Annotated in this window: 55 protein-coding genes (1 of these 55 running past the window's edge); 31 read left to right on the top strand and 24 right to left on the bottom strand. The window is 71.3% G+C overall.

Translation table 11 applies throughout. From position 1 onward, the window contains the following. The 3 genes in view from EXE50_RS03160 to purS are tightly spaced (at most 38 nt apart) and all read right to left on the bottom strand, a layout consistent with a single transcriptional unit that may run on beyond the window. Positions 1 to 154: the start of a VOC family protein gene (locus tag EXE50_RS03160; protein ID WP_137704340.1), read on the bottom strand. It extends 239 nt beyond the left edge of the window; the window shows 154 of its 393 coding nt (coding positions 1-154); its start codon is at positions 152 to 154; the stop codon falls past the left edge of the window. Positions 155 to 192: 38 nt separating this feature from the next. Beyond that, complete coding sequence (gene purQ / locus EXE50_RS03155; protein ID WP_053771257.1) at positions 193 to 870, bottom strand: phosphoribosylformylglycinamidine synthase I; 678 nt, start codon at positions 868 to 870, stop codon at positions 193 to 195. 25 nt (positions 871 to 895) lie between these two features. Then, complete coding sequence (gene purS, locus EXE50_RS03150) at positions 896 to 1147, bottom strand: phosphoribosylformylglycinamidine synthase subunit PurS (RefSeq protein ID WP_053771256.1); 252 nt, start codon at positions 1145 to 1147, stop codon at positions 896 to 898. A gap of 180 nt (positions 1148 to 1327) precedes the next feature. Here purS and EXE50_RS03145 point away from each other — a divergent pair, with 180 nt between their 5' ends. Next, the gene (locus EXE50_RS03145) at positions 1328 to 2305 is read left to right on the top strand and encodes a formyltransferase family protein (protein WP_053771255.1); all 978 of its coding nucleotides are present in this window, start codon (positions 1328 to 1330) and stop codon (positions 2303 to 2305) included. Between the two features lie 83 nt (positions 2306 to 2388). Beyond that, on the top strand, positions 2389 to 2577 hold the full coding sequence (locus EXE50_RS03140; protein WP_121599417.1) for a hypothetical protein: 189 nt from the start codon (positions 2389 to 2391) through the stop codon (positions 2575 to 2577). 19 nt (positions 2578 to 2596) lie between these two features. Here the strand turns inward: EXE50_RS03140 and EXE50_RS03135 are convergent, their stop codons facing one another. From EXE50_RS03135 to EXE50_RS03120, 4 genes are read right to left on the bottom strand one after another with little or no spacing between them, the layout of a single operon-like run. After that, a complete protein-coding gene (locus EXE50_RS03135) occupies positions 2597 to 3370 on the bottom strand; it encodes a class I SAM-dependent methyltransferase (protein ID WP_137704339.1) in 774 nt (257 codons plus the stop codon). Then, the gene (locus tag EXE50_RS03130) at positions 3367 to 4515 is read right to left on the bottom strand and encodes a glycosyltransferase family 4 protein (protein WP_137704338.1); all 1149 of its coding nucleotides are present in this window, start codon (positions 4513 to 4515) and stop codon (positions 3367 to 3369) included. Before EXE50_RS03130 ends, EXE50_RS03135 begins: the two co-directional genes overlap by 4 nt. A 7-nt stretch (positions 4516 to 4522) precedes the next feature. After that, the gene (locus tag EXE50_RS03125) at positions 4523 to 4894 is read right to left on the bottom strand and encodes a 6-carboxytetrahydropterin synthase (protein WP_121599414.1); all 372 of its coding nucleotides are present in this window, start codon (positions 4892 to 4894) and stop codon (positions 4523 to 4525) included. Next, entirely contained in the window at positions 4882 to 5940 is a 1059-nt protein-coding gene (locus EXE50_RS03120; RefSeq protein ID WP_053771250.1) for a zinc-binding alcohol dehydrogenase, read from the bottom strand. The genes EXE50_RS03125 and EXE50_RS03120 overlap by 13 nt, the downstream gene beginning before the upstream one ends. Positions 5941 to 6115: 175 nt before the next feature. Here EXE50_RS03120 and EXE50_RS03115 point away from each other — a divergent pair, with 175 nt between their 5' ends. Continuing rightward, positions 6116 to 6496: a hypothetical protein gene (locus EXE50_RS03115; protein WP_053771249.1), complete on the top strand. Its 381-nt coding sequence runs from the start codon at positions 6116 to 6118 to the stop codon at positions 6494 to 6496. An 83-nt stretch (positions 6497 to 6579) separates the two neighbouring features. On the opposite strand, the gene EXE50_RS03110 is transcribed toward EXE50_RS03115, so the two are convergent. Together EXE50_RS03110 and EXE50_RS03105 are read right to left on the bottom strand one after the other, a co-directional pair. After that, positions 6580 to 7368 carry a CDP-alcohol phosphatidyltransferase family protein gene (locus EXE50_RS03110; RefSeq protein ID WP_053771248.1) on the bottom strand — a complete coding sequence of 263 codons (789 nt, stop codon included), beginning with the start codon at positions 7366 to 7368 and terminating at the stop codon, positions 6580 to 6582. Between the two features lies 1 nt (position 7369). Next, a complete protein-coding gene (locus EXE50_RS03105; RefSeq protein ID WP_137704337.1) occupies positions 7370 to 10303 on the bottom strand; it encodes an ATP-dependent helicase in 2934 nt (977 codons plus the stop codon). Between the two features lie 131 nt (positions 10304 to 10434). Between EXE50_RS03105 and cmk the strand changes: the two genes are divergently transcribed. Beyond that, the gene (gene cmk / locus EXE50_RS03100; protein ID WP_053771246.1) at positions 10435 to 11049 is read left to right on the top strand and encodes a (d)CMP kinase; all 615 of its coding nucleotides are present in this window, start codon (positions 10435 to 10437) and stop codon (positions 11047 to 11049) included. A gap of 28 nt (positions 11050 to 11077) precedes the next feature. On the opposite strand, the gene EXE50_RS03095 is transcribed toward cmk, so the two are convergent. After that, on the bottom strand, positions 11078 to 11542 hold the full coding sequence (locus EXE50_RS03095) for an MGMT family protein (RefSeq protein WP_053771245.1): 465 nt from the start codon (positions 11540 to 11542) through the stop codon (positions 11078 to 11080). A gap of 132 nt (positions 11543 to 11674) precedes the next feature. Here EXE50_RS03095 and trpC point away from each other — a divergent pair, with 132 nt between their 5' ends. The 7 genes from trpC (at position 11675) to EXE50_RS03060 (ending at position 18370) form a co-directional block, all read left to right on the top strand. After that, complete coding sequence (gene trpC, locus EXE50_RS03090) at positions 11675 to 12505, top strand: indole-3-glycerol phosphate synthase (protein WP_137704336.1); 831 nt, start codon at positions 11675 to 11677, stop codon at positions 12503 to 12505. Next, positions 12502 to 13806 (top strand): tryptophan synthase subunit beta, encoded by a 1305-nt coding sequence (gene trpB, locus EXE50_RS03085; RefSeq protein ID WP_053771243.1) that lies wholly within the window; start codon positions 12502 to 12504, stop codon positions 13804 to 13806. Before trpC ends, trpB begins: the two co-directional genes overlap by 4 nt. After that, the gene (gene trpA, locus EXE50_RS03080; protein ID WP_137704335.1) at positions 13807 to 14661 is read left to right on the top strand and encodes a tryptophan synthase subunit alpha; all 855 of its coding nucleotides are present in this window, start codon (positions 13807 to 13809) and stop codon (positions 14659 to 14661) included. A gap of 79 nt (positions 14662 to 14740) precedes the next feature. Next, positions 14741 to 15532, top strand: a complete 792-nt coding sequence (locus tag EXE50_RS03075; RefSeq protein WP_137704334.1) for a 2-amino-3,7-dideoxy-D-threo-hept-6-ulosonate synthase — start codon at positions 14741 to 14743, stop codon at positions 15530 to 15532. Positions 15533 to 15622: 90 nt separating this feature from the next. Further along, positions 15623 to 16795: a 3-dehydroquinate synthase II gene (locus tag EXE50_RS03070; protein WP_053771240.1), complete on the top strand. Its 1173-nt coding sequence runs from the start codon at positions 15623 to 15625 to the stop codon at positions 16793 to 16795. Positions 16796 to 16863: 68 nt separating this feature from the next. Beyond that, the gene (locus EXE50_RS03065; RefSeq protein WP_137704333.1) at positions 16864 to 17478 is read left to right on the top strand and encodes a hypothetical protein; all 615 of its coding nucleotides are present in this window, start codon (positions 16864 to 16866) and stop codon (positions 17476 to 17478) included. Positions 17479 to 17566: 88 nt separating this feature from the next. Then, a complete protein-coding gene (locus tag EXE50_RS03060; protein ID WP_137704332.1) occupies positions 17567 to 18370 on the top strand; it encodes a CPBP family intramembrane glutamic endopeptidase in 804 nt (267 codons plus the stop codon). Positions 18371 to 18399: 29 nt separating this feature from the next. On the opposite strand, the gene EXE50_RS03055 is transcribed toward EXE50_RS03060, so the two are convergent. Continuing rightward, positions 18400 to 19926 (bottom strand): carboxypeptidase M32, encoded by a 1527-nt coding sequence (locus EXE50_RS03055; protein WP_121599405.1) that lies wholly within the window; start codon positions 19924 to 19926, stop codon positions 18400 to 18402. 146 nt (positions 19927 to 20072) lie between these two features. Here EXE50_RS03055 and EXE50_RS03050 point away from each other — a divergent pair, with 146 nt between their 5' ends. The 11 genes from EXE50_RS03050 (at position 20073) to EXE50_RS03000 (ending at position 32635) form a co-directional block, all read left to right on the top strand. Then, the gene (locus EXE50_RS03050) at positions 20073 to 21119 is read left to right on the top strand and encodes a low specificity L-threonine aldolase (protein ID WP_053771236.1); all 1047 of its coding nucleotides are present in this window, start codon (positions 20073 to 20075) and stop codon (positions 21117 to 21119) included. Positions 21120 to 21286: 167 nt separating this feature from the next. Then, complete coding sequence (locus EXE50_RS03045; protein WP_077152264.1) at positions 21287 to 21643, top strand: DUF2209 family protein; 357 nt, start codon at positions 21287 to 21289, stop codon at positions 21641 to 21643. Further along, positions 21640 to 22998 carry a GTPase HflX gene (gene hflX, locus EXE50_RS03040; protein ID WP_053771235.1) on the top strand — a complete coding sequence of 453 codons (1359 nt, stop codon included), beginning with the start codon at positions 21640 to 21642 and terminating at the stop codon, positions 22996 to 22998. The genes EXE50_RS03045 and hflX overlap by 4 nt, the downstream gene beginning before the upstream one ends. Before the next feature lie 99 nt (positions 22999 to 23097). Then, a complete protein-coding gene (gene acs, locus EXE50_RS03035) occupies positions 23098 to 25053 on the top strand; it encodes an acetate--CoA ligase (RefSeq protein ID WP_137704331.1) in 1956 nt (651 codons plus the stop codon). Between the two features lie 68 nt (positions 25054 to 25121). After that, a complete protein-coding gene (locus EXE50_RS03030) occupies positions 25122 to 25313 on the top strand; it encodes a DUF2061 domain-containing protein (RefSeq protein ID WP_137704330.1) in 192 nt (63 codons plus the stop codon). Positions 25314 to 25521: 208 nt separating this feature from the next. After that, the gene (locus tag EXE50_RS03025; RefSeq protein ID WP_137704329.1) at positions 25522 to 27309 is read left to right on the top strand and encodes a bacterio-opsin activator domain-containing protein; all 1788 of its coding nucleotides are present in this window, start codon (positions 25522 to 25524) and stop codon (positions 27307 to 27309) included. Positions 27310 to 27438: 129 nt separating this feature from the next. Next, entirely contained in the window at positions 27439 to 29433 is a 1995-nt protein-coding gene (gene acs / locus EXE50_RS03020; RefSeq protein ID WP_053771231.1) for an acetate--CoA ligase, read from the top strand. 106 nt (positions 29434 to 29539) lie between these two features. Next, positions 29540 to 30019, top strand: a complete 480-nt coding sequence (locus tag EXE50_RS03015) for a DUF4212 domain-containing protein (protein ID WP_053771230.1) — start codon at positions 29540 to 29542, stop codon at positions 30017 to 30019. Continuing rightward, positions 30016 to 31794 carry a VC_2705 family sodium/solute symporter gene (locus tag EXE50_RS03010; RefSeq protein ID WP_137704328.1) on the top strand — a complete coding sequence of 593 codons (1779 nt, stop codon included), beginning with the start codon at positions 30016 to 30018 and terminating at the stop codon, positions 31792 to 31794. Before EXE50_RS03015 ends, EXE50_RS03010 begins: the two co-directional genes overlap by 4 nt. Continuing rightward, complete coding sequence (locus EXE50_RS03005) at positions 31794 to 32255, top strand: universal stress protein (RefSeq protein WP_053771228.1); 462 nt, start codon at positions 31794 to 31796, stop codon at positions 32253 to 32255. The genes EXE50_RS03010 and EXE50_RS03005 overlap by 1 nt, the downstream gene beginning before the upstream one ends. A 107-nt stretch (positions 32256 to 32362) precedes the next feature. Next, positions 32363 to 32635 carry a hypothetical protein gene (locus EXE50_RS03000; protein WP_053771227.1) on the top strand — a complete coding sequence of 91 codons (273 nt, stop codon included), beginning with the start codon at positions 32363 to 32365 and terminating at the stop codon, positions 32633 to 32635. A 40-nt stretch (positions 32636 to 32675) separates the two neighbouring features. On the opposite strand, the gene EXE50_RS02995 is transcribed toward EXE50_RS03000, so the two are convergent. Both EXE50_RS02995 and EXE50_RS02990 read right to left on the bottom strand, forming a co-directional pair. Then, on the bottom strand, positions 32676 to 33332 hold the full coding sequence (locus EXE50_RS02995) for an NAD(P)-dependent oxidoreductase (RefSeq protein ID WP_137704327.1): 657 nt from the start codon (positions 33330 to 33332) through the stop codon (positions 32676 to 32678). Positions 33333 to 33407: 75 nt separating this feature from the next. Beyond that, positions 33408 to 36065, bottom strand: coding sequence for a heavy metal translocating P-type ATPase (locus tag EXE50_RS02990; RefSeq protein WP_137704326.1), 2658 nt, complete (start codon positions 36063 to 36065; stop codon positions 33408 to 33410). 222 nt (positions 36066 to 36287) lie between these two features. On the opposite strand from EXE50_RS02990, the gene EXE50_RS02985 reads away from it, so the two are divergent. From EXE50_RS02985 to EXE50_RS02975, 3 genes are all read left to right on the top strand, one after another. Continuing rightward, positions 36288 to 37058 carry an MOSC domain-containing protein gene (locus EXE50_RS02985; protein ID WP_137704325.1) on the top strand — a complete coding sequence of 257 codons (771 nt, stop codon included), beginning with the start codon at positions 36288 to 36290 and terminating at the stop codon, positions 37056 to 37058. 136 nt (positions 37059 to 37194) lie between these two features. Then, positions 37195 to 37389, top strand: a complete 195-nt coding sequence (locus tag EXE50_RS02980) for a cold-shock protein (RefSeq protein ID WP_004045866.1) — start codon at positions 37195 to 37197, stop codon at positions 37387 to 37389. Positions 37390 to 37506: 117 nt separating this feature from the next. After that, entirely contained in the window at positions 37507 to 38046 is a 540-nt protein-coding gene (locus EXE50_RS02975; RefSeq protein ID WP_137704324.1) for a hypothetical protein, read from the top strand. A 55-nt stretch (positions 38047 to 38101) separates the two neighbouring features. Here the strand turns inward: EXE50_RS02975 and EXE50_RS02970 are convergent, their stop codons facing one another. Next, positions 38102 to 39061 (bottom strand): oxidoreductase, encoded by a 960-nt coding sequence (locus EXE50_RS02970; protein ID WP_077152263.1) that lies wholly within the window; start codon positions 39059 to 39061, stop codon positions 38102 to 38104. Positions 39062 to 39256: 195 nt separating this feature from the next. Between EXE50_RS02970 and EXE50_RS02965 the strand changes: the two genes are divergently transcribed. Next, positions 39257 to 41698, top strand: coding sequence for a DNA topoisomerase VI subunit B (locus EXE50_RS02965; protein WP_137704323.1), 2442 nt, complete (start codon positions 39257 to 39259; stop codon positions 41696 to 41698). Then, complete coding sequence (locus EXE50_RS02960; protein WP_053771221.1) at positions 41699 to 42784, top strand: DNA topoisomerase IV subunit A; 1086 nt, start codon at positions 41699 to 41701, stop codon at positions 42782 to 42784. A 31-nt stretch (positions 42785 to 42815) separates the two neighbouring features. On the opposite strand, the gene EXE50_RS02955 is transcribed toward EXE50_RS02960, so the two are convergent. After that, entirely contained in the window at positions 42816 to 43052 is a 237-nt protein-coding gene (locus tag EXE50_RS02955) for a CDGSH iron-sulfur domain-containing protein (RefSeq protein ID WP_053771220.1), read from the bottom strand. A 107-nt stretch (positions 43053 to 43159) separates the two neighbouring features. Between EXE50_RS02955 and msrB the strand changes: the two genes are divergently transcribed. Continuing rightward, positions 43160 to 43570 (top strand): peptide-methionine (R)-S-oxide reductase MsrB, encoded by a 411-nt coding sequence (gene msrB, locus EXE50_RS02950; RefSeq protein WP_121599388.1) that lies wholly within the window; start codon positions 43160 to 43162, stop codon positions 43568 to 43570. 45 nt (positions 43571 to 43615) lie between these two features. Here the strand turns inward: msrB and EXE50_RS02945 are convergent, their stop codons facing one another. The 4 genes from EXE50_RS02945 to EXE50_RS02930 all read right to left on the bottom strand — a co-directional run bounded on the left by EXE50_RS02945 (position 43616) and on the right by EXE50_RS02930 (position 47346). Beyond that, the gene (locus tag EXE50_RS02945; protein WP_121599387.1) at positions 43616 to 44368 is read right to left on the bottom strand and encodes a sensor histidine kinase KdpD; all 753 of its coding nucleotides are present in this window, start codon (positions 44366 to 44368) and stop codon (positions 43616 to 43618) included. Positions 44369 to 44433: 65 nt separating this feature from the next. Further along, a complete protein-coding gene (locus EXE50_RS02940; protein WP_053771217.1) occupies positions 44434 to 45588 on the bottom strand; it encodes an acyl-CoA dehydrogenase family protein in 1155 nt (384 codons plus the stop codon). Positions 45589 to 45721: 133 nt separating this feature from the next. Beyond that, the gene (locus tag EXE50_RS02935) at positions 45722 to 46861 is read right to left on the bottom strand and encodes a pyridoxal phosphate-dependent aminotransferase (RefSeq protein WP_053771216.1); all 1140 of its coding nucleotides are present in this window, start codon (positions 46859 to 46861) and stop codon (positions 45722 to 45724) included. Then, positions 46858 to 47346, bottom strand: a complete 489-nt coding sequence (locus EXE50_RS02930; RefSeq protein WP_053771215.1) for an Lrp/AsnC family transcriptional regulator — start codon at positions 47344 to 47346, stop codon at positions 46858 to 46860. Before EXE50_RS02930 ends, EXE50_RS02935 begins: the two co-directional genes overlap by 4 nt. A 140-nt stretch (positions 47347 to 47486) precedes the next feature. Between EXE50_RS02930 and EXE50_RS02925 the strand changes: the two genes are divergently transcribed. Then, on the top strand, positions 47487 to 48350 hold the full coding sequence (locus EXE50_RS02925) for an aldo/keto reductase (protein WP_137704322.1): 864 nt from the start codon (positions 47487 to 47489) through the stop codon (positions 48348 to 48350). 23 nt (positions 48351 to 48373) lie between these two features. Here EXE50_RS02925 and EXE50_RS02920 read toward each other — a convergent pair whose 3' ends face one another. After that, positions 48374 to 49183 carry a hypothetical protein gene (locus EXE50_RS02920; protein ID WP_053771213.1) on the bottom strand — a complete coding sequence of 270 codons (810 nt, stop codon included), beginning with the start codon at positions 49181 to 49183 and terminating at the stop codon, positions 48374 to 48376. A gap of 66 nt (positions 49184 to 49249) precedes the next feature. Beyond that, positions 49250 to 50602 (bottom strand): adenylosuccinate synthase, encoded by a 1353-nt coding sequence (locus EXE50_RS02915; protein ID WP_137704321.1) that lies wholly within the window; start codon positions 50600 to 50602, stop codon positions 49250 to 49252. Positions 50603 to 50897: 295 nt separating this feature from the next. Here EXE50_RS02915 and EXE50_RS02910 point away from each other — a divergent pair, with 295 nt between their 5' ends. Continuing rightward, entirely contained in the window at positions 50898 to 51203 is a 306-nt protein-coding gene (locus tag EXE50_RS02910) for a hypothetical protein (protein ID WP_004045854.1), read from the top strand. A 79-nt stretch (positions 51204 to 51282) separates the two neighbouring features. Here EXE50_RS02910 and EXE50_RS02905 read toward each other — a convergent pair whose 3' ends face one another. Together EXE50_RS02905 and EXE50_RS02900 are read right to left on the bottom strand one after the other, a co-directional pair. Next, positions 51283 to 53478: a hypothetical protein gene (locus EXE50_RS02905; RefSeq protein ID WP_137704320.1), complete on the bottom strand. Its 2196-nt coding sequence runs from the start codon at positions 53476 to 53478 to the stop codon at positions 51283 to 51285. 128 nt (positions 53479 to 53606) lie between these two features. Further along, positions 53607 to 54080, bottom strand: coding sequence for an NUDIX hydrolase (locus EXE50_RS02900; protein WP_053771210.1), 474 nt, complete (start codon positions 54078 to 54080; stop codon positions 53607 to 53609). Positions 54081 to 54186: 106 nt separating this feature from the next. Here EXE50_RS02900 and EXE50_RS02895 point away from each other — a divergent pair, with 106 nt between their 5' ends. Beyond that, on the top strand, positions 54187 to 54402 hold the full coding sequence (locus EXE50_RS02895; protein WP_137704319.1) for a hypothetical protein: 216 nt from the start codon (positions 54187 to 54189) through the stop codon (positions 54400 to 54402). A 51-nt stretch (positions 54403 to 54453) separates the two neighbouring features. Here EXE50_RS02895 and EXE50_RS02890 read toward each other — a convergent pair whose 3' ends face one another. Beyond that, positions 54454 to 55431, bottom strand: a complete 978-nt coding sequence (locus EXE50_RS02890) for a transcription initiation factor IIB family protein (RefSeq protein ID WP_053771208.1) — start codon at positions 55429 to 55431, stop codon at positions 54454 to 54456. Between the last annotated feature and the right edge of the window lie 19 nt (positions 55432 to 55450).

The raw sequence follows: 55450 nt of genomic DNA, 5'->3' as shown, positions 1-55450 counted from the left end.
CCGAGAGCCGCACGTCGAAGAAGGGCTTCTCGTCGGCCGCGTACAGCGCGTCCTCGACGCCGAACCCGAGTTGCTCGCCGTAGAACTCGCGGGCCTCGTCGGCGCCGTCTTCCGGGATCCGGAAGTTGACGTGATCGATGTGTCGCGCTCGCATGCGTGTCGGTTCGGCGGCCGGCGGCAAAAAGGCGACAGTTAGGCGAACGCGCGCAGGATTCCGGCGCCGTCGGTGCTGCGCCCGAGGTCGGGGAGTGTGGCGCGCTCGGGGTGCGGCATCAGCACGGCCACCGTCTCGCGCTCGCCGAGGACGCCGGCGACGTTGTCGGTCGAGCCGTTCGGATTGGCGGCGTCCGTGACGTTCCCGTCGGCGTCGCAGTAGCGGAAGAGGACGCGGTCCTCGGCGACGAGGTCGGCGTGGGCCGCCTCGCTTATCTCGAAGCGCCCCTCGCCGTGCGCGATGGGGACCTCGATGACCTGTCCCTCGTCGTAGGCGGCGGTCCAGGGGGTATCGGCGCGCTCGACGCGCAGGCGGACCGGCTCGCACTGGAACCGCGCGGAGGCGTTCGTGGTGAACGCGCCGGGCGTCAGCCCCGACTCCGAGCCGATCTGCGCGCCGTTACAGATGCCGATCACGGGGACGCCGGCGTCGGCGGCGTCGCGGACTTCGTTCATGATCGGGTCGCGGGCGGCCATCGCGCCGGCGCGGAGGTAATCGCCGTAGGAGAACCCGCCGGGGAGGACGACCCCGTCGGGGTCGGCGGGGAGGCCGTCGTCGTACCAGACGCGCTCGGCGTCGACGCCGAGGTGATCTAAGGCGCGGACGGCGTCGCGGTCGCAGTTCGAGCCGCCGAACTGGACGACGGCGACCGTCACGCCGCCCACCTCGCCTTGTCGGCCGTCATCGCTCCGCGACCGCCACGTCGTAGTCGTGGATCGTGGGGTTCGCGAGCAGCCGCTCGGCCATCTCGTCGGCGCGGTCGGCCGCCTCGTCGGCGTCGGCTGCGTCGAGGTCGACCTCGAAGCGGTCCGCCGAGCGGAGGTCGGACAGCTCGAACCCGAGCCGTTCGAGGGCCTGCTGGGTCGTCTCGGCCTCCGGGTCGAGGACGCCCCGCTTTAGCCGGATCGTCACCGTCGCCGTGTACGCGGTCATACCTGTTGGTGCGGGGTCGTGTGTAAAAACCGTTTTGGAACGACGCTTATGCGCATATTCGTGGATATGTTGCGGTCGTTCGTGCGGGAGGCAGGGACGGCACCGAGCGAAAGGGGCAAACCCCTCCGGCTGTTGTGAAGGGTGTATGCAGCCGCTCGAACCCGCGGAGGTGATCGTCGCATGACCCGCGAACTGACCGAAATCACGGTCGTCGGAGGAGACAAGACCGGACTCATCGCGCGGGTCACCTCCCTGCTGTTCGAGCGCGGAATCAACATCGAGGACTTAGACCAGGCGGTCCGCGAGGGCGTCTTCCGGATGACGACCCGCGTCGACACCGCGGAGATGGAGACATCGCGCGGCGAGCTCCGCCGCGCGCTCGCCGAGCTGGGCCGCGAGCTCGACGTCGACATCCAAGTACGGTTCCCGAGCGATCGCGACGCGCGGCGCGTCGCGCTGCTCGTCACCAAGGAGACCCACGCGCCCGAGGCGCTGTTGGAGGCGGAGGCGCGGGGCGAGCTGGCCGAGGACAGCGAGGCCGAGATCCCGGTCGTCATCGGCAACCGCGGCGACCTCCGGTCGCTCGCGGAGCGCTACGACAAGCCGTTCTACGACGTGGGCGACGGCAACGGCAACACCGACGAGGAGCGTCTGCTCGACCTGCTGGCCGAGTACGACGTGGACCTCATCGCCTTGGCGCGGTACATGCGCATCCTCTCGCCCGAGGTCGTCTTCCGGTACGAGGGGCGGATCGTCAACGTCCACCCCTCGCTGCTGCCGGCGTTCCCCGGCGCGGAGGCGTACCGGCAGGCCAAGGACGCCGGCGTCCGGGTCGCGGGCGTCACGGCCCACTACGTCACGACCGACCTCGACCAGGGGCCGGTCATCGCTCAGCGCGCCTTCGACGTGCCCCCGGGCGCCGACGTCGACGAGATCAAGCGGCGGGGGCAGCCCCTCGAGGCCGAGGTGCTGCTCGACGCGGTCCGGCTCCACCTCGCGGACGCCATCGCGGTCCACCGCGGGACCGTCCACGTGCGCGAGGACGTGGACGTCGACGCGCAGCTCGGCCTCTCGGAGGCCGCCGTGGACGCGAACCCGGACGAGCCCGTCGACGGCGAGCCCCTCGGCCGGACCCGCCCGTCGCCGTCGGACGACTGACGGAGCGGGAGAGGGCCGCAGGCGCCGGTCGCACCCGGACTGCGGCGGCTACTTTTAATCGCCCGCGAGCGCAACAATGGACGATGACCGGCCGTCGCGCGCGGACGAGGTTCCTCGCGGACACCGCCGCGGTCGTCCGCAGCGACGAGCGGCTGATCCTGCTGTTCCTGCTGCTCCTCTCGCTCGCCGCGCTGGCGGTGTTCCTCCACTACACGACCCTGGTGCTCGAGGGGCTCCCGGACCCGGTTCCGGGGGAGCCGTTCGGGCCGTGAACCGGGACCGCCGGGGCGCTCACTCCAACCGCACCAGCAGGTCGCGGTTCGCGGCCTCGTAGCGCAGGCGCTCGTCGTCGAGCGCCCGGCGGCGTCTGGCCGCCCAGTCGCTCGCGTCGTAGCCGGTCTCGCCGACGGCCGCCTCCACCGTGTCGAGCAGGTGCGCGAGTACGGTCCGCTCGCCCGACTCGTAGGGGGGTTCGATCTCCCACGGGGAGGGCCCCTCGGCGATCGCGGTCGCCTGCTGGGCCAGCGCCGCCGTCCCGTCGGGGCCGCCGGGGCGGAACTCCCGCATGTGGCGGTGATAGCGGTCGAGGACGGCCTCGTCGTCCGGGTCCGGGGGCGCGAACCGCGTCTTGCCGTCGTAGGTGATCGGCGCGTACGCGACGGGGGCGACCTCGGCGAGGGCGTCGACCGCGGGGGCGGCGTCGACCACGTCGAAGAACGCGCAGCCGACGACCGCGTCGAACCGCTCGCCGGCGGCCGCCGCCTCGCTCGCGACGTCGAAGGCGTCCGCGACGCGGAACTCGACGGCGACGTCGCCGACCGCGCCGCCGATCCGCGCTTCGCCCGCCGACAGGGCGTCCTCGCGGGCGTCGACCGCGACCCACCGGCCGGCGTCGATCACGCCCCAGTCGACGAGGCGCTCGACCATCGTCGCCGTGCCCGCGCCGACTTCGAGCACCTCGGGCTCGGGCGGGAGCTCGGCGGCGAAGCGGTCGAGGACCGTCCGGTTCAGCGAGCGGTCGTCGAGGGCGCGCTTCGCGTCGAGGTACGTCGCGTGGTCGGTCACGCCGCGTCACCTCCCCGATCCGGGCCCCCCGTCCGCCGTCCGGCCTCGGCCTCCAGGAAGTCGACGACGCGGTCGAGCGTCTCCGGCCACCCCGGCCGCGCCTCGTAGTCGCGGCGGGCGGCGGTCCCCATGGCCGCCAGCCGGTCGCGGTCGTCGAGGTCGCGGAGGGCCGCGGCCACGGCGCGCGGGTCGCCGGGGGGCACGAGGACGCCCGACTCGCCGTCCCGGACGAACTCGCTCGCGCCGCCCGCGGTCGTCGCCAGCGGCACGCAGCCGAATCCCATCGCCTCCAGGTACACCATGCCGAACGGCTCGTACCGCGACGGGACCGCCAGGACGTGGCTCTCGCGGAGCCGCGCCGCGACCGCCTCGTCGTCGAGGCGGCCGGCGAAGCCGACGCGGTCGCCGATCCCGGCCGCGGCGACCGACTCCGCGACGGCCTCGGCGTGGTCCGGCGCGACCGTCCGGTCCCCGACGACCGTCAGCCGCCAGTCCACGTCGCGACCGTCCAGCCTGGCGAGGCCGTCGACGAGCGCGTCGAGCCCCTTCCGCGGGACGACGTTCCCGAGGAAGGTCACCTCCAGCGGACCGGACCGGGCGCGCTCGCGGATCTCGGACGCGGAGGTCACGGGCTCGAACCGGTCGCCGGCCGGCGGGGCGACCGCGCTCCTGGCCGGGCCGCCGAGCACGGCCGCGTTCCGACGGGTCGTCTCGGCGTTGTACACCGCGGCGTCGACGCCGCGGAGGAACCGGCGCTCGACGGCCGCCACTCCGCGGCGACCGAGCGCCGAGCGCGCGCGGTCGAGGGGCCCCCGTCCGCCGTCCGGCGTCCCCTGCGCCGCCCGCGCACGCCACGCGATCATGTGGACGAGCGCGACGGTCGGCGCGTCGAGCCGGCGGTTGGCGCACAGCACGGAGGGGTGCGCCAGCTCGTCCTCGACGACCACGTCGAACTCGGCGAGGCGGTCTGCGAGCCGGCCCGCACGGAGGTTCGGCGCGAGGCGTTCCCGGTAGGACCCCCGAGGCAGCGAGACCACCTCGACGCCGTGGCCGCGCCCGCGGAGCCGGTCGCGGAGCCGCCGGTCGTAGTAGAAGCCGCCGGACTCGGACTCGATGTCGCCGGCCAGCACTAGGGCGACGCGCATCGGGGCGTCACCGCAGTTCGCCGGCGTAGGAGACGCTCGCGGCATCGTCCTCGCGGACGGTCACGGTCAGCCGGGTCGCGGCCGGGGCGTCCACCGTCGCGAGGTCGTCGAACAGCGCCCGGGCCAGCCGCTCGGCGCTGGGGTTGCCCTCCAAGTGCTCGTTGAGCGTCTCGTCCCGGTAGCGGTCGGCCGCGTCGGCCAGGGCGTCGAGCGCGAGATCGATGTCGAGCAGGTAGCCGTACTCGCCGAGCTCCGGGCCGCGGAACGTCGCCTCCGCGGTGAAGGTGTGCGAGTGGAGCTCCGCCTCGCCGGCCGGCGGGTTCGGGACGGTGAGGTAGTGCTGTGCGACGAACGTCTCGGAGACGGTCAGTTCGTACATGGGTAGGTGAAGAGGAGTTGGAGGGTCGCTTCGCCCTCGTCGGCGAGGCGCCGGTACGCGCTCGGCGCGCGGTCGACCGGGACGCGGTCCGTGACGAGCCGTTCGGTGACGCCCAGCTCGCCGTGAAGTCGCCGGAGCTGGCGCCAGGCGGTCTCGCGGCGGCGCTCCCGGTCCCAACGACCCCGGAGTTCCGGCGCGATGGTCGTGACCTGGCTGCTCCGGACGGTGACCCGCCCGCGGTGGAAGTGGTCGCCGAAGCCGAGGTCGGCGCGCTTGGTGCCGTACCACGACCCCACGAGGACGCGGCCGTCGAACCGCGTCGTCTCGACGGCCGTCTCCAGCGTCTCGGGCCGCCCCGAGACCTCGACCGCGAGGTCGACGCCCCCGGTGCGGTCGCGGACGGCGTCGACGACGCCGGCGCGCCCGTCGTATCGGGTCGGGTCGACGACGGCGTCGGCGCCGAACTCGGCCGCGAGCCCGCGCCGCCGGTCCTTCGGTTCGACCGCGACCACGGTCTCCGCGCCGCTCCGTGCCAGGAGGGCGGTCGTGAGCAGCCCCACGACGCCCTGCCCGAACACCGCGACGCGCTCGCCGAGCCGGGGGGCCGCGTCGAGCGTCAGCGTCACCGCCGTCTCCGCGTTCGCGAACAGCGTCGCGGTCTCCGGGTCGATCCCGTCCGGGACCGGGATGAGCGCGTCCGGGGAGACGGCGAACCGGCTCTCGTGGGGGTTGAACGCGAAGACGGTGCGGTCGCGCCACGACGGGTCGACCGCCTCGCCGACCGCGGTCACCCGCCCGACGACCGCGTAGCCGTAGCGGAGCGGGTACGAGAGGTCGCCGTCGAGCGAGGAGAGCTCCTCGTCCGCGACGGTCTCGGGGTCGAGATCCCCGCGGTACGCGAGCAGCTCGGACCCCGCGCTCACCGCCGAGACGGACGCGGAGACGACCACCTCGTCGGGGGCCGGGGCGGGGTCGTCGACCGGGACGACCTCGACGCGCTCGGGGGCGGTGAACTCCACCGCGCGGTGGACGGCGCCGTCGCTCACGCGGACTCACCCGTCCGCGGCCGACGGCCGAGAGGAGTCGACATTACCGATCGCATGTGCCGATCAAATATAAAGCCCCGCCGGCGACGACCGCCCGACCGAGCGGAGTCGCCCGTCGCGGTCGCGCCCGCCGGGGAGTAAACATAAGCCGGCGGAGGCCGTGCGTGGCGTATCCATGGCACACTCCGACGCGGGCGCCGACGTCGAATCGCTGACCACGCTCCACTGGGTCGGGATCATCGCCGCGACCGTGTCCGGGATCGTCCACGCCGTCCTCGGGGTTCTGGTCGGGGGCGCGCTTGGGATCTCCTTTTTCGTCGCGACCCTCGGCTTCGGCGCGGGCGTGGCGGCGATAGTCGCCGGGTACCGGCGCCGGCTGATGTACGCCGTCGGGATCCCGTTCACCGGCGGTCAGATCGTCCTCTGGTACGTGATCAACTTCGTCACCGGGACGTACTCGTTCCCGGCCGACGTCGGGGTGTACGGCGCCGTCGACAAGGTCGCGCAGGTCGCGTTGATCGCCGTCCTGGCGGTCCTGCTCTCAAGAGAGTCGTAGCGCGCGACCGCGGCTCGCCGTTCACTCCTCGACGCCGCGAACCGGTCCCGCCCCCGCCCAGTTCGGACCGTTCGCTCACCGCCTCACTCGCCGCCTCGCCCGGCCGCGGTCGGCGGGTCGTCGCGGCCGAGTCGCCCCGTCGCGGCCGCCCAGTCTCTGGCGAAGCTCGCCAGGAGCGCCGCCAGCGCGACCGCCGCGAACGCGGTCAGGAGGGCCCTCCCGCCCCCGCGGCCGACGTTCGGGAGGAGCGCGAGCGCGACCACGGCGAACTGCGCGGTGCCCACGAACGGCCGAACCCGGCTGGGCGGCAGCTCGTACACCGGTGCCCCGCGTCGCCGGCGCCGCCACAGCGACCCGGCGTAGGCGTACCAGACGCCGCCGGCGAGGAGGTACCACGCGGGGAGCGCGCCGAGCGCGACGGCGACCGCGGCGCCGACGAGCACGGCCAACGCGTCGGTGGCCCCGTCGAGGCGCGCGCCGAGGGCCGTCTCGCGGGTGCGGCGGGCGACAGCGCCGTCGACCGCGTCGAGGCCCACCGCGCCGACGAAGAGGGCGGCGGGGAGCCACGGACTCGGCGCCGGCGCGACCGCCGCGCCCGCGAGGACGACGGCGAGCCAGCCGCGGAACAGCGTGATCGCGTTCGCCGGGCCGAGCCGCGGGTCCGGTGCCTCACCGTCGGGCGTGCGGTTCGCCGCGAGGTTGCCGCGCGCGTACGCGGCGAGGTACGCGCCGGGAACGACCGCGGCGAGGACCCAAGCCGTGCCGAGCGGGCGCCACAGCGCGGCCAGCCCGAGCGCGCCGAGCGCCACGGCCCCGGCGAACCGTCGGCGGAGCCTGGCGGGCGGGACGGCGGGGGGATCGGGGACCGTCATCTCAGTCCGGTTTCCCGTCCGCGGGCGGTCCGGCGTCGGGGTCGCCTCCGCCTTCTCCCTCGGCCGCGGCGCTCCGCGGGGTCTCGCCGATCTCCTCCATCACGCGGGCGTGGAACTCGCGAAGGACCGCGGACTCGTCGTCGGCGATGACGGTGTCGGAGTCGACCAGCGTCGCGAGCCCGAACGCGAGCGGGCTGGGCGAGTCGACGACGCGGTGTTCGACCGCGAGGTCGCCGGCGGCGATCCGGTCGACCGCCTCGCGGATGCCGTCGACGTCGAGCCGGTCCTCCAGCAGCTCCCGGTACGTCTCCTCTAAGACGGCGAACTCCTCTAAGTCGGCCGCGAACGACAGCAGCATCTCGGCGGAGACCTGCTGTTCCGCGGCCGACTTCTCGTACCCCTTGTACCGCTTCAGGATCAGGAGCGCGCGCCCTGCGTTGATCCGGAAGTAGCGCTGGAGCAGGTCCGTCCCCTGAACCGCCTCGCGCAGGTCCTCGCGGACCGTCTCCGGGTCGAGGTCGGCCAGTATCCCCGCCACGTCGACCTTCCGGTTCAGCGGGAGCGCGAGCGAGAAGCCGCGGTCGGCGACCGCCACCGCGACGTTGGCGTCGGTGCGGTTCGCGACCGCGGCCGCGACGAGCCGCGAGAGCCCGTCGTTGAACCGGCGGCCGTAGATCGAGTGGACGTAGAAGCGCCGCTTGTACTCGCTCCGGTCGAGCTCCTCCTCGACGACGAGGCGGTCGGGCGTCGAGACCGAGTCCGCGCCCGCGTACCGTACCTGCTCGTCGTACATGCGGGCGAGCGCGCGGACCGCGTTCCCGTCGAGGGGGAACTGTCGGAGCCACGCCCGGACCGCCGCCGGGCCGGCGTTCGCGCCGTCCCCCGTCAGGCGGTCGAGGAGTTCGGCCTGGAAGTCGAGGACCTCGCGGGCGAGGTCCGCCGAGAGGGGCAGTCGCTCGGCGAACCACGACGGCACGGTCGGGCGCTCGCTCGTGTGGTCGACGTACACCTTCGAGCCGCGGCGGTAGCGGAACGCGAACCGCTCGCCGCCCAAGGCGAACACGTCGCCCGACTCCAGCGTGTCGAGGTACGACTCGTCGAGGGTGCCGACCCACTCGTCGTCGCGCGTGAACACGTCGCAGGTGAACGAGTCGGGGATCGTTCCCACGTTCGTCATGTAGATGACCCGCGCGAGCCGCCCGCGCTTCCCGACGAGCGTCTCGCCGACCGGGTACGCGGGGTGGTGGTGCTCGCCGTCGGGCGGGTCGTTGGCGTCGCGCCACACCTTCGGGTAGACGTTCTTCTCCTCCAGTCCGTCGTAGTCGCCCGTGAGGTACCGGAACAGCCGCTCGTACGCGGCGTCGTCGAAGCCGCGGTACGGGTGCGCCCGGCGCAGTACCTCGCGGACCTCGCGGTCGGGGCGGATCCGGTTTATGGCCATCCCGTAGACGTGCTGTGCCGCCACGTCATACGCGCCCTCGGGCGGGAACACGCGGTCGACGAACCCGTCCTCGGCGCGCGCGAGCAGCGCGGCGCACTCGATCAGCTCGTCGCGGTCCAGGGCGAACACCCGGCCCTCGACGGTCTCGCCCGGGCTGTGGCCCGCGCGGCCGACGCGCTGGAGCAGCGCGGCGACGGACTTCGGCGAGCCCACCTGGACGACGAGATCGAGGTGCGGCATGTCGATTCCCAACTCCAGGCTCGTCGAGGTCGTGACCACGTCCAGCTCGCCCGACTTCAGCCCCTCCTCGACGCGGGTGCGCTGCGCCTCGCCGAGGCTCCCGTGGTGGCAGCCGGAGTCCGACTCGTCGTAGTCGAACCGCCCCCGGAGCTCCTGGAGGGTGCGCTCGGCGCCCGAGCGGGAGTTCGTGAACACCAGCGTGTTCTCGTGGGACTCGATCAGGTCGTGAAGCGACTCGTAGAAGCGGTCGGTCACCGCCGACCGCGGCGTGTGGATCAGGTCGGCGGCCGGCGTCCGGAGTTCGAGGTCGAACTCGCGGGCGAACCGGGCGTCGACCACCTCGCAGGGCCGCGTCTCGAACCCGTCGGCGTCGCCGACCTCGCCGGCGACGCGCTCGCGCCCGACGAGGAACGAGGCGATCCCGTCGAGCGGTTCGACGGTCGCCGAGCAGCCGATCCGCGCGATCCCGGCGTCGCCTCCCCGGTCTCCGTTCCGCGTCAACTCGGTCAGCCGCTCTAGGGACACCGCGAGGTGCGTGCCGCGCTTGTTCGCGGCCAGCGAGTGGATCTCGTCGACGATCACGTACTCGACGGTGCGGAGCTTCTCCTTGAACTTCGGCGAGTTGAGCAGGATCGCCAGCGTCTCCGGCGTGGTGTTGAGGACGTGGGGCGTCTCGGAGAGCATCGCCTGCCGGTCCGCCTTCGAGGTGTCGCCGTGGCGGATCGCCTGCCTGACGCCCGGATCGTACGCCTCGGCGTCCCCCGCCCCGTCGTCCCTCTCGGCCGCGGCGACCGCCTCCCCGATCCCCTCCAAGGGAGTCTCCAGGTTGCGCTCGATGTCGTTCGCGAGCGACTTCAGCGGCGAGACGTACAGGCAGTAGACGGCGTTGTCGAGGTCGTCGGCGCGGTCGCGCGCGAAGAGGTCGTCGAGCACCGCGAGGAACGAGGCCAGCGTCTTCCCGCTGCCCGTCGGCGCCGCGACGAGGCAGTTCTCCCCGTCGTCGACGCGAGGGATCGCCTCGCGCTGCGGCGGCGTGAAGAACCCGCCGTTCTCGCCGACGTACGCGCCGAACCGCTCGACCCACCAGCGCCGGACCGGCGGCGAGAGCCGCGCGAGCACGTCGGCGTCGGCGATCGGGACCGCGTCCGGGTCGAAGTCGGGGTCCGCGATCGCACCGCGCTCGACCGCGTCGCGGAGGAGGGCGCGCGCGGCCGCCTCGTCGCCGCGGTCCGTGGTCTCGCTCACGGCGATCACGAGGGCTCGGGGAGGGAAATCGGTTGCGTCGGGGCCGCGGAAATTCGCGGAACCGACCCCACATACGTCGGCCCCGCGGAAATTCGCGGAACCGACCCGTTTATCCGACCGCCTTCCGTGGCGCCACACGCATGAGCGGCACCTCGCCGGAGCCCGACCGACGGATCGACCGGAACCTGTTCGTCACCGTCTCCGGCCCGCCGGGCTGCGGGGCCACGACCCTCGTCGAGGGCATCGCCGAGTCGCTCGACTGCGGCTACGTCTCCGGGGGCGAACTGTTCCGCGAGGTCGCCGCCGAACGGGAGATGAGCCTCTCCCAGCTCATCGCCGAGACCGGCGAGTCCGAGGAGATCGACCGCGCGCTCGACCGCCGGCTCCGCCGGATCGCCGAGAAGTGGGGGACCGCGAACAAGGCGTTCGTGCTGGAGTCGCGGCTCGCGGGCTGGATCGCCGGCAACCGCGCCGACATCCGGATCTGGCTCGACGCGCCCGACGAGGTCCGCGCGGACCGCACGGCCGACCGCGAGGAGATGACCTCTGAGATGCAGGTGCGCGAGGTCATCGAGGAGCAGCGCTACAAGTCCTACTACGACATCGACCTGAACGACCGGTCCATCTACGACCTGGTCATCAACACGGGGCGATGGGACGCCGAGGCCACGCTAGACCTGGCGCTCACCGGGATCGAACGCTACGACGTCGACGCCGACGAGGGCGCGTTCGACACGCCCGACTTCGAGATCTGATCGGCCGTCCGCGGCGGCGTCGTCCCGCCTACAGGCCTTCGACGCGGCGGAGCGCGCGCCGGATCTCGCCGGGCGTCGCGTACGGCCCGCCGCTCACCCGGTGGTCCGGGAGGAACACGGGGACGGGGTTGTCGTTCAGCGCGCCCCTCACGGTCGCCACGTCGTCGGCGTCGTCGGGGTCGAACCCGGCGAGCCGGGCGAGGCGGCTCACCGAAACCTCCTCACCGTACGGGACGTTGCGGAGCGCCTCCAGCGCCTCGCGCTGGTCGGTCGGGACCGTGAGACCGAGCGCCACCTCGGTGAACTCGTCGCGCTCGCCGCCGAGGTACGCGCCGATCCGGTCGAGGAGGTCGTGGTCGCCGTCGGCGTCTCCCGGCGGTTCGGCGGGGAACGACACCGAGATGACGCGACCGCCGGCGAACCCGACCTGAACGGTCCGGCCGATCTGGTCGAACTCCCGGGCGAAGACGCCCGAGGTGCCCGCCATGCTCATACCCTTCACTGGTCGGGTCGATTACTTAAAACATCCCCCCGTCTGACCGAGTCGTCCCCTCGCCCGGAGGCTAATCGGGTCGGCCGGGCCCCCGCAAGCCTTATGAACAGATACGTACATTAGTGTATAGTAATGGACGATCCAGACGAGCTGGCGCCGGCGGTCAGGTCGATCCTGTCCGCCGCACGGGAGCGCGCGGACGCGGCGGCGAGGGCGGGCGACACCGCCTCGGTCTCGCCCCGCGACCTCGCGGCCGCGTTCGAGCGGGCCGAGGCCGACGGGCGCGTCCCGGTGATCGCCGAGGTGAAGCCGACGAGCCCGACGACCGAGGGCAGCCGCGAGGACGACCCCGTCGCGCTCGCCGAGGGGATGGTCGCCGGCGGGGCGGCCGCGCTGAGCGTGCTCACCGAGCCGGAGCACTTCGGCGGGAGCGTCGACACGCTCCGGCGGGTCCGCGAGGCCGTCGACGTGCCGGTGCTGCGCAAGGACTTCGTCGTCGAGGAGGCGCAGCTTGACGCCGTCGAGAGCGACGTGGTCCTCCTGATCGCCCGGTTCGTCGGCGACGACCTCCCCGACCTGCTCGCCGCCGCCCGCGACCGCGGCTTCCAGGTGCTCGTCGAGGTCCACGACCGCGACGAGCTGGAGCGCGCGCTCGATGCGGGCGCGACGACGGTCGGCGTGAACAACCGCGACCTCGCCGAGCTGGTCGTCGACCTCGGAACCTTCGAGTCCGTGGCGCCCCACGTCCCGGACGAGGTGACGCTGATCGCCGAGAGCGGGATCGAGGGCCCGACCGACGCGCGCCGGATGCGGGCGGCGGGCGCCGACGCCCTGCTCGTCGGCAGCGCGATCATGGACGGCGACGTGGAAGCGAACACGCGCGAACTGACGCGGGCGGAGGCGGACGAGGACGCGGACCCGACACCCCGCGACGCGACCGACACCACGGAGACACCCACATGAGCGAAACCGAATCATCGACGAGCGAGGTTGGAGAGCTTTCGCGACGCCCCGGCCGCGAGCGCGGCCGCGACGACGGGAAGTTCGGCCGCTACGGCGGTCAGTACGTCCCGGAGGCGTTGATGCCGGCGATAGAGGAGCTGGCCGACGCCTACGAGCGCTACGTGCTGAACAACGAGGACGGGTTCATGGATGAGTTCCGCGAGCGCCTCGCGGACTTCGGCGGGCGCCCGACCCCGCTCCAGCGGGCCGGCCGGCTCTCGGAGCGCTACGACACCGAGGTGTACCTCAAGCGCGAGGACCTGCTCCACGGCGGCGCCCACAAGCTGAACAACGCGCTCGGGCAGGTGCTGCTCGCGAAGTACATGGGCAAAGAGCGCATCATCGCGGAGACCGGCGCCGGCCAGCACGGCACCGCGACCGCGATGGCGGCGGCGCACCTCGACATGCCCTGTACGATCTACATGGGCGAGCGCGACATCAACCGCCAGCGTCCCAACGTGTTCCGGATGAAGCTCAACGGCTCGGAGGTCAAGCCCGTCACCACCGGGCGCGGCACGCTGAAGGAGGCCATCTCCGAGACGATGCGCGACTGGGCGGCGACCGTCGAGGACACCCACTACGTGATCGGCTCCATCGTCGGCCCGCATCCCTTCCCGGTGATGGTCCGCGACTTCCAGGCGGTCATCTCCGAGGAGGCCCGCCGGCAGACGATCGAGAAGACCGGCGGGCTCCCCACCGACGTGGTCGCCTGCGCGGGCGGCGGCTCGAACACGATGGGGACGTTCGCCGACTTCGTCGACGACGAGTCGGTCGCGCTCCACGCCGTGGAGGCCGGCGGCTCCACGCTCGAAGTCGACGAGGAGGCGGGCGTCGCGCCCAACTCCGCGTCGCTGTACGCCGGCGAGGAGGGCGTCCTCCACGGTGCGCGGACGAAACTGCTTCAGGACTCCGACGGGCAGATCATGGAGAGCCACTCCGTCTCCTCCGGGCTCGACTACGCCGGCGTCGGGCCGGAGCTCGCGTACCTCGTCGACCAGGGCCGCGTCGACCCGGTCGCCGTCGACGACGACGCCGCCTTGGAGGGGTTCCACCGGCTCTCGAACACGGAGGGGATCATTCCCGCGTTAGAGACCGCCCACGCGTTCGGCTACTTGGAGGAGCACCACGAGGAACTGGGCGAGCGCGTCGTCGTCAACGTCTCCGGCCGCGGCGACAAGGACCTCGACGCCGCCATCGAGGAGACCGACCAGCGCGACGTGCCCAACGCGCCGGACATGTCGATGTTCACGGGGGGAATCTGAATGGCGGAGACGGGCAACTCCGACGAGATCGCCGCGGCGTTCGCGGACGGTCCCGCCTACGTCCCGTACCTCGTCGTCGGCGACCCCGACTACGAGTCGTCGAAGGCGTACGTCCAGGCGCTCGACCGGGGCGGCGCCGACGTGATCGAGCTCGGCCTCCCCTTCTCCGAGCCGATCGCCGAGGGGTCGACGATCCAGGAGGCGCTCGTCCGCGCGCTCGACGCGGGGATGACGCCCGAGCGCTTCTTCGCGTTCGCGGAGGATCTCGACGTCGACGCCGCCCCGGTGTGTATGACGTACTACAACCTCATCTACCAGTACGGCGACGAGACCGGCCCTCGGCCGTTCGTCGAGCGGGCGGCGGCCGCGGGGATCGAGGGGCTCGTCGTCCCGGACCTCCCGGCCGAGGAGGCGGACCCGCTGCGCGAGGCGTGCGACGAGTTCGGGCTCGACCTCGTCTTCATCGTCGCGCCGACGACGCGCGGCGACCGGCTGGACCGCATGATGGAGAACGTCTCCGGCTACGTCTACGTCCAGGCGCGGCTGGGGACGACCGGCGCCCGCGACGACGTCTCCGACCAGACGACCGAGAGCCTCGACCGGCTCCGCGAGTACGACGTGCCGAAGGCGGTCGGGTTCGGCATCTCGACGGGCGAGCACGCGGAGCGCATCGTCGCGGGCGGCGCCGACGGGATCATCGTCGGCTCGGCGCTCGTCGACGTGGTCGCCGAGGGCGTCGCCGAGGACCTGTCGACCGACGAGGTCGCCGACCGGCTGGAGGCGCTCTCCCGCGAGCTGACCGAGGGCGCCGAGCGCGGGTACCGCTCGCGGACGACGGCGGCCGAGTCCGCCTGACCAGAACCGGACCAATACCTCCCCGAACGAAACCGACTTACCTCCGATTGCCACACTCTCACACAACATTCGCCTCACAATGACAGCAGGACTCTCGGCACGACTCGACCGCATCTCCACGAACGACCGATACCTCATCGTCCCGATGGACCACGGGATCACGATGGGCGCCGTCCAGGGGCTCGTCGACATCGAGTCGACGATCGACGGCGTCACGAGCGGCGGCGCGGACGCCGTCCTCACGCAGCGGGGCATCGCGCCCCGCGTCCACGAAAACAAGAACGACGCCGGCTACATCGTCCACCTCAACGGGTCGACGACGATCGGGCCGGACGAGAGCGACAAGCGCGTCACCGGCACCGCGGAGGACGCGGTCCGCGCGGGCGCCGACGCCGTCTCCTTTCACATCAACGTCGGCTCCGACCACGAGCCGGACCAGATCGAGGGGCTCGCGGAGCTGACCGCCGACGCCGAGCGGCTCGGGCTCCCCGTCCTCGCGATGGCGTACGCGCGCGGTCCCGGCGTCGACGAGAGCGATCCGGAGGCGCTCGGCCACGCCGTCCGGCTCGCCGAGGAACTGGGCGCCGACGTGGTGAAGACCGGCTACTCCGGCGACGGCGACTCCTTCGAGCGCGTCACGGAGTCGACCCGCCTCCCGGTGGTCATCGCCGGCGGCTCGAAGGGGACCGACCGCGAGACCGTCGAGATGGTCCGCGGCGCGATGGACGGCGAGGCGGCGGGCGTCTCGATGGGGCGGTCGATATTCCAGCACGACGACCCCGAGGGGATCGCCCGCGCGGTCTCCGCGGTGGTCCACGACGACGCGGGCGTCGAGGAGGCGCTGCGGGCGGGCGGGTTCGTCGAGGCCTGAGGTCCGCCCCCGCGGTCGCGGGGCCGCGGTCGGGCGCACGCGACTGCTCATTTCGCAGTTTTCAAGCCGGCGCGCCGTGAGGTGTCGGTAATGACACGCACGGTCTGGGTCAAAGCCGACGGCGCGGTCGGCGACTGGGAGGCGCGCAAGCGACGGGTCACGGCCGCCATCGAGGCCGGGGCGGACTGGGTCCTCGTCGACGAGGGCGACGTCGGGCGCGTCCGGGAGCTGGGCGACGTGAACGTCGCGGCGTTCCGGTCGGACGCCGACGTGATCGACGACGCCGAGAGCGACGCGGAAGCGGACGCGTACTTCGTCGGGAAGGGCGGCGAGGGCGACGGGACGATCGACATGCCCGACGACCTCTCCGGGTCGGCCGACCTGACCACGCTGCGCCGCCGCGACGATCGCGCGCAGGGGGCGTACGTCCGCGTCCTCGGCACGGAGTACGAGGCGTTCGCCGAGGCCGCGGCCGACGACGCCGACTACACCGTGGTCGTCGGCGAGGACTGGTCGATCATCCCCTTGGAGAACCTCATCGCCCGCGTCGGCGAGGAGACCCACCTCGTCGCGGGCGCGACGACCGCCGCGGAGGCCCGGACCGCCTTCGAGACCCTGGAGATCGGCGCCGACGGCGTCCTCCTCGATTCCGACTCCCCCGACGAGATCCGCGGCGCGGTCGAGGCCCGCGACGCGGCCGACCGCGAGACGCTCGACCTCCGACACGCCGAGGTGACAGAGATCGAACAGACCGGGATGGCGGACCGCGTCTGTATCGACACCGGGTCGCTGATGGACGACAGCGAGGGGATGTTGGTCGGCTCGATGTCGCGAGGGCTGTTCTTCGTCCACGCGGAGACCGCGGAGTCGCCGTACGTCGAGTCGCGCCCGTTCCGCGTGAACGCGGGCGCGGTCCACGCGTACGTCCGCGACCCCGAGGGCGGCACCAACTACCTCGCGGAACTGTCGAGCGGCGACGAGGTCCAGGTTGTCGACACCGACGGGCACACCCGCGAGGCGGTGGTCGGTCGGGTGAAGATCGAGAAGCGCCCGATGTTCCGGATCCAGGCGGAGATCGAGACCGACGACGGTACCGATCGTATCGAGACGCTCATCCAGAACGCCGAGACCGTGAAGATAGCCACGAGCGAGGGCCGGAAGGCGGTCACCGAGGTCGAGCCCGGCGACGAGGCGCTCGTCTTCTACGAGGACGTGGCGCGCCACTTCGGCGAGGCCGTCGAGGAGAGCATCATCGAGAAGTAGCCGTCGAGTCCCGCGGCCGGAATCGTATCGACCACAAATCATTTTCCGTCGACATGTGATCTTACTTCATGGCAGTTGCTAACGAGGGGAACCGTCGCGTCGCCGAACAGGGGTTCATCGATCGGGTTCAACACCTCGCGGACGCCGCGAACCCGGCGTTCGCGGCCGGGAGCCTCCTCGTGCCGCTGGCCTTCTTCGCCGCGAGCCTCGCGCTGGGAAGCACCGAACTGCTCTTCTACACGCACGTCGCGGCCGGCGCGGTGTGGTTCGGGTTCGCGCTGATCTTCCCCGCGGTCATCGGCCCGACGCTCGGCGGCCTCGACGAGGCGGCCGCGACCGCGGTGAACAGGACGCTGATCCCGAAGGCGGTGTTCTTCCTCGTCGGCTTCTCGCTGACGACGGTGCTGTCGGGGACGGTCCTGCTGACGCCCGACATCGGGCTCGGGTACGGCTTCGGCGGGACGTGGTCGGGGCTCGCGCTCGGCCTGGGCTGGGGGCTGTTCGCGTTCGGGCTGGCGGTCCCCCACCGGCTCCACCTCAGCGCGTACTACGAGACTGTCTCGCCCGACCCGGACGCCGACCGACTGGAATCGATCGAGAAGAAGAACCTCGTCGTCGGGCTGTTCGAGGGCGCGATGATGCTCGCGCTGATCGTCCTGATGACCGGCTTCCGACTCGGATAGCGGGAGCGCCGCGCGGCAGACGCGCCCGCAGTCGGGCGCGCTGAGACGCGGCCGAACCGTTATCTCGTCGTGAGGCGTCGCTCCGGGCATGGCCTCGACACCCCGATCGTCCCTCCGCGCTCGGTTCGGCGTCGCGCTCCTGGCCGGCCTCCCCGGCGTCGCCGCGCTCGTGTGGTACGTCTACCGCACGACCCCGCCGGCCGCCGTCCCGCCGGGGCTGTCCCGCCCGCTCCTCGCCGTCCTCACCGGAGTCAACCCGCTCCTGCTGCTCGTCGTCGCGTGTCTGGTCGGTGCCTACGCGGCCCCGCGGGCCCGCCTGCGCTCGCACCTCCTCGACCGCGCGGGCGGCGACGCCGAGGCGCTCGGACGGGTCCGCGGCGAGGCCGGACTCGCCGCCGCGGTCGGCGTCGCCGGGAGCCTGGTCGTGATCGCGCTCGACGTCGCGCTGGCGCCGCTCGTCGCGCGCGACCTGCCGGGGTCGGCGATCGGCGCGGGGCGGCCGACGGTCGTCGACGTGCTCGCGTACGCGCCGGTCCGGTTCCTCTACGGCGGGGTCACGGAGGAGCTGCTGCTCCGGTTCGGGCTCATGTCCGCGCTCGCGCTCGGCGGCTGGGTCCTCGCCGGCCGCCGCGGCGACGCGCCCGGACCGGGGGTCGCGTGGGCCGCGATCGGGGTCTCGGCGGTGCTGTTCGGCGTCGGCCACCTCCCGGCGCTGGCGCAGGCGGTGGGGCTGACGCCGGCGCTGATCGCGCGGACAGTCTTGTTGAACGCGGTCGCCGGGGTCGCGTTCGGGTGGCTCTACTGGCGGCGCAGCCTCGAGGCGGCGATGGTCGCGCACGCGGCGTTCCACGTGCCGCTCGTGGCGCTGTCGCTGGTCCAGGTGCTCTCGTAAAAACGGGGACGGACGACCTGTCTTCCGGTTCAGATCCCGTACAGCTCGCCGTACTTCTCGTCGACGTAGTCGAGGAAGGCGTCGGCCGAGAAGTCCTCGCCGGTCGCGCGCTTCACGAGCTCGTTCGTCTCGTAGCGGGAGCCGTGTCGGTGGACGTTCTCGCCGAGCCAGTCGTGGAGGTCCCCGAACTCGCCGTCGGCGATCTTGGCGTCGAGGTCGTCGATGTCCGCCTCGGCGGCCTCGAAGAGCTGGGCGGCCATCACGGAGCCGAGCGAGTAGGTGGGGAAGTAGCCGAAGTTGCCGTGGCTCCAGTGGATGTCCTGGAGGCAGCCCTCGCTGTCGGTGTCGGGGCGGATGCCGAGGTACTCCTCGTACTTGTCGTTCCAGACCTCGGGCACGTCCTCGACGTCGAGGTCGCCGCGGATCAGGTCGCGCTCGATCTCGAACCGGATCACGATGTGGAGGTGGTAGGTGAGCTCATCGGCCTCGACGCGGATGAGGTTGTCCTCGTACACCTGGTTGAACGCCTCGTACGCGTCCCGAACGCTGGCCTCCTCGGTCTGCGGGAAGTGCTCCTGGAAGACGGGGAGGAACTCCTGCCAGAACGCCTCGCTGCGCCCGACGTGGTTCTCCCAGAGGCGCGACTGCGACTCGTGGACCGAGAGGTCGCGCGACTCGCCAAGCGGCGTGCCGAAGTGCTCCTGGGGGAGTCCGAGGTTGTACTGCGCGTGGCCGAACTCGTGGATCGTCGATCCGACCGCGCCGAGCGGGTCCTCCTCGTCGAACCGGGTCGTCACGCGGCAGTCGAACTGATTGCCGGCGGTGAACGGGTGCGAGGAGACGTCGAGGCGGCCGCGGTCGAAGTCGTAGCCGACGAGCTCGAGCGCGTCGCGCGAGAGCGCCTCCTGCTCGTCCTCCGAGAAGGTCCCCTCGAAGGTGTCGACCGCGAGCTCCACGTCGGACGCGCGGATGTCCTCGATCATCGGGACGAGCGCCTCGCGGAGCTCCGTGAGGATCGACTCCGCGCGCTCCATCGAGAGGCACGGCTCGAACTCCTCGAAGAGGACCTCGTAGGGGTCGCGGTCGGGGTCGATGTGCTCGGCGTACTCGCGTTTCAGCTCGACGTGCTTCTCCAGGTACGGCGCGAACGTCTCGAAGTCGTCCTCGGCTTTCGCCTCCTCCCAGGCTTGGAGCGCCTCGGAGCCGGTCTCGGATATCTCCTCGACCAGTTCGACCGGGACGGCGTCGGCGCGCTCGTACTCGCGGCGGACCTCGCGGACGACCGCCGCCTGCTCGTCGGTGAGGTCGGCGTCGTCGAGCTCGTCGAGCAGCTCGCCCGTCTCGTCGTCGGTGACCATGTCGTGGTGGACGGAGGAGAGCGCCGAGAGCTGCTTCGAGCGCGCTGGCGTGCCGCCCTCGGGCATCATCACCTGCTGGTCCCAGCCGAGGACGCCGGAGGCGCTGCCGACCGCGTTCCACCGCTCGACGCGGTCGAGGAGGGCGTCGTAGGCGTCCGGTGCGTTCGCTGCGTCGTCTGGTGCGGCTTCCGTTGCCATGCGTCACGGATCGGGCGCGCACGTTAAGAAGGGACCGAACTCGGAACCCCTCGCTCGCCGCGCGGAGCCGCGGGAATTCACTCGTCGCCGCGGCGGGTCGCCGAGCGCGGGATATATGCCCGCCGCCGCGGTAGGGCGGGTAACGGATGTCCGACGATGACTTCATCGACCTGCGGTCCGACACCGTCACGGCGCCCTCGGAAGAGATGCGCGAGGCGGCCGCGACCGCCGAGGTCGGCGACGACGTGTACCGCGACGACCCGACGGTCAACGAGCTCGAACGGCGCGCGGCAGAGGCGGTCGGCACGGAGGCGGCGCTGTACGTCCCTTCCGGGACGATGGCGAACCAGATCGCGGTCCACGCGCACACGGAGCCGGGCCAGGAGCTCCTCCTGGAGCGCGAGTCGCACATCTACCGCTGGGAGCTGGCCGGCGCCGCCAAGCTCTCGGGCGTCCAGACGCGGACGATCGACGCCGGCGAGCGCTGCGTTCCGACCCCAGACGCGGTCTGCGAGGGGCTCGTCGACGAGGACCTCCACCGCCCCGGAACGGGGCTGCTCTCCTTAGAGAACACCCACAACTACCGCGGCGGGGTCGCCGTCCCGGTCGAGCGGATCGCCGACGCGGCCGAGGTCGCCCGCGAGGCCGACGTGCCGGTCCACCTCGACGGCGCGCGCGTGTTCAACGCCGCGGTCGCGCTCGGCGTCGACGCGAGCGAGGTCGTCGCCCCCGTCGACAGCGTCACCTTCTGCCTCTCGAAGGGGCTCGGCGCGCCGGTCGGATCGATCCTCGCCGGCGACGAGGCGTTCGTCGAGGACGCCCGCCGCGTCCGCAAGCTGTTCGGCGGCGGGATGCGCCAGGCGGGCATGATCGCCGCGCCCGCGCTCCGCGCGCTGGAGAACGTCGACCGCCTCGCCGAGGACCACGCCAACGCGGAGCGGCTCGCGGCCGGGCTGGACGCGCTCGACGGCGTCGACGCGCCCGCGCCCGACACCAACATCGTCGTCGCGAACACGGAGGCGCCCGGGATCCCGGCCGAGTCGCTCTACGCGGCCTGTAAGGAGGCCGGCGTCGGCTGCGTCGAGTTCGACGACTACGCGACGCGGTTCACCACGCACCTCGACGTCGACGAGGCGGACGTGGACGAAGCGATCGACCGGATCGCGGCCGTCGTCGACGAGCTACGGGCGTAACGGGCCGCCGGCTCCGCCGACGCGGGTGGACGGCCCGTTCGGAGCCCGCACGGAAACGTTCAATTCGGCGGGCGACCTACGGCGGACCATGGACGCACGAGCAGCCGCCCCGCGAACCCGAGCCGGTCGAACCGTGGTGGACGGCGCCCGCCCCTGAGGTCGTCGGCGTGGACATCAGCGGCCGCCACGAGGAGGGCGGCGAGTACCTGATGGTCGCGGCCGCGGTCCACGCGCGGATCGACTCCTCGCGGATCCGGTCGGTCGAGGGGATGGGCTTCGCCGCGGCGCGCGAGGGCCCGACGCTGGAGGCGACCGTCGCGCTCGCCGCGGAGGCGGTCGGCGACCTCCCGACGCCGCCGGAGGGACCGGTCGTGGCCGAGGGCGGCGAGTTCTACGAGGAGCCGGCGGCCCGCGTCGGGCTGAGCTTCCAGCCCGAGTTTAAATACGTCGAGAGCATAGGCGAGCGCGAGACAGTGCAGGCAGCACACCACGCCGCGTACGCCGCGCGCGAACTCCTGTTATGAGCGGGAGCGCCGGGAACGCGGACGGCGAGGCCGAGGCGCCGACCGGGAGCCGCCGCGCGATCGTCGCCAAGCGCGTCGACTCGGGCGAGGCCGACCTCGCGGAGATATCGCAGCTCGCGGCCGCCGCGGGGTACGAGGTGGCAGGCGAGCTCACCCAGACGCGCACCGAGGACGCCGCGTTCATGTTCGGCGAGGGGAAGGTCGCGGAGCTGCGCGACCTAGTCCGCCGGACCGACGCCGAGGCGGTCATCGTCGACAACGACGTGGGGCCGTACCAGACGTTCAACATCGGCGGGGTGCTCCCCGAGGGCGTCGAGGTCGTCGACCGGTTCACGCTCATCCTGGAGATATTCGGCCAGCGCGCCAACACTCGGAAGGCACAGCTCCAGGTCGAGCTCGCGGAGCTCCGCTACGAGCTGCCGCGCGCGGAGGCGAAGGCGAGCCTCGCGAAGCGCGACGAGCGGCCCGGGTTCATGGGGCTCGGCGAGTACGACGAGAGCGTCGAGCGCGACATCAAACGGCAGATATCGGAGATCCGCGACGAGCTCGAATCGATCGCGGAGAAGGAGGAGGCGCGCCGCGAGCAGCGCCGCGACTCCGGCTTCGAGCTGGTCGCGCTCGCCGGGTACACCAACGCCGGGAAGTCGACGCTGATGCGCCGGCTCGCCGACGAGCTGGCGGTCGACGAGAACGACGACCGACACCGCGACCTCGACACCACCGCCGAGTCGCAGGACATGCTGTTCACGACGCTCGGCACCACGACCCGCCGGGCCGAGATGGAGAAGCGCGACGTCCTCCTCACCGACACGGTCGGGTTCATCTCGGACCTGCCCCACTGGCTGGTCGAGTCCTTCGAGTCGACGCTCGACTCCGTCTACCGGGCCGACCTCGTGCTGCTCGTCGTCGACGCGAGCGAGCCGGTCGCGGAGATGCGCGAGAAGCTCGTCACGAGCCACGACACCCTCTACGAGCGCAACGAGGCGCCGGTCGTCACCGTGTTCAACAAGGTCGACCGGCTGGCGCCCGGCGAGCTGGCGGAGAAGCGCGCCGCGCTCTCGGGCGTGGCGCCGGACCCGATCGCCGTCTCGGCGAAGACGGGCGCTGGCGTCGCCGAGCTCCGGGACCGCGTAGAGGACGAACTGCCGGACTGGGAGCGCGAGCGACTCGTGCTCCCCGTCTCCGACGACGCGATGAGCCTCGTCTCGTGGGTCCACGACCACGGGTACGTCGCCGAGGAGACGTACGCGGGCGACCAGGTGACCGTCGACTTCGAGGCGAAGCCCTCGATCGTCGCCCGCGCCCGGGCGAAGGCGGCCGAGGTCTCGGCGCCGCCCGCCGAGGAGTCGGCCTGACCGCGACCGCCCGGCGGCGGTCGACGGCCAGCTGCGATCGGCTGTCGCTCGGCGAAGGCGCGGACAAAGTATACGAGTCTCCGCCGGCCATACGATGTCATGGACGACTCCGGGAACGAGGAGGGACTCGTCGACGGCGACGGGGACGCCGTCCCGCCGCCGGCCGACTTCCGGAACGAGGCCGCGGCGAGCGACCCCTCGGTGTACGAGCGGTTCGAGCGAGAGGGCCCCGAGGCGTGGCGCGAGGCGGCCGACCTCCTGACGTGGGACCGGGAGTACGACGCCGTCCTCGACGACTCCGAGCCGCCCTTCTACGAGTGGTTCACCGGCGGCGAGTTGAACGCGTCGGCGAACTGCGTCGACCGACACCTCGACGACCGCCGGAACCAGCTCGCGATCCGCTGGTTCGGGAAGCGGGGCGAGCGGCGGTCGTACACCTACCTCGACCTCCACCGCGAGGTGAACGCCCTCGCGGCCGGCCTCCGCGACCTCGGCGTCGAGGAGGACGACGTGGTCACGCTGTACCTGCCGATGATCCCGGAGCTCCCGATCGCGATGCTGGCGTGCGCGCGGATCGGCGCGCCGCACAACGTCGTCTTCGCGGGGCTGTCCGCGGAGGCGCTCGCCACGCGGATCGACGCCGCCGACTCCGAGTACCTGGTCACCTGCGACGGCTACTACCGCCGCGAGGACGCCTTCAACCAGAAGTCGAAGGCGGACAACGCCCGGATCCGCGCCGAGAGCGAGCTGTCGGCCGCGGTCGTGGTCGACCGCCTCGGCGACGAGCTCGCCGTCTCGCTGGGCGACGACGAGCACGAGTACGACGCGCTCGTGGCCGCGCACGACGGCGAGACGGTCGAGCCCGTGGCCCGCGACGCGACCGACCTGCTGTTCGTGATGTACACCTCGGGCACGACCGGGCGGCCGAAGGGGGTCGAGCACGCGACGGGCGGGTACCTCGCGCACGTCGCGTGGACGACGCGGACGGTCCTGGACGTGCGGCCCGACGACACCTACTGGTGCGCGGCCGACATCGGCTGGATCACGGGCCACTCCTACGGGGTGTACGGCCCCCTCGCGACCGGGACGACCACCGTGCTGTACGAGGGCTCGCCCGACTACCCGGACCGGGACCGCGTCTGGGACCTGATCGAGCGCAACGCGGTGAGCATCTTCTACACCTCGCCGACCGCGATCCGGTCGTTCATGAAGTGGGGCGCGGAGTACCCCGAGTCCCACGACCTCTCGTCGATCCGCCTGCTCGGCACGGTCGGCGAGTCGATCACGCCGAAGGCGTGGCGCTGGTACCGCGACCACGTCGGCGGCGGCGACGCGCCGGTCGTCGACACCTGGTGGCAGACCGAGACCGGCGCCATCGCGCTCGCCACGCTGCCCGGGGTCACGCCGATGAAGCCGGGGAAGGTCGGCCCGCCGTTGCCCGGGATCGACGCCCGCGTCGTCGACGAGGACGGCGACCCGGTCGACCCCGGCGAGTCGGGCTACCTCACCATCGCCTCGCCGTGGCCCGGCATGCTGCGCGGGCTCCGCGAGGGCGACGAGCGCTACCTGCGCGAGTACTGGCTGAACGGCGAGGACGGCTGGCGCTACCGCACCGGCGACGGCGCGGCCGTCGACGAGGAAGGCTACGTCACGATCCTCGGGCGCGTCGACGACGTGATCAACGTCCGTGCGCAGCGGTTCAACACGGGCGAACTCGAGGCGGCGATCGTCGACGCCGAGGGCGTGACCGAGGCGGCGGTCGTCGGCGACGACGACGGCCGGATCGTCGCGTACGTGACGACGAAGAGCGGCGTCGAGCCCGGCGAGCGCCTGCGCGACGCCATCGCGGACCGGGTGGCGAGCGCCGTCGGCGACGTGGCCCGCCCCGACCGGATCGTGTTCACGCCGGAGCTCCCCAAGACGCGTTCCGGGAAGATCATGCGGCGGCTGCTGGAGGACATCGCCCGCGGCGAGGAGTTCGGCGACGTGAGCGCGCTGCGCAACCCGGAGGTCGTGGGGGAGATCGAGTCGACCGTCCGAGAGACGAGAAACTGATAGCGGTTTCTCTTTTTCGGTTGTGAAGCGTGTCGTGGTTACTTGCCGGTGGGGTCCGTATCGAGGGTATGGGAACGAACGTCTTCGCGGCGGACGCGGTCCACGCCCGTCGCCGCGCGGTGGTCAAGACGCTGTGCTACCGGGCGCTGATGGTGACGATCACGGTCGCGGTCGCGTGGCTCGTCGTCGGCGACGTCGGTCAGGCGGCGAGCATCGGCCTCGTGACGAACGCCGTGAAGACGCTCACGTACTACGGCTAAGAGCGCCTGTGGGACCGCGTCGCCTGGGGCGTGAGTCCCTCCGGGTGACCGGCGGACGTAGTTTCGGAATACAACAAAGAAACGAAACTAATCATTCCGCTGTTTGTCTTCATGCGACGGGGGTTCCGAGGATATACGGTCGAGACCGACAAGAAAGACCGACTTCCGGAACAGTTTTGTTTCGGCTGCTTGTTGAGTTCCGAAACAAATGGTGGACGGCCTCGACGCGGACGCATACGACGCGCTCGTCACCGCCGCGGAGACGTATCGCGCGGCGCTCGTCGTCAGGCTGGCGGGCGAGGCCGGCCTCCGGACCGAGGAGATCACCCGCGTCGCCCCGCGCCACCTGCGCGAGCCGGACTCGGTCGCGGGCGCGCGCCTCCTCGCGGTGCCCGCGGCGGACGGCGACGAGGGCGGGGACGCCGGGTCGACCGCGCTCGGCGGGGAACAGATCGACCGCGAGACCGTGGTACCGGCCTCGCTGGCCGCCGACCTCGACCGGTACGCGACGAGCCAGGGGCTCGCCGACGACGAGTCGTACGTCGACGTCTCGCCGCGGCGCGTCCAGATGATCGTGAGCGAGACAGCGGCGCGGGCGGCGGGCCTCACCGACGGCGCGGTCGACGAGCGGGTCACCCCGAGCGCCCTCCGGAAGACGTTCGCCCGGCGCCAGCTCGTCGACCGCGGCGTCGACCCGCGGGCCGTCCGCGACGCCGGCGGCTGGGAGTCGCTCGGCACCCTCGACCCGTACCTCGACCCGCTCGACGGGGAGGCCCTCGCGGCCGCCATCGCCGGCGACGGGCGGTCCGACGACGGGAGCGCGGAACGGGGCGGAACGACCGCGTTACCGGGGTTCGAGGCGCTCGCAGACCCGGGGGCGGCCGCCCCCGCCGCGGCCGTCGTCGAGGGGCTGGTCGACGCCGACCGCTGGGCCGAGGCGTGGGTCGTCCGCCGCGCGGTCGGCGGCGGGCGGGCGGACGTGACCGCCGCGGCCGGCGTCGACCGCGAGGCGCTCGCGGACCGCGGCGTCGCCGCCGCCGGTCCGTGGCTGGACGCCGTCACGGACGGCGCGCCGGCGACGACCGACGGTCGCCAGGAGACCAACGGACGGCCCGCGGTGGCGGTGCCGGCGGCCTCCGACGGCGCGATTCACGGCGCGCTCTGCGCCGTCGCGGCCGACGGCGACGCGGTCGACGAGTCGGAGCGCCGCGCGCTCGCCGCCCTCGGCGGCTGCCTCGGCCGCGCGATCACCGCCGAGCGGTGGCGGGAACTGCTCCACTCCGACGCGGTCACCGAGGTCGAGTTCCACACCGGCGACGACGGTGCGTTCCTCGCCCGGGCGAGCGACCGCCTCGGCTGTCGGATCGAGTTGGCGTCGACGGTCGACGTCGACGACGACGTGTCCCGCGCGTACCTCTCCGTCGAGGGGGCCCGCCCGCAGGACGTCGCGACGGCCGTCGAGGCGTCGCCGGGCGTCTCCGACTTCCGGGTGATCGAGACCCGCGAAGAGGGCTGTTCGGCGTCGGTCCGGCTCGCGGACGGGTCGCTGGTCAGGGCGCTCGTCGACCACGGCGCGACCGTGCGCGACGCGTCCGCCGCCGAAGGGCGGGTCCGCGTCGTCGCCGACTTCCCCGAGGGAACGAACGTCCGCCCGGTCGCGGACGGGCTCCGCGACCGGTTCGCTGACGTCAGGCTCGCGAGCAAGGAGTCGGTCGCGCGCTCGCCGCGCACGGAGTCGGCGCTGCGGGACGGGGTCGCGGACCGCTTCACCGACCGGCAGTGGGCGGCGCTGTCGGCGGCGTACCACGGTGGCTACTTCGACTGGCCGCGCGGGAGCACGGCCGAGGAGGTGGCCGACGCGATGGGCGTCTCGTCGCCGACGTTCCACAACCACCTCCGGAAGGCCCAGCGGGCCCTCCTCGACGGCGTCTTCGAGGACGAGGCCGACCGGCCGACCCGGAGGGACGACGGGCGGGCGACCCCGCCCGGCGAGTGAGCGGTCGGCGCCCGGGTCGCGAGGGGGTCCGACGGTGCGAGCCCCGCGCTTCCGGGGCGGAATCCTTCACGATTTTTCGTATTTAGCGTCAGCGTTTATATGCCGATATTGGTTGGATACGACCGTACCATGACAGAGGGAGACGGCCAACTGGAAGCGAGATTAGCGGAGCAAGAGGTGTTCGAGCCGTCGGAGTCGTTCGTCGAGCAGGCGAATGTGTCCGACCCGGAGATATACGAGGAGTTCGAGGAGAACTGGCCCGAGTGCTGGGAGACGGCCGCCGACCTGCTGGAGTGGGAAACCGACTACGACCAAGTGCTCGACGACAGCAACCCCCCATTCTACGAGTGGTTCACGGGCGGCGAGCTGAACGCGTCGGCGAACTGCCTCGACCGACACCTCGACGAGCGCGGCGACGAGGCCGCCATCGAGTGGGTCGGCGAGCCCGTCGACGAGGACGACCGCACGTACACGTACGCGGAACTCCACCGCGAGGTCAACGAGTTCGCGGCCGCCCTTCGGGAGCAGGGCGTCGAGGAGGACGACGTGGTCACGATGTACATGCCGATGATCCCGGAGCTGCCGATCGCGATGCTGGCGTGTGCGCGCATCGGCGCGCCGCACAGCGTCGTGTTCGCCGGGTTCTCGGCCGACGCGCTCGCGACGCGGATGAACGCCGCGGAGTCGGAGTACCTCGTCACCTGCGACGGTTACTACCGCCGCGGCGACCCGCTCGACCACCTCGACAAGGCGAACGAGGGGCTCGCGGGCGTCGAGCACGACACGACCACGGTCGTCGTCGACCGGCTGGGGCCGAACGGCGACGGCTTCGGCCACGACCTCGGCGACGACCAGGTCGACTACGACGACCTCGTGGCCGACCACGAGGGCGCCGAGGTCGAGCCGGTCACCCGCGACGCCGAGGACATGCTGTTCCTGATGTACACCTCGGGCACGACGGGGAAGCCGAAGGGCGTGAAACACACGACCGGCGGCTACCTCTCGTGGGTGTCGTGGACCTCGCAGTCGGTCCTCGACATCGAGCCGGATGACACGTACTTCTGCTCGGCCGACATCGGCTGGATCACCGGCCACTCGTACATCGTCTACGGACCGTTGGCGCTCGGGACGACGACGATGATGTACGAGGGCACACCCGACCACCCGGAGCGCGACCGGCTCTGGGAGATCGTCGAGGAGCACGAGGCGACCCAGCTGTACACCGCGCCCACCGCGATCCGCGCGTTCATGAAGTGGGGCGCTGAGTACCCGGACCGCCACGACCTCTCCTCGCTGCGCCTGCTCGGCACGGTCGGCGAGCCGATCAACCCGCGCGCGTGGAAGTGGTACTACCAGCACATCGGCGACGAGGAGTGCCCCGTCGTCGACACGTGGTGGCAGACCGAGACCGGCGGGATGATGGTGACGACGCTGCCCGGCGTCAAGGACATGAAGCCCGGCGCCGCGGGGCCGCCGCTGCCGGGGCTCGACGTCCAGATCCTCGACACGCTCGGCGACGAGGTGGATCCCGGCAAGGCCGGCTACCTCACGGTACAGAAGCCGTGGCCCGGCATGCTCCGGACGCTGTACAACAACGACGAGCGCTACATCGAGGAGTACTGGGCCGAGTACTCCGACACCGACAGCGACGACCCCGACGACTGGGTGTACTTCCCGGAGGACGGGGCGAAGATCGACGACGACGGCTACATCACCGTCCTCGGCCGCGTCGACGACGTGCTCAACGTCTCCGGCCACCGGCTGGGGACGATGGAGATCGAGTCCGCGATCGTCGGCGTCGAGGGCGTCGCCGAAGCCGCAGTGGTCGGCGGCGACCACGAAATCAAAGGCGAGGCGGTGTACGCCTACGTGACCACGGAGGACGGCTACGAGGGCACCGACGAGCTCCGCGAGGCGATCGTCGCCGGCGTTGAGGACGCCATCGGGCCGATCGCCCGCCCCGAACAGGTCGTGTTCACGCCGGACCTGCCGAAGACTCGGTCCGGCAAGATCATGCGGCGCCTGCTCGAGAACATCGCCGACGGCGAGGAGCTCGGCAACACCAGCACGCTTCGGAACCCCGAGATCGTCGAGGAGATCCAGAAGAAGGCCGACGCCGAGTAGCGCTCGGCGAGCCGTTTTCCGTTTGTTCCGTCCGCGACCACGGCGGACCGCACGACGGAAACCATCACGAAAAAACCACACAGACAAGCTCACAACGGACCAAAACATGACAGATAATACCTCACGCGAAGAAGGCGACGCGGTCACCGATAGTGGCCGCGCGGCCGGCGAAGCAGCCACCGACGGCGGCAGCGCGACCGGCGACGCTGCCACCGACGGCGGCGTCGCGACGTCGGGAGCCGCACAGGCGCACAGCAACACCGACTACCTCGGGGCGGAAGTGAACATCCTGAACCCGAGCACGCCGTACATGCGCGATCACCTCCGCATCGTCTGGACGGGGTTCGCGATCTGGGTCCTCGCGGTGTGGGGGCCGGTGACCCTGACGAACCTCGCGCCCGGCGTGATGACGCAGACGATGCCGATCTTACAGTTCCCGCTCCACTACTTCCTCGTCGCGTTCGGCGCGCCGACCAGCGCCCTCGTCCTGGCGTTCTGGTACTCGCGAAAGCGGGACGCGCTCGACGAGAAGTACGGCATCGAGCACGATGACGTCGCGGCGACCGACGGAGGGGTCGACGAATGACGGCGGGCTCGCTGCCCCTTCAGAGCGAACTCCTCCCCGAGGCGCTCGACATCTCGTTCAAGATCGGGCCGGCGCTGCTCGTGATCGGGATGCTGGGACTGTTCCTGACGATCGGGTTCGTCTTCCGCGTGGCCGACACCGACGACATGTGGGTCGCCGGCCGGTCCATCGGGAACGTCGAGAACGGGATGGCGATCGGCGCGAACTGGATGTCCGCGGCGTCGTACCTCGGGATGGCGGCGTCGATCGCGCTGGCGGGCTTCTACGGGCTGGTGTTCGTCGTCGGCTGGACGACGGGCTACTTCATCCTCCTCATCTTCCTCGCGGCGCAGCTGCGCCGGTTCGGGAAGTACACCGCGCCCGACTTCGTCGGCGACCGGTTCAACTCCGACACCGCGCGCGCCATCGCGGCGGTGACGACGTTCCTCATCGGCTTCGTCTACGCCATCGGGCAGGCGAAGGGGATGGCGCTGGTCGGCCTGTACATCTTCGGCAACTACGGGGGGCTCATCCCGGGCCTCGACGGGTACCAGGTGATGGTCGTCGCGATGATGGTCGTCACCGTCGGCTACCTGACGCTGTCCGGCATGCTGGGCGCCACGAAGAATCAGGCGGTCCAGTACGTCATCCTCATCCTCGCGTTCGTCGTCGGGCTGTTCGTCGTCGGCTACACGAACGGCTACTCCACGGTGCTGCCGCAGCTGGAGTACGGCGCGCTGATCAGCCAGCTCGGCAGCGAGTTCTCCGAGCCGTTCGCCGGGTCGAGCTACTACCTCTGGGTCGCGACGACGTTCTCGCTCATCGTCGGCACGTGTGGGCTCCCGCACGTGCTCGTCCGGTTCTACACGGTCGAGAGCGAGCGGACGGCCCGCTGGTCGACGGTCTGGGGGCTGTTCTTTATCTGTATCCTCTACTGGAGCGCGCCCGCGTTCGCGGCGTTCGGCACCGACCTCTACTCGCAGAACGTCGGCGCCACGTACGGCGACCCCGGCATGACGAGCGCGGCCAGCGAGGTCATCGTCGTGCTGGCGGCGCAGCTGTCCGGGCTGCCGGAGTGGTTCGTCGGCATCGTCGCGGCGGGCGGTATCGCCGCGGCCATCGCGACGGTCGCGGGGCTGTTCATCGCCGGCTCGTCGGCGATCAGCCACGACATCTACACGAACATCATCAACGAGGACGCGACGCAGCGCCAGCAGATCCTCGTCGGCCGCCTCTCGATCGTCGCCCTGGGCGCGCTGACGACGCTGGCAGCGCTCAACCCCGCCTCGTCGATCGCGGCGCTCGTGGGTTACGCGTTCTCGCTCGCCGGCTCCGTGCTGTTCCCGATGTTCTTCCTCGGCATGTGGTGGGAGAACGCCAACCGGCAGGGCGCGCTCGCCGGGATGACGACCGGGCTGACGCTCTGGGCGATCCCGATGATCAACCAGATCGTCCCGACGTACATCGGCTCGCTGGAGGCGCCGCTGTCGACGGGGCTCGCGACGTGGATGCCCGCCATCGGCTCTGCGCTCATCACGCTCCCGATCGTGTTCGTCGTCACCATCGTCGTCTCGATGGCCACGGACGAGCCGTCGCTCGAGACGAAGCGGATCGTCCGGCAGTGTCACAGCCCCGAGCCGATGGGGCAACAGGAGACCGCCGAGGACGTCGTCGCCGCGGACGGCGGCGAGGACGTGGCGACCGATGGCGGCCGCGCAGTGGACGACGCGGCCGCCGAGGGTGACCGCGCAGTGGACGGCGCTGCCCCCGACGACACCACGGAGGGGGAGCGGTGATGTACGAACGCATCCTCGTGCCCACGGACGGTAGCGACGTCGCGGAGGCCGCGGTCGACCACGCGCTCGACCTGGCCGAGCGGTACGACGCGGAGGTCCACGCGCTGTACGTGGTCGACATCGACTCCGTGAACTTCAGCCTCGGCACCGAACAGGTCGACCGGCTCAAGCAGGGTCGGTTCGACGAGATGGGCGAGCTGAAGGAGCGGGCCGACGAGGCGACCGGCGCCGTCGCCGACCGCGCCGGTGAGCGCGCGGTCGACGTCGTCGAGCACGTCTCCGGCGGTCGCCCGCACAAGGTGATCGGCGACTACGCAGAGGAGCACGGTATCGATCTCATCGTGATGGGGAGTCACGGCCGGGCCGGCGTGCGCCGCGCGCTGCTCGGCAGCGTCACCGAGCGCACGCTGCGCTCGACGCACGTCCCCGTCCTCGTCGTCGACTACCTCGAAGAAGACTGAGGTCGCCGCGCCGGGACCGCCTCTCCCGGACCGAGAACCGCTCCGTCGCGCGGACGGCCCCGCGCGATTCCGCAAGGCCGACGTACCCCTTCACGCACACTCTATCCATGCCCGACTCGGACGCCGCGGAGACGCCGAACGACGAGACCGACCCGAGCGTCGCCGACCGCGCCCGGACGGTGCTCAGCGAGAACGGCACCGGCATGGCGCAGGACCTGCTGTTCGCGCTCGCGTGGGTGGGGCTCGCGTCGCTGCTGTACGACTTCGCCTTTCCGACGGCCCCGCGGTGGGTGCTGTACATGTTCATGCTCGCGGGGATCCCGGCGTACTTCGGCTTCTTCATCTCGCTGGAGGTAGCCAAGGAGCGCAGCGCCCGGTAGCGGGGGCGCTCGGCGACGCTCGGGTCGCGTCACCCGCGCGTCACCCGGCGAGTTCACGGATGTCCGACACGTCGAGCAGCCGCTCGTCCGGGTCCAGCGCGGCGCGGTACGACGCCCGGGCGACCGTGCCGACGGCCAGCGGCCGCGCCTCGCCCAGCCGCGAAGCGATCGGCCGCGCGCTCGCGAGGAACCGGAGCACGCGGTCGGCGACGCCCGGGAGGTGCGGCTGTCCCTCGCCGTACACCGGGCCCGGGCGGAGCGTCACGACGTCGAGGTCGAGGTCCGCGATGGACGACTCGGCGCGGCGCTTCGCCGTCAGGTAGGCGCTCCGCACGCCGGGGGGCTTCGCCGCCGCGGAGAGGAAGACGAAGGCGTCGACGCCGGCGCGTTCCGCCTCCAGCGCCGTCAGGACGGCCGCGTCGCCGTTGACCCGTTCGAAGGTGACCCCGTCGCTCGGCGACTCGGTGAGCGTCCCGACCGCGTGGACCACGGCGTCGACGCCGTCGAGGCGGTCGCGCCAGGCGTTCGGGCGAAAGAGGTCGGCGCTCGTCCACGAGACGGCGTCCGCCCACTCGGCGTCGACGTCGGGGCGGCCGCTCCGCGAGACGCTGCGGACCTCGTGGCCGTCGCGGACCGCGAACCGGCAGACGTCGCGCCCGATGAAGCCGCTGCCGCCGACGACGAGGAGGGTGGCCATATCGCGGCATATGCGCCGCCCCGCCTTGGGGCTTCGGGACGCCGCGCGGGGGAGCAAAGCGCCGTTCGGCGCCGGTCAGCGGCGGAGGAACCCGAGGAGCCGGTAGTCGCCCTCGGGGTCGTACCGGCGGAACAGGAGGCTGTTCGTGAGCACGGACACCGACGAGACCGCCATCGCCCCGGCCGCGAGGACCGGCTGGAGCAGCCCGAGCGACGCGAGCGGGATCATCGCGGTGTTGTAGCCGAGCGCCCACACGAGGTTCTGTTTGATCTTCTGGAGCGTCGCGTCCGAGACGCGGATCGCCTTCACCACGTCGAGCGGGTCGTCGCGCATCAGCGTCACGTCCGCGGCCTCGATGGCCACGTCGGTCCCGGAGCCGATGGCGGTGCCGACGTACGCGACCGCCAGCGCGGGCGCGTCGTTGACGCCGTCGCCGACCATCATCGCCCGGCGGCCGTCCGCCTGGATCGCCTCGACCGCGTCGGACTTGTCCTCGGGGAGGACGCCGGCGCGGACGTTGTCGGGGTCGATCCCCACCTGCTCGGCCACGGCGCGCGCGGTGCGTTCGTTGTCGCCCGTGATCATCATCACGTCGACGCCGCGCTCGCGGAGCTGGCCGACCGCGCGCTCCGCGCTCGGCTTCACCGTGTCCGCGTCGGCGACGACGCCGAGGAGTTCCCCGTCCTCGTCGCCGGCGGGCAGGCGGGCGACGAGCATCGCCGTCTTGCCCTCGCGTTCGAGCCGCTCCATCGTCTCCGCGGCGGGCGCGGCGTCGACGCCGGCGTCCCGCAGCAGCTTCCGGTTGCCGACCAGCACCTCGTCCCCGTCCACGGTCGCTCGCACGCCGTGTCCGGGTACGTTCTCGAACTCCTCGGGGTCGGCGAGGTCGAGGCCGCGCGACTCGGCGCCCTCGACGATGGCGCGGGCGAGCGGGTGTTCGCTGCCGCGCTCCGCGCTCGCGGCGAGCCGGAGGACCTCATCCTCGGGGGCCTCGGCGCCGCCACCGGCCGCCGAGCCCTCGTCCGCCGCGTCGCCGCGCTCGGCGACGGTCCCGCCGTCGGCGACGGTCCCGCCGTCGTCACCGACGGCGACCACGTCGGTGAGTTCCATCTCGCCAGCCGTGAGCGTCCCCGTCTTGTCGAACACGACGGTGTCGACGTCCTTCGCGCGCTCGAGCACGTCGCCGCCCTTGAACAGGACGCCGTGTTGCGCGCCGATGGTGGTCCCGACCATCGTCGCGGCCGGCGTCGCGAGCCCCAGCGCGCAGGGGCAGGCGATCAGGACCGACGAGGCGAAGACGACGACCGCGAACTCGAACGTCGAGACGGTCCCGCCGACGGGGCCGCCGGCGACCTGGCCCCACAGCGGGAGCCGGTCGACGAACCCGGCGAGCGCCTCGGGGAAGAGGAACCAGACGACGCCCCACAGCAGCGCGTTCGCGATGACCGCGGGCACGAAGTACGCGGAGATCCGGTCCGCGAGGTTCTGGATGTCGGGCTGACGGGACTGCGCCTCCTTGACGGTCTGGACGATCTGCTGGAGCGCGGTGTCGGCGCCGACCTTCGTCGCCTCGACCACGAGGAGCCCGTTCTCGTTGATGGTGGAGCCGACGACCTCGTCGCCCTCCGACTTCTCGACGGGAACGGACTCGCCGGTCACCATCGACTCGTCGACGGCGGACTGGCCCTCGACCACGACGCCGTCGGTCGGGACCTGCTCGCCGGGGCGGACCTTCATGCGGTCGCCGACCTCGACCTCCTCGATCGGCACCTCGCGTTCGGTCCCGTCCCCGTCGACGAGGGTGGCGGTGTCGGCCTCCATCTCCAGCAGCTTCCGGAGCGCCTCGCCGGCCTGCCCCTTCGAGCGGGCTTCGAGGTAGTTGCCGAGGGTAATGAAGACGAGGATGAGCGCCGCCGTGTCGAAGTAGACGCTCCCGGCGACCAGGTCGAGGAGGACGGCGACGGAGTAGACGTACGCCGTCGTCGAGCCCAAGGCGATCAGCACGTCCATGTTGGCGCGGCCGTTCGTGACGAGCGCCTTGTAGGAGTTCACGTAGAAGGGCCGGCCGAGCACGACCTGTACCGGCGTCGCGAGCGCGAACTGGGCCCATACGGCTCTGACGCCGAAGATGCGGTCGGGCACCACCGCGCCACCGAGGAGCAGCTTGTCGACCATGAAAAAGAGGAGGGGCGCGGACAGCGCGGCGCCGAACAGCGTCAGCCGGAGCTGTTTGCGGATCTCGGCGTTTCGCGCGGCGTCCCGCGCGCTCTCGCCCGATCCCTCGCCTTCGCCGTCGGCCGTCTCGCCGTCGCCCTCTCGGACCGGGGAGTAGCCCGCGTCCTCGACGGCGTCGTACAGCGCCGACAGCGAGGTCTCGGCGGGGTTGTACCGCACCTGCGCCTCGTCGGTCGCGTAGTTCACGTCGGCCTCGATGACGCCGGGCACGGACTCCAAGGCGTCGCGGTTGGCGTCCGCGCAGTTCGCGCACGTCATGTCGGTGATCGCCACGGTCGCCGTCTCGGCCACCGCGCCGTAGCCCGCCGACTCGATCGCGTCGTAGATTGCGGCGAGCGAGGTCGCCTCGGGGTCGTACTCGACCGTCGCCTCGTCGGTCGCGTAGTTCGCGTCCGCCCGCGAGACGCCGTCGAGCGACCCCACGGCGTCGGACACGCTCGCCGAGCAGTTGGCGCAGCTCATCCCCGTGATGTCGAGGTGGGTGGTCCTGGTGCTCATCTTAGGTAGTCCTACGGGCTACACCCTTAGTGCGTTTTTCACTTCGAAACCAAAGGTTCGAGCGGCCGATTTCTTCGGATCGAAAGCGATCTCGGTGCCGTGAGCCTGATCGAGATCCGCCGAGCCCGGGATCGAGCGGAACGACGCCGCCTCCGCGGGGGAGCGAGTCTTCGAAACCGCGGTCGACGGAAGGCTATTGGACGCGGCGCCCCTCCCCGAGGTATGGCTCGCGTGGAGCGACTCACGGTGTTTCCGGTGAAGGGGTTAGACGGGGTCGACGTCGAGGCCGCACGGGTCCTCGACGGCGGGACGCTGGAACGCGACCGCGAGTTCGCGCTGTTCGACGCCGACGGCGATGTCGTCAACGGGAAGCGGACCGACCGGGTCCACGACCTCGCGACCGACTTCGACCCCGAGTCGGGCGCGCTGCGGGTCGAGACGCCCGACGGGGCCGTTCGGCGGTTCGATCTGGAGGCTGAGCCGGCCCGCGCCGCAGCGTGGTTCGGCGACTTCTTCGACGCGGACCTCCGGCTCAGGCGGGACGAGTCGCTCGGGTACGTCGACCGCCGGGACATGGGCCCGTCGGTCGTCAGCACCGCGACGCTGGAGGCGGTCGCGTCGTGGTTCGACGGGGTGACCGTCGACGGCGCGCGTCGCCGGCTCCGGGCGAACGTGGAGGTCTCGGGCGTCCCGGCGTTCTGGGAGGACCGGTTCGTCGGCGAGGGGGCGCCGGCGTTCGAGATAGGCGGCGTCCGCGTCGAGGGCGTGACGCCGTGCGGGCGGTGCGTCGTCCCCGAACGCGATCCCGACACCGGCGAGCCGACCCCCGAGTTCCGCGAGCGGTTCGTGCGGCGCCGCGAGGCGACGTTCCCCGAGTGGGCCGAGGCGGACGCGTTCGACCACTACTACTCGCTGACGACCATCGCGCGGATCCCGGAACGCCACCGCGGGGAGACGATCCGCGTCGGCGACGAGGTCGCGGTCCGCGAGTGAGCCTCGTCACTCGAGCGCCGCCGATCGAGCGGCGGAGACCTTCGTATGGGCCGAATACGCGCGCCACAGCGCGTGTGACTGCGGTCCGCCGCAGCACACAACACTTATGACCACGTCGGGAGAGAGTTAGGACGCGATGGCGACAGGCAAGGTCGACTTCTTCAACGACACCGGCGGCTACGGATTCATCGAGACTGACGACGCTGACGAGGACGTGTTCTTCCACATGGAAGACGTCGGCGGCCCGGACCTCGAGGAGGGACAGGAGGTAGAGTTCGAGATCGAGGAGGCGGACAAGGGTCCGCGCGCGACGAACCTCACTCGGCTGTAGCTCGGTCGCGGCATCCGCTACCGACGAACTCGGACAGCTCTCGAAACGCGTTCCCCGTATATCATCACCGCGAGCCGCGGCGCCGCCGTTTTGGTCGCCGGACCCGAATCGCCGGCCATGGAGCCCGCCGACCGCGACGCGTTCGTCGCCGAGAACCTCGACCGCTACGCCGAGACCCAGGGCGTCCTCCCGGAGCGCTTAGCGGAGTTCGGCGAGGCGTACCGGTCGCAGGGACACCTCACGCGCGAGCAGCTGTACGAGATCGCCTACGAGTCCTCGACTCGGAGCGCCTATCACGTCGAGAAGAACCCCGAGTCCCGGTGCCGCGAGGTGACGCGGAACGCCCGCGTCGTGGACGGTGACTTCTCGACGATCCACCTGATCACCGGTCTCGCCGGCTTCAAGGCGCCGACCGCCTCGTGCGTGCTCGCGGCGCTCGACGGCGACCGCCACGCCGTCGTCGACACGCGCGTCTGGGCGTCGTTAGAGCGGCTCGGCTACCTCGAGGGCCGGAAGGAGTCGTTCGACGCCGACGATTACGTGACGATGATCGAACCCATCCGCGACATCGCCGCCGAGACCGGACACCGCGCGGTCGACGTAGGGTACGCGCTGTTCGCGCACGACGCACACGTCCGGGAGGGGACGCTTCACTGACGCCACGGACCGGTGCGCGGGGACCGCGCCGGTTGCGGCGACGCTCGACGACCGCCTACAACGGGTACTCGACGCCGGTCGCCTCGGTCGAGTACGCCCAGAGCTCCCGGGCGTCGTCGCGGTCGTAGGAGGCGTCGTTCGAGCGCCCCACGGTCGGGTGCCCGCGCATGTTCATCAGCCCGCCGGGTTCGACGTAGGCGCCGCCGTCGACGTCGGCCGTCGCCGCGTACAGCATCGGCTCGACCCCGACGTCGGCGTCTTGGCCCAGCACCGCGTTCGCGGCCTTCATCCCGACCTTCATCAGGGGGTTCCCGCTCTCCTCGGCGGTGCGCAGCTGGAGGTTCGTGTCCGTGTAACCCGGGTGGCAGGCGACGCTGCGGATCCCCGGACCGTCCCCCTCGTCGTCGGCCGCGTCGAGGCGGCGCTGGAGCTCGTAGGCGAACAGCAGGTTCGCGAGCTTGCTGCGCCCGTACGCCCGCCACTTCCCGTAGGAGCGCTCCCAGTTGAGGTCGGAGAAGTCCATCTCGCCCTGCTCGTGGGCACCGGACGACTGGGTGACGACGCGCGCGTCGCCGCCGATTCCCTCGGCGTCGGCGAGGAGGTCGAACAGCCGCCCCGTGAGCGCGAAGTGGCCGAGGTGGTTGACGCCGAACTGCGTCTCGAACCCGTCCTCGGTCTCGCTCCGCGGGATGGCCATCACGCCGGCGTTGTTACAGAGGGCGTCGACGGCGTCGTAGTCGTCCGCCAGCCCCTCCGCGAACGCCCGCACCGAGTCGAGCGAGGCGAGGTCGCACTCGCGGACGTCGAGGTCGCCGTCGAGGCTTCCCCGGACCTCGGACCGGATCTCGTCGGCCGCGTCCTCGGCGCGCTCGACGCTCCGACACGCCATCACGACGGTCGCGCCCTTCGCGGCGAACTCTCGCGTGCCCGCGTAGCCGAGCCCGCTGTTCGCGCCGGTGACGACCACCGTCTTCCCGTCCAGTCGCGGCATCTCGTCGGCCGTCCAGTCCGTCATGGATCGAGAATGGGGCGTCGCAGTGAGAAACCTGTCGGCGGGCGAACCGACTCCGCGAGGCCGTCCCGTAGCGCCGTGAGACGCCCTGATAGAGCGACCCACACACCCGGAGGAGACGGCGTCTGACGCCGAGCTCCACTTCCACTGCGCCGCCGGTGCGTTTTTAGGTGCTTCGGGGGAAGGGAGGGATACCGAATGACGTCCTTCCAGTCGACGATCGGCGACGAGGAGGGGATCGCGGAGGAGCTGGCCGAGGGCCAGCGCGAGATCTCCATCGCCGAGTTCTTCGAGAAGAACAAACACATGCTCGGGTTCGACTCGGGCGCCCGCGGGCTCGTCACCGCCGTCAAGGAGGCGGTCGACAACGCCCTCGACGCGACCGAGGAGGCCGGCGTCCTCCCCGACATCTACATCGAGATAGAGGAGGTGGGCGACTACTACCGGCTCGTCATCGAGGACAACGGGCCGGGAATCACGAAGGAACAGCTCCCGAAGGTGTTCGGGAAGCTCCTGTACGGCAGCCGGTTCCACGCGCGCGAGCAGTCGCGCGGGCAGCAGGGGATCGGCATCTCGGCGGCCGTGCTCTACTCGCAGCTGACCTCCGGTCAGCCGGCGAAGATCACCTCGCGCCCGAAGGGCCAGTCGCGGGCGCAGTACTTCGAGCTCATCATCGACACGGACACGAACGAGCCGGAGATCCAGGCCGACGAGGAGACGACGTGGGACCGCCCCCACGGCACCCGGATCGAGCTGGAGATGGAGGCGAACATGCGCGCCCGCCAGCAGCTCCACGACTACGTGAAACACACCGCGGTCGTCAACCCGCACGCGCGGCTCGAACTCCGCGAGCCGGGGCTCGACGAGCCGATGAAGTTCGAGCGCGCGACCGACGAGCTGCCGGCGGAGACGAACGAGATCCGCCCGCACCCGCACGGCGTCGAGCTCGGGACGCTGATCAAGATGCTGGAGGCGACCGAGTCGTACTCCGTCTCCGGGTTCCTCCAGGAGGAGTTCACCCGGGTCGGCAAGAAGACCGCCGACAGCGTGATCGGCAACTTCCGCGACGTGTACTACGGTCGAGAGCTCGCCTGGTCGCCGCCGCGCGCCCACGACGACCGCGACGTCACGGCCGCGGTCTCGGCGGCCGTCGCGAACAAGGGCGAGGCGGCGACGACCGCCTTCGCCGAGGGCGTCGCCGAGACGGCGGGGAACAACGACCGGGTCGCACGGTCCGAGGTCGCCGAGATCGTCGACAACACCGCCGAGACCGTCGCGGACGACACCGGCAAGACGTTCGGCGGAACCGTCCGCGAGAACGCGGTCGACGCCGCGTGGCGAGCGGTCACCGGACTCGGCGACGAGGCGGACGACGGCGGGTCGGACGGCGATGCGGAGTCGCCGCTCGTCCCCGACGTGTACGCGCTCGTCGACGAGGCGACGTCGACGCGGAAGGACGACGCGGCGGTCCAGGCGATGGCGGAGGCGCTCGCGCGCCGGTTCGAGAACCTCGACGGCGAGGCGTTCCGGATCACCCGCGACGACCTCGAACGGCTCGTCGCGGACGCGGCGTCGTTCGTCGCCGAGCAGCGCGACGCGACCTTCGGCGAGACCGCGCGCGAGAACGTGGTCGAGGCGTTCTGGTCGCGGGCGCGGACGGTGCCGGACGACCCGCCGAAGGTGACGGCGATCGCGGGCGACCGCGACGCCGCAGCCGACCTGCTGGAGGCGATGCGGACCACGGACATCCTCGCCCCCCCGACCGACTGCCTCGCGCCGATCACGGCGGAGCTGGTCGAGGCCGGGCTCCGGAAGGAGTACGACGCGGACTTCTACGCGGCCGCGACCCGAGACGCCGACGTCCACGGCGGCGACCCGTTCATCGTCGAGGCCGGCATCGCCTACGGCGGGGAGATCCCGTCGGACGGCTCGGTGGAGCTGCTCCGGTTCGCGAACCGCGTCCCGCTCGTCTACCAGCGCGGCGCCTGCGCGACGACGGACGTGATAAAGGGGATCGGGTGGCGGAACTACGGGCTCGACCAGCCCGGCGGCTCCGGGATGCCGAACGGACCGGCCGTCATCAGCGTTCACGTCGCCTCCACCAACGTTCCGTTCACGAGCGAGTCGAAGGACGCGCTCGCGAACGTCCCGGAGATCGAAGACGAGATAGAGCTCGCGGTGCGTGAGGCCGCCCGCGAGCTGAAGTCGTACCTCAGCAAGCGGCGCTCGATGCAACAGCGCCGGGAGAAACAGGACGTGCTGGGTCGGATCCTCCCCGAGATGGCCGACAAGGTCTCGGAGGTCACGGGCCGACCGCGCCCCGACATCGACGGGGCCCTGGCGCGGATCATGAACAACGTGAGCGTCGAGCGCGAGGTGAACGGCGAGACGGTGACGCTCGTCGTCGAGAACCACTCCGACGTGAACGAGCGGCTGGAGATCACGGACATCGTCTCGACCGAGCCGACCGACCTCTCGGACGGGACGGCGGTGGACATGGACGGCGAGTGGTTCGTTCAGTGGAAGCCCGAGGTGCCCTCGGGCGACGAGCGGGAACTGACGTACGCGGTCGACGGCGACGCGGAGTTCGAGGTCAGCGTCGGCGGCGTGGAGACGGAGAAACTGACGGTGAACGCCTAAATGACGACAGAAAGCGACGCACGAGACGAGCTGATCGACCTGGCGGCGGACTTCTACGACCAGTTCGCGTCTGGGTCGATCCCGGAGATGACGCTCCCCACGCGGACGAAGAGCAACATCGAGTACGACGACGAGAGCGGGGTCTGGACCTACGGCGACCGCACGTCGACGCGCAGCGCGAACTCGGTGCGAGGCGCGCGCAAGCTGTTGAAGGCCGCCTACACCATCGAGTTCCTCGCGAACCAGCTCGACGACGACCGCTCGTCGACGCTGCGTGAGCTGTACTACCTCTCCGAGTCGTGGGACAACGACGAGGCGCAGTTCTCCTCGCAGGACGAGTCGAACGACCTCGTGGAGGACCTCGAAATCGTCACGGGCGTCACCCGCGAGGACTTCCACATGCGCCCGGAGGAGTCGGGCGCGAAGGTGATGGGCCCGCTGGAGATCCGCGAGCAGACCAACCGCGGCGACCGCGAGATCCACTGCCAGCTCGACGTGGGCCAGGGCGGCTACCAGATCCCCAACAACCCCGACACCATCGAGTTCCTCGACAACGACGCCGAGTTCGTCCTCTGCGTGGAGACCGGCGGCATGCGCGACCGGCTCGTCGAGAACGGGTTCGACGAGGAACACGACGCCCTCGTCGTCCACCTCGGCGGGCAGCCGGCGCGCGCCACGCGGCGGCTGACGAAGCGCTTCCGCGACGAGCTCGACCTCCCGGTCGTGGTGTTCACCGACGGCGACCCGTGGTCGTACCGGATCTACGGCTCCGTGGCGTACGGCTCGATCAAGTCCGCGCACCTCTCGAAGTACCTCGCGACGCCCGAGGCGCGGTTCATCGGGATCCAGCCCGAGGACATCGTCGAGTACGACCTCCCCTCGGACCCGCTCTCCGACTCCGACATCAACGCCCTCGAATCGGAGTTAGAGGACCCGCGCTTCCAGACCGACTACTGGGAAGAGCAGATCGAGCTCCAGCTCGACATCGGGAAGAAGTCCGAGCAGCAGTCGCTCGCGAGCCGCGGGCTCGACTTCGTCACGGACACCTACCTCCCCGAGCGGCTCGGCGAGATGGGCGTGCTGTAGGCGCGACCGCCGTCCTCGACGGCGCCCCGCGCTACTCGTCCTCGTAGTCGATGCCCGCTATCTCCCGCCGCTCGCCGTCGGGGTCGTCGTCCGCGTACTTGTAGACGACGCCGTCCGCCTCGTCGGCCGTCGCCCTGTGGGACCCGTCACAGAGCGGCTTCGAGTCCGACAGGCCGCACCGACAGACGTAGATCAGGCCGTCGTCGCCCTTGTCCTCGTCGTCGAGAACCGCCGGGCCCCGCTCCTCGTGCGTGACTTCGCGCGCCATGTCGACCGATCCGGCCCGAGCGGGAAACCGGTTGCGGCGGCGTCGAGGCGCCGCCTTCGCCGCCCGACCGCCGCAACCCCCTTGCCCGTGGGGTCCGTATCGGTGGTATGAGCGAGACCGACGAGCGGGACCCGAGCGAGCTGACGGACGACGAGTGGCGCGAGCGACTCTCCGAGGAGGAGTACCGCGTGCTCCGCGAGAGCGGCACGGAGGCGAAGTTCTCCGGCGAGTACGTCGACCACCACCCCGACGACGGGGAGTACCGCTGTCGCGCCTGCGGCACCGTCCTCTTCGAGGCGGAGACGAAGTACGAGTCCGGCTGCGGGTGGCCGGCCTTCTACGCCGCCGAGGAGGACTCCGTGACGACGCACGTCGACACCAGCCACGGGATGCGCCGCACCGAGGTCCGGTGCGCGAACTGCGACTCCCACCTCGGACACGTGTTCGACGACGGCCCGGAGCCGACCGGGAAGCGCTTCTGCATCAACTCGGTCGCGATGGAGTACGACGAGGAGTAAGCGCGGCGGGAGGAGGCGAGACCCACGGGGCGCTCCGCGTCGCCGTCAGGACTCACACAGCGGGAGCCTGACGACGAAGACGGCGCCCTCGGGGGCGTTGTCCTCGACCCACACGTCGCCCCCGTAGGTCTCGACGAGCGACCGCACGAGGTACAGCCCGATCCCCGCGCCCGGGCTGTCGAGCCCCTTCTCTCCCTTCCCGAATATCTCGTCGCGCTGGTCCTCGGGGACGCCCGGCCCGTTGTCGGCGACTCGGACCTCGGCGACGCCTGCGGCCTCGTCGACGGACGCGGACACCGTCACCGTCGGCGGCGTCTTGTCGTTGTGCTGGACCGCGTTCCGCAGGAGGTTGCGGAACACGGAGCTCAGCATCTCGTCGCCGACGACCTCCACCTCGGGGTACGACCCCTCGACGGTGAAGACGGCCTCCGAGTACCCCGACCGGACCTCCTCCACCTGCTGCGAGAGGACCCGGTCGAGCGCGACTCGGCTCGGCTCGGCGTCCTCGCGGAGCATCACCTCCGCGAGGTCGCGGACCGTCGTCGTGAGCGAGACGGCGCTCTGGGTGTTGCGCTTGATCACGTCTAAGTACTTCTCCCCCTCCTCGTCGACGTGGTCGTCGAGCAGCTCGGCGTACGCCCCGACGAGCTGGAGGTCGTTGCGGATGTCGTGGCGCATCACCTGGTTCAGCAGCCGTAAGTCGTCGCGCTGGCGCTTGAGCCGCTCTTCGGGGTCCTGATCGCGGGGGGCCTCGGCCGCCCCGTCGGCGTCCACGTCGGCGTTCGCCTCCTCGCTCATACGGGACGGTACGGACCCTCGTCGCTTTTACATACCGATCCGGTGGGGGGCGCTCCGACGATAGGCTACATCCCCTCGTCGAGCAGCTCGCGGGCGACGATGTTCTTCTGGATCTCCGTGGTGCCCTCGTAGATCTGGGTGATCTTCGCGTCGCGGTAGAGCCGCTCGACGTCGTGGTCGTTGACGAAGCCGGCGCCGCCGTGGATCTGAACCGCCTCGTCGGCGACCTCGACCGCGGTCCTGGAGGCGAACTCCTTGGCCATCGACGCGAGCGCGGTGAGGTCGCCGGCCTCGTTGTCGACCGCCCACGCCGAGCGGTAGGTGAGCCAGCGCGCGGCCTCGGTGTTGGTGTGCATCTCCGCGAGCTTGTGTTTGATCGCTTGGAAGTCGGAGATGGAGCGCCCGAACTGCTCGCGCTCCTCGGCGTACTCCAGCGCCCGCTCGGCGGCGCCGCGGGCGATGCCGACGCCCTGCGCGGCGACCGCGGTGCGGGTCTCGTCGAAGAACTGCATGAGCTGTAAAAAGCCCATCCCGCGCTGGCCGATGAGGTTCTCCTCCGGGACGCGCACGTCGTCGAAGCGCAGCTCGGCGGTGTCGCTCGCGCGGATCCCGAGCTTGCCGGTTATCTTATCGCGGGTGAGCCCGTCGCGGTCGCCCTCGACGAGGATCTGCGAGTAGCCCGAGTAGCGGTCGTCGATGTCCGGGTCCGTCTCGCAGACGACGACGAAGTAGTCCGCGACGGTGCCGTTCGTGATCCACATCTTCGAGCCGTTGATCACCCACTCGTCGCCGTCCTTCTCCGCGCGGGTGGCGACGCTCGTCACGTCCGAGCCCGCCTGCGGCTCCGAGATGGCCGAGCCCATCACCGCGTCGCCCGCGGTCACCTCGGGGAGGACGCGCTCCTTCTGCGCTTCCGTGCCGAACTCCATGAGCGCCTCCGCGCCGAAGCCGGCGCTGGAGATACAGAGCCCGATGCCGGGGTCGGCCGCGAACAGCTCCTCGGTGAGGATGGCGTTCTCCAGCGACGAGTAGCCGATCCCGCCGTACTCGACCGGGACGTGCGGCGCGAGCAGCCCCATGTCGGCCGCCTCGTCCATGACCTCGTGCGGGTACGACTCCTCGACGTCGTATTCGGTCGCGACCGGTCGGATCTCCTCGTCGGCGAACTTCCGGACCTCCTCGCGCAGCTGCTTCTGCTCGTCCGTTAGCTGGAACTCCATACGCGGACTATCAGGATCGAGCGTGATAATCGTTAGCGAACGTGGAACAATCTGCGAAGAGTTGTTCGTTTAGGTTCGCAGGGGCACGGAGAGACCGCGGCGACCGACTCGTGCCCGGAGCCGCGTTGCGGGGTCAGCGACCCTCGACGAACGCGGCGATCCGGTCGGTCGCCTCCTTCAGTTCGCGCATCGAGGTGGCGTACGAGACGCGCAGGTGGCCCTCGCCGCCCGCGCCGAAGACGGATCCCGGGACGACGGCAACGCCCTCGGCCTCCAGCAACGCCTCGGCGAACGCCTCGTCGTCGCCGCCGCACTCGGGGAACGCGTAGAACGCGCCCCCCGGTTCGAACGTGTCGAGGCCCATCTCGTTGAACCGGGAGACCACGAGGCGGCGGCGGCGGTTGTACTCCTCGACCATCTCCGCGACCTCGTCGTCGCAGCGGTCCAAGGCCTCGACCGCGGCGTACTGCGGCGTCGTCGGCGCCGACAGCATCGTGTACTGGTGGATCCGGTTCATCGCGTCGATCGCGTCGGTCGGGCCCAGCGCGTACCCGAGGCGGAGCCCGGTCATCGCGTACGCCTTCGAGAACCCGTTGACGACGACGGTGCGCTCGCGCATCCCCGGCTGCGTGACGATCGAGGCATGGTCGGTCCCGTAGGTGAGCGCGGCGTATATCTCGTCGGCGACGACGCGGAGGTCCTCGTCCCGACAGAACGCCGCCACCTCGGCGAGCTGCTCGTCGGTCATCGTCGCGCCGGTCGGGTTGTTCGGGTAACAGAGCACGAGCAGGTCGGCCTCGGCGGCGCCCGCGGCCGCCAGCGACTCCCGGGTGAGCGCGAAGTCGTCCGCGGCGCGCGTCGGGACCGTCAGCCGCTCGCCGCCCGCCAGCTCGATCCCCGGGCCGTAGGAGATGTACGTCGGCTCGTGGACCGCGACGGTGTCGCCGGGGTCGACCAGCGCCCGGAAGGCGAGGTCGACCGCCTCGCTCGCGCCGGTCGTGACGAGCACCTCCGACTCGGGCTGGTACGACTGGTCGTAGCGCTCGTGGTGCGCGGCGATCCGCTCGCGGAGCGCGGCCATGCCGCGGTTCGCGGTGTAGGAGGTCTTGCCCCGCTCCAGCGAGTCGATCGCGGCGGTGCGGGCGGCCCACGGCGCCGAGAAGTCGGGCTCGCCGACCCCCAGCGAGATGACGTCGTCGCGCGCCTCCGCGAGCTCGAAGAACTTCCGGATCCCCGACTCCGGGAGGGTGCGCGCGCGGTTCGAGAGCCTCATGGCGACACGGAGAGGCGGTCGTCGTCGTCGCCGTCCTCGAACCGGATCCCGCCGTCCTTGTACGTCTCCATGATGTAGTGGGTCACCGTCTGGGTGACCTCGGGCATCGGCGCGACCTGCTCGGAGATGAACTCGGAGACGTCCTGCATCGTCTCGCCGAGCACCTCGACGGCGAAGTCGTAGTCGCCGGAGACGAGGTGTAAGGCGTCGACCGCGGGGAACTTCGCGATCCGGTCGGCCACCTGCTCGTACCCCGTCTCGCGGTCGAGCTCGACGTTGATCTCGACGACGGCGCGGATCTTCCCCTCCTCGACGCGGTCCCAGTCGACCACGGCTTGGTAGCCGTGGACGACGTTGTCCGCCTCCAGCGCGTCGATCGCGTCCGCTACCGCCGCCGCGTCGAGGCCCGTCTGGGCCGCGATGTCGTCGATGTCCTCGCGGGCGTTCCGCGCCAACACGTCGAGTACCTCGCGCTCGGCGTCCATACCCGACGATCGCGCGGGGGCGGTTTATGAGTAGCGACGGACGCAACACGGGCGAGTCCCGGGGCGGCGCCCGACGCCGTCACGGCGCGTCCGTTTCCGGCACCCTCACCGCTTTCCGAATGGCACGCGAACCGCCGCCCATGGCTTCAGACACCACCGGCAGGAGCGAGACGTTCGACATCGGCGGCGAGCTCCCGGTCAACCGGCTCGGCTTCGGCGCGATGCGGGTCACCGGCGAGGACATCATCGGGCGCCCCGACGACGAGGAGGCGGCGAAGGCGGTGCTCCGGCGGGCGGTCGACCGCGGCGTCGACTTCGTCGACACCGCCGACTCCTACGGGCCGGGCGTCTCCGAGCGGCTGATCGGCGAGGCGCTCGGCGACCCCGACGACGTGGTCGTCGCCTCGAAGGCCGGGCTGCTCCGCAACCGCGAGGGCGAGTGGCTCCCCCACGGCGACCCGGACTTCCTGAAGAATCAGGTGCTGTGTAGCCTCGACCGGCTCGGGACGGACACGATCGACCTCTATCAGTACCACCGTCCGGACCCCGACACCGACTTCGAGGACTCGGTCCACGCGTTCGCGGAGATGAAAGACGCCGGGCAGGTCGCGCACGTCGGCCTCTCGAACGTCACCGTCGAGCAGCTGGAGACGGCGCTGGAGATCGTCGACGTCGCCACCGTCCAGAACCGCTACAACGTCGACCACCGCGACGACGAGGACGTGCTGGCCGCCTGCGAGGACCACGGCGTCGGATTCATCCCGTGGGGTCCGATGTACGCCGTCGACGACGACGAGGCCGGGCCGGTGCTCGACGAGGTCGCCGAGCGGCGGGACGCCACGCCCCAGCAGGTGTCGCTCGCGTGGCTGCTCGACCACTCCGACGTGACGCTTCCGATCCCGGGCACGTCGAGCGTCGAGCACCTCGAATCCAACCTCGCCGCTGCGGAGCTGTCGCTGACCGACGAGGACCTGACGGCGCTGAACGACGTCGACCCGCAGTAAGCGCCGAGACCCGCCCTCGTCGCTCACTCGACGGTCTCCGTCCCGGCCATCTCGGCGACCTTCAGCGCGGTCGCGACGTTGAACGCGAGTCCGAGCGGCGCGGCGGCGACCGCGGCCGCGACCGCGCCGCCCGGACCGGCGTGCGCGAGCAGGCTCACGGGGACCGAACAGACCGCCGTGACGACCGCGACGGCGAGGAAGAACCCGAGCGGTCGGTGGTCGTCGACGAGCGCCCGGGCCCGCCGCGCCGCCGACGCGATGTCTCTGTCCTCCAGCGTGAGGACGTAGGCGGTCGGGAAGTACAGGTAGGAGACGACGAGCGCCGCCAACACCGCGACCACGAACAGCGGCGGGAAGAGGAGCAGCGGGATGAAGAGACCCCCGAGCGCGACGACGACGAGCGCTTCGAGGAGGACGAACCGGACGCCGAACCGGCGGACGGCCGCGACGAAGTCGTACCGGCCGGTCGTGATCGCGGCCGCGACGCTCCCGAAGTACCCCGCGCTGAGCGCGCCGGAGACGACGACGTACGCGCCGATCACGGGGACGAGGAGCGGCAGGGGGTCGAGCGACCCGTACGGGAGCGACACCGTCACCCCGCCGCCGCGGGGCGCGTCGACGAAGCTCCAGAGGTCGTACCGGTACACCGGGAACGACGCGCGCAGGGAGAACCCGTTCGTTCGCCCCGTCGCGACGAGGTCCCGAGCGCGCAGCAGCGCCGTCGCGAGCGGAACCAGCGCGAGCGGGAGCACCCGGGGGAGCTGCGAGGCGACACGTTCGACGAGCGTGTCCGGCGGGTCGGGGGCGGCGGGACCGCTGGAGGGCTGCGACATACCGACGACTGGGCGTCGCGGAACTGAAAACGGCTTCGGCGCGGGCCGACGGAGACGGCGGCCGGGCTACTCGTCGAACGGGTTCGTCAGCTCGACCGTCTCCTCGCGGTCGGGACCGACGCCGACGGCGTACACCGGGGTGTCGATCTCGTCGGCGAGCAGTTCCAAGTACTCGCGGGCGGCCTCGGGGAGGGCGTCGTAGCCCGCCTCGGCGACCGCGGCCGAGTCGAACGGCTCCCACGTGTCGAGCGTCTCGTAGATCGGCTCGCACCGCTCCCACCGGTCGGTGGTGGTCGGCACGGTGTCGAGCTCCGTTCCGTCGAGCTCGTAGCCCGTACAGACCTTCAGCTCGTCGAGACCGGCGAGCACGTCGACGTGATTGACGGCGACGCCGGTGAATCCGGAGACGCGCGCGGAGTGCCGGAGCATCGGGAGGTCGAGCCAGCCGATCCGGCGCGGGCGCCCGGTGACGGTGCCGAACTCGCCGCCCTTCTCCCTGATCTCGTCGGCGAGCGCCTCCTCGTCGGCGTCGCCGTCGAGTTCGGTCGGGAGCGGGCCCTCGCCGACGCGCGAGAGGTACGCCTTCACGATCCCGACGACCTCGCCGTCGCCGACGGTCGTGACGCCGACGCCGGAGCCGACCGCGGCGGCGCCGGCCGTCGGGTTCGAGGAGGTGACGAACGGGTAGTTCCCGTGGTCGACGTCGATGTGGGTCCCCTGCGCGCCCTCGAAGACGATCGCGTCGCCCGCCTCGCGGCGGCGGTGGAGGTAGTCGGAGCAGTTGACGGTCATCCCCTCGTCGGCGAGGCGCTCGCCGATCGCGGCGAACTCCTCGTGAAGCGCGTCGACGTCGAACGCGTCGGCGCGGTCGTCGTCGGCGAGGTCGATCCCGTACACGTCCTCGACGAGCGCGCGCTTCTGCGGGACGACGTAGTCGAGCTTCTCGCGGAGCGCGTCGGGATCGAGCAGGTCCGCGACCCGGATCCCGCGGCGGCCGGCCTTGTCCTCGTAGGTCGGGCCGATGCCGCGCCCGGTCGTGCCGACCTCGTCGCCGGCGTCGTCGTCGGCCTTCACCTCCTCCTCGATGCCGTCGAGCACGCGGTGGTACGGCATGATGACGTGCGCCCGGCGGGCGACGCGCACGTCGGGGTCGAGCCCCCGCTCGCGCAGGTCGTCGATCTCGGTGAACAGCGTGCGCGGGTTGACGACGCAGCCGTTGCCCAAGACTCCGACCGTTCCCCGGACCGCGCCGCTGGGAACCAGGGAGAGCTTGTACTCCGCGCCGCCTTCGACGACGGTGTGGCCGGCGTTGTCGCCGCCCTGATAACGGACTACGACGTCCGCGTCCCCTCCCCACCGGTCGACGAGGGCGCCCTTGCCCTCGTCGCCGAGCTGGGAGCCGACGATGGTGAGTGTCATACGACCTGCCGATTCCCCGCGGGGGGTAAAACAGATTACGGTCTGTGACCGTGAGACTACCACAAACGTGGATCGAAAAGCCCGTATATCAGAGAGAATACGCTTGTTCGTGTATTTACTCCCCGCACCGTTCGCGATCGGTGTTATCGTTCGCGTTCGGACCGTGCGTGTTCTCCGCTGCCGCGCCGCGATCGAACACGTTAACTACTCCCACGTGAAAGCGTGCGATCTGAGCGGGCCTCCGCGGCCGTCGACAGCAACTTTTAAACGGGGGCATGACGAGTTAACATGTGCCATGATAGATCGACTAGAGAAGGAGGTAGACATGCTGGAACGTCACCTCCAGGTCCTGCGGATGGTCATCGAAAACGAGCCGATCGGCATCGTGAAGATGTCGAACGAGACCGGTTACCCGCACCACAAGGTCCGGTACTCGCTGCGCGTCCTCGAGGAGGAGAACCTCATCGAGCCGTCCAGTCAGGGCGCCATCACCACGGAGCGCACCCACGAGTTCGTCGACGAGCTCGACGAGAAGCTCGACGAGACCGTCGATAAGCTCGGGTCCATGCGGATCGACGACGCCGCCGAGCTCGAGAACTGATCGGAACTTCGATTTCGCCCGCCGACGCACCTGCCGCGTTTCCGTTCTCCGCGAGCTACTCCCGACGCTTTCCCCGCGGTTACAGGTCGGGGACCGTCATGTGGAACCCGCCGTCGCGCGCCTCCACGAGACACAGGTGATACCCCTGCTTGCGCGAGAGCTTCACGAAGCTCGCGCGCTTCGACCGGCTGAACAGGCCCCCGCCGACCGCGTCGCTCGCTGTCTCTAGGGCCCCCGGCTCGAAGAAGCTCTCCGTCACCGCGAACGCCCCCGCGAACGTCTCGTTCGACGCCGCGATGTCGCGCCCGTTCTCGACGAGCGACTCCAGCGTCCCCTCCGCGGTCGGGTCCCGGCTGTCGTTCAGGTCCGCGACGAACAGCGGGTGGCCCATCCGGTCGCGCAACACGAGGTCGAACGCCCGCTGCTCGCGGGTCTCCTCGCCCCCCTCCCGGATCGCGATCGACACCGTCCCGCCGATCTCGGCGCGGTCGACCTCGGGGAGCGCGTCGTAGAGGTCGCGGAGCGTCCCCTCGTTGCCGGTGCCGCGGACCTCGAACGGGAGGTCTTCGACGAGCCAGCGGGTGAACCCGTACTCGATGGTGTCTTGGAGGAACTCCTCGAACGGTCGGCCGTCGACCGCGAGGCCGTCGGTCTCGAAGCTCGTGTGGTGTTCGACCCGGAGGTTCTCGCGGAGCGCCTCCCGGTCGGCGGCGCCCTCGTGGGCGTCGGCGAGCGTCGCGCCCTCCTTCGAGTCGTACCTGATGAACAGGTTGGTCCCCTCGCGCGCCTCGCCCGGCGTGAGCGTCCGCTCCGCGTCCGGGAGCCGCTCCCTGGCGTTCGAGAGTTCGTCCCGGAGCCGGTCGCGCTCCTCGCGGAGGTCCTCGACCTCGGACTCGAGCCGGTCGACCGCCTCGGCCAGCTCGTCGCGCTCCGACTCGATCTCGTCGCGCTCGGCCGCCAGGCGGTCGCGCTCGTCGGCGAGCGACTGTCGCTCCGTCTCCGTCTCCTCCAAGGCCGCCTCGAGCTTCCGCACCCGCTCGGGGTCGGCGTCGGCCGCCGCCTCGCGCTTCGACACCGCCGACGGGGTCGACGACGGCGTCTCGGTGGCGCGCGGCGAGGGCGAGCCGCTGTTCGCGTCCGATCCGCTCCGCCCGGTCCGGGCGCGGTCGTTCGCCGAACGGGAGCGCTGCGACGACGCCCCGCGCCGCCCCCCGCCGGAACGCGGCTCGCCGCCGGCCTCGGAGGGGTCGAGCGCCGGGATCGACTTCTGTTCACGCCACTCGGCCTCCTCGGAGAACACGTCGTCGGAGTCCGGGGCGTCGCCGTCCGCTGCGCCCGCGTCCGACGCGGCCGCGCCGTCGGAATCGGCCGGCGCCCGTCCCGTCCGGTCGGCGCCCGCCGCGCCGTCGCGGCCGTCCGAGTCGGCGTCACCGATCCGGACGGCGTCGGACGCCGGCCCGTCCGTCTCGTCGGCGCCGTCGCTCGGGTCCGCGCCGTCGCGGTCGCTCTCCGCGGTGCGCACGTTGACGCCGTTCGGTTCGTCCGAGCGGTTCGTCGGAGACGGCCCGTCTTCCCGCCCGCCGTCGTCGCCGGGCTCGCCGGGGGCCTCGGATTGATCGTCGGTTTCGTCGGCCTCGGGGGCGGCCCCGGGGCTCGCCGGCTCGTCGGTCAATTCGTCGGCCTCGTCGCTCGCCGCGTCGGATCCGGCGGCCGCGCCGGACTCGCCCGCGCCGTCGCCGTCCGGGAGCGGCCGGACGTCGAGGTCGACCTCGTACACCGTGTAGATCCCGACCTCGTCGGCGGCGAGGTCGAACGCGTCGTCGCCCGTCTCCAGCCGCCGGGCGTTGCCGACGTACGCCGCCGCCATCGACTCGCCGCCGGTGTAGGCGACGTAGTAGTCGCCGGAGAGGACGTTCTCCGAGAGCTCGATGTACCCGGTGAATCCCCCCTGCGAGAGCTTGCGGTCGGCCTCGTCCAGCGGCGTGTCCTTGGTGTAGTACTTCGCCCGCGGCTCGCCGCCGAGCTCCTGCATGGCGAAGAGCACGGGGAGCGCGTCGTCCGGGGCCCGATAGACGGTCCCGGAGGCCTCGGCGAAGGCGTCGAGCGCCGCGTCGACGACGCCGACGACGCGCCCGTCGACGAGGAACAGCCATCCGGTCCCGTCGGTCGCCGCCCCCGAGAACCCGTCGTCGACGACCCGCCGGAGCCCCGCGAACCCGTCGGAGAACGAGCGGTCGTCCCACTCGGCGATCGCTTCCCGTCGCTGTGCGTCCATCCTTGCGTTTACGTCGCCAACACCGACTCAAATACCTTCCGGAGCGTGAGACGGCCGTCTGACGCCGCGCGCGGCGGACCGAACCGCTCGACGGCGGGCCGGACGTCTCGGCGCCACGCCCGGCCCGGTCAGTCCGTGCCGACGGCGGCGATAGCCTCGCGGCCGAGGTCGACGACGTCGTCCGGGAGGTCGCTCGCCGCCAGCTCCGCGGCGGTGTACCAGCGCCAGCGCGCCGGGTCCACCTCGTCGTCGCCGTCGGGGGCGATCTCCCGCGAGTCGACGCGGGCGTAGTAGAGGTGGTCGACGTGCTGATGGCCCACCGACCCGTCCTCGTGGACGTTGATGTCGTGGAGCATGAGGTGGGCCGGCTCCGGGAGCCCCCGAGTGTTCGGGCCCGTGATCGCCGACTCCGTCGCGACCAGCTCGGGGGTCAGCCCCGTCTCCTCGCGGACCTCGCGCCGCGCGGCCTCGTGCGGCAGCTCGTCGCGGTCGACGTGGCCCCCGGGCGGCAGCGTGATCCCCAGCCGCTCGTGCTCGTGAAGGGCGGTCGCCCCGTCGTTGACGATGTAGGTCGTCGCCGTGAAGTGGCGAGTCGTCTCCATGGTTCCGGGTGGCGACGCGTCGCCTTCGCGGTTTCGGCTCCCGGCGCGAGGCCGACTCCGCTCCGGCGACGCGAACGCCATTGAGGGTCCGGCGTGACCGTTAGATATGCCGCCGTTCGACGCGGACGACCTGTCGTGGACGACGACCGACGCGGACGACGCCGCGTGGCGACGGAAGCGGCCGGACGCCGCGGCGGGCGGCGCGGACCTCGGCCGTAGCCTCTACGAGCTGCCGCCCGGGGGCGACGCCGAACGGTCGCTGTCGGGGTACTACCGGATCGGCGACGACGTGGGGTACTGGGACGGCGAAGAAAGCGGGTGAACCGGCGAGCGTCCTTCGAACGCGGCGACGGGCGGCCGCGCAGCGGCGGCGTCAGTTCAGCGCGACCGAGTCCTCGGCCTCGAGGAGCTCGTGGTAACGGTTCCGGATGGTGACCTCGCTGATGTTCGCGACCTCGCTGACCTCGCTCTGGGTCACCTTCTCGTTGACGAGCAGCGAGGCGGCGTAGACGGCGGCCGCGGCGAGCCCGACCGGCGACTTGCCGGAGTGGATCCCCTGCTCCTTCGCCGTGTCGAGCAGGCTGCGGGCCCGGCGCTCGGCCTCGTCGGAGAGGCCGAGGTCGGAGGCGAACCGGGGCACGTAGCTCTCGGGGTCGGCGGGCTGGATCTCCAGCTTGAGCTCGCGAACGACGTAGCGGTACGTCCGGGCGATCTCGTCCTTCTCGACCCGGGAGACCCCCGCGATCTCGTCGAGGCTGCGCGGCGTCCCCGCCTGCCGGGCGGCGGCGTACAGCGAGGCGGTGGAGACGCCCTCGATGGAGCGGCCGGGGAGGAGGTCCTCGTCGAGCGCGCGGCGGTAGATGACCGACGCGGTCTCGCGGACGTTGTCCGGGAGCCCGAGCGCGCTCGCCATCCGGTCGATCTCGCCGAGCGCCTGCTTGAGGTTGCGCTCCTTGGAGTCGCGGGTGCGGAAGCGCTCGTTCCAGGTCCGCAGCCGCTGCATCTTCTCGCGCTGGCGGCTGGACAGCGACTTGCCGTAGGCGTCTTTGTCCTGCCAGCCGATGTTCGTCGAGAGCCCCTTGTCGTGCATCATGTTCGTCGTCGGGGCGCCGACGCGCGACTTGTTGTCCTTCTCCTTGGAGTCGAACGCGCGCCACTCCGGCCCGCGGTCGATCTCGTCCTCCTCGACGACGAGCCCGCAGTCGACGCAGACGGTCTCGCCGTGCTCCGTGTCGGTCGCTAACTGCCCGCCGCACTCGGGGCACCGCAGCTCCTCGTCTTCGGTCGTCGACTCGGTCTCGCTCTCGTCGTCGACGTTCTCGGTCGTGTACGTTCGAAGGTTCTCGCTCATTGGTTTGGTGCGTGGAGGG

The sequence above is a fragment of the Halorubrum sp. ARQ200 genome, assembly GCF_005435115.1.
GTDB classification, from domain to species: domain Archaea; phylum Halobacteriota; class Halobacteria; order Halobacteriales; family Haloferacaceae; genus Halorubrum; species Halorubrum tropicale.
This window is presented reverse-complemented; position numbering and strand designations above follow the sequence as displayed.

Coding starts and splice junctions, on each gene's coding strand:
- EXE50_RS02905 (WP_137704320.1), bottom strand. CDS start 53,478: ATGGACGCACAGCGACGGGAAGCGATCGCCGAGTGGGACGACCGCTCG.
- trpA (WP_137704335.1), top strand. CDS start 13,807: ATGGCGGAGACGGGCAACTCCGACGAGATCGCCGCGGCGTTCGCGGAC.
- EXE50_RS02985 (WP_137704325.1), top strand. CDS start 36,288: ATGGCTCGCGTGGAGCGACTCACGGTGTTTCCGGTGAAGGGGTTAGAC.
- EXE50_RS02975 (WP_137704324.1), top strand. CDS start 37,507: ATGGAGCCCGCCGACCGCGACGCGTTCGTCGCCGAGAACCTCGACCGC.
- acs (WP_053771231.1), top strand. CDS start 27,439: ATGACAGAGGGAGACGGCCAACTGGAAGCGAGATTAGCGGAGCAAGAG.
- EXE50_RS02965 (WP_137704323.1), top strand. CDS start 39,257: ATGACGTCCTTCCAGTCGACGATCGGCGACGAGGAGGGGATCGCGGAG.
- EXE50_RS03075 (WP_137704334.1), top strand. CDS start 14,741: ATGACAGCAGGACTCTCGGCACGACTCGACCGCATCTCCACGAACGAC.
- EXE50_RS03010 (WP_137704328.1), top strand. CDS start 30,016: ATGACGGCGGGCTCGCTGCCCCTTCAGAGCGAACTCCTCCCCGAGGCG.
- EXE50_RS03125 (WP_121599414.1), bottom strand. CDS start 4,894: ATGTACGAACTGACCGTCTCCGAGACGTTCGTCGCACAGCACTACCTC.
- EXE50_RS03130 (WP_137704338.1), bottom strand. CDS start 4,515: ATGCGCGTCGCCCTAGTGCTGGCCGGCGACATCGAGTCCGAGTCCGGC.
- EXE50_RS02930 (WP_053771215.1), bottom strand. CDS start 47,346: ATGGACGCCGAGCGCGAGGTACTCGACGTGTTGGCGCGGAACGCCCGC.
- EXE50_RS02910 (WP_004045854.1), top strand. CDS start 50,898: ATGATAGATCGACTAGAGAAGGAGGTAGACATGCTGGAACGTCACCTC.
- EXE50_RS02995 (WP_137704327.1), bottom strand. CDS start 33,332: ATGGCCACCCTCCTCGTCGTCGGCGGCAGCGGCTTCATCGGGCGCGAC.
- EXE50_RS02960 (WP_053771221.1), top strand. CDS start 41,699: ATGACGACAGAAAGCGACGCACGAGACGAGCTGATCGACCTGGCGGCG.
- EXE50_RS02990 (WP_137704326.1), bottom strand. CDS start 36,065: ATGAGCACCAGGACCACCCACCTCGACATCACGGGGATGAGCTGCGCC.
- trpB (WP_053771243.1), top strand. CDS start 12,502: ATGAGCGAAACCGAATCATCGACGAGCGAGGTTGGAGAGCTTTCGCGA.
- EXE50_RS03015 (WP_053771230.1), top strand. CDS start 29,540: ATGACAGATAATACCTCACGCGAAGAAGGCGACGCGGTCACCGATAGT.
- EXE50_RS02915 (WP_137704321.1), bottom strand. CDS start 50,602: ATGACACTCACCATCGTCGGCTCCCAGCTCGGCGACGAGGGCAAGGGC.
- EXE50_RS02890 (WP_053771208.1), bottom strand. CDS start 55,431: ATGAGCGAGAACCTTCGAACGTACACGACCGAGAACGTCGACGACGAG.
- EXE50_RS02920 (WP_053771213.1), bottom strand. CDS start 49,183: ATGTCGCAGCCCTCCAGCGGTCCCGCCGCCCCCGACCCGCCGGACACG.
- msrB (WP_121599388.1), top strand. CDS start 43,160: ATGAGCGAGACCGACGAGCGGGACCCGAGCGAGCTGACGGACGACGAG.
- acs (WP_137704331.1), top strand. CDS start 23,098: ATGGACGACTCCGGGAACGAGGAGGGACTCGTCGACGGCGACGGGGAC.
- EXE50_RS03110 (WP_053771248.1), bottom strand. CDS start 7,368: ATGACGGTCCCCGATCCCCCCGCCGTCCCGCCCGCCAGGCTCCGCCGA.
- EXE50_RS02895 (WP_137704319.1), top strand. CDS start 54,187: ATGCCGCCGTTCGACGCGGACGACCTGTCGTGGACGACGACCGACGCG.
- EXE50_RS03070 (WP_053771240.1), top strand. CDS start 15,623: ATGACACGCACGGTCTGGGTCAAAGCCGACGGCGCGGTCGGCGACTGG.
- EXE50_RS03000 (WP_053771227.1), top strand. CDS start 32,363: ATGCCCGACTCGGACGCCGCGGAGACGCCGAACGACGAGACCGACCCG.
- EXE50_RS02935 (WP_053771216.1), bottom strand. CDS start 46,861: ATGAGGCTCTCGAACCGCGCGCGCACCCTCCCGGAGTCGGGGATCCGG.
- EXE50_RS03115 (WP_053771249.1), top strand. CDS start 6,116: ATGGCACACTCCGACGCGGGCGCCGACGTCGAATCGCTGACCACGCTC.
- EXE50_RS02970 (WP_077152263.1), bottom strand. CDS start 39,061: ATGACGGACTGGACGGCCGACGAGATGCCGCGACTGGACGGGAAGACG.
- EXE50_RS03095 (WP_053771245.1), bottom strand. CDS start 11,542: ATGAGCATGGCGGGCACCTCGGGCGTCTTCGCCCGGGAGTTCGACCAG.
- EXE50_RS02940 (WP_053771217.1), bottom strand. CDS start 45,588: ATGGAGTTCCAGCTAACGGACGAGCAGAAGCAGCTGCGCGAGGAGGTC.
- EXE50_RS02945 (WP_121599387.1), bottom strand. CDS start 44,368: ATGAGCGAGGAGGCGAACGCCGACGTGGACGCCGACGGGGCGGCCGAG.
- EXE50_RS02980 (WP_004045866.1), top strand. CDS start 37,195: ATGGCGACAGGCAAGGTCGACTTCTTCAACGACACCGGCGGCTACGGA.
- EXE50_RS03030 (WP_137704330.1), top strand. CDS start 25,122: ATGGGAACGAACGTCTTCGCGGCGGACGCGGTCCACGCCCGTCGCCGC.
- EXE50_RS03065 (WP_137704333.1), top strand. CDS start 16,864: ATGGCAGTTGCTAACGAGGGGAACCGTCGCGTCGCCGAACAGGGGTTC.
- purS (WP_053771256.1), bottom strand. CDS start 1,147: ATGACCGCGTACACGGCGACGGTGACGATCCGGCTAAAGCGGGGCGTC.
- EXE50_RS03145 (WP_053771255.1), top strand. CDS start 1,328: ATGACCCGCGAACTGACCGAAATCACGGTCGTCGGAGGAGACAAGACC.
- EXE50_RS03060 (WP_137704332.1), top strand. CDS start 17,567: ATGGCCTCGACACCCCGATCGTCCCTCCGCGCTCGGTTCGGCGTCGCG.
- EXE50_RS03140 (WP_121599417.1), top strand. CDS start 2,389: ATGACCGGCCGTCGCGCGCGGACGAGGTTCCTCGCGGACACCGCCGCG.
- EXE50_RS03005 (WP_053771228.1), top strand. CDS start 31,794: ATGTACGAACGCATCCTCGTGCCCACGGACGGTAGCGACGTCGCGGAG.
- EXE50_RS02955 (WP_053771220.1), bottom strand. CDS start 43,052: ATGGCGCGCGAAGTCACGCACGAGGAGCGGGGCCCGGCGGTTCTCGAC.
- EXE50_RS03050 (WP_053771236.1), top strand. CDS start 20,073: ATGTCCGACGATGACTTCATCGACCTGCGGTCCGACACCGTCACGGCG.
- EXE50_RS03055 (WP_121599405.1), bottom strand. CDS start 19,926: ATGGCAACGGAAGCCGCACCAGACGACGCAGCGAACGCACCGGACGCC.
- hflX (WP_053771235.1), top strand. CDS start 21,640: ATGAGCGGGAGCGCCGGGAACGCGGACGGCGAGGCCGAGGCGCCGACC.
- cmk (WP_053771246.1), top strand. CDS start 10,435: ATGAGCGGCACCTCGCCGGAGCCCGACCGACGGATCGACCGGAACCTG.
- EXE50_RS02925 (WP_137704322.1), top strand. CDS start 47,487: ATGGCTTCAGACACCACCGGCAGGAGCGAGACGTTCGACATCGGCGGC.
- EXE50_RS02900 (WP_053771210.1), bottom strand. CDS start 54,080: ATGGAGACGACTCGCCACTTCACGGCGACGACCTACATCGTCAACGAC.
- EXE50_RS03025 (WP_137704329.1), top strand. CDS start 25,522: ATGGTGGACGGCCTCGACGCGGACGCATACGACGCGCTCGTCACCGCC.
- trpC (WP_137704336.1), top strand. CDS start 11,675: ATGGACGATCCAGACGAGCTGGCGCCGGCGGTCAGGTCGATCCTGTCC.